The 57,671-nt window shown below is 37.7% G+C and carries 63 protein-coding genes, 2 pseudogenes and 1 other annotated feature (1 of these 66 running past the window's edge); of the genes and pseudogenes, 9 read left to right on the forward strand and 56 right to left on the reverse strand.

Annotation, left to right across the window (positions count from 1 at the left end; translation table 11 throughout):
• Positions 1 to 113 precede the first annotated feature (113 nt).
• The 3 genes from DWX61_RS16910 to DWX61_RS16920 form a co-directional block, all read right to left on the reverse strand.
• The gene (locus tag DWX61_RS16910) at positions 114 to 1,559 is read right to left on the reverse strand and encodes a hypothetical protein (RefSeq protein WP_118626491.1); all 1,446 of its coding nucleotides are present in this window, start codon (positions 1,557 to 1,559) and stop codon (positions 114 to 116) included.
• Entirely contained in the window at positions 1,556 to 2,044 is a 489-nt protein-coding gene (locus DWX61_RS16915) for a sigma-70 family RNA polymerase sigma factor (protein ID WP_118626493.1), read from the reverse strand. The genes DWX61_RS16910 and DWX61_RS16915 overlap by 4 nt, the downstream gene beginning before the upstream one ends.
• 337 nt (positions 2,045 to 2,381) lie before the next feature.
• On the reverse strand, positions 2,382 to 3,488 hold the full coding sequence (locus DWX61_RS16920; RefSeq protein ID WP_118626495.1) for an RNA-guided endonuclease TnpB family protein: 1,107 nt from the start codon (positions 3,486 to 3,488) through the stop codon (positions 2,382 to 2,384).
• A gap of 388 nt (positions 3,489 to 3,876) precedes the next feature.
• On the opposite strand from DWX61_RS16920, the gene DWX61_RS19415 reads away from it, so the two are divergent.
• Positions 3,877 to 4,026 (forward strand): RNA polymerase sigma factor, encoded by a 150-nt coding sequence (locus DWX61_RS19415; RefSeq protein ID WP_302473033.1) that lies wholly within the window; start codon positions 3,877 to 3,879, stop codon positions 4,024 to 4,026.
• Positions 4,023 to 4,307: a hypothetical protein gene (locus DWX61_RS19030; protein WP_173738954.1), complete on the forward strand. Its 285-nt coding sequence runs from the start codon at positions 4,023 to 4,025 to the stop codon at positions 4,305 to 4,307. Before DWX61_RS19415 ends, DWX61_RS19030 begins: the two co-directional genes overlap by 4 nt.
• Before the next feature lie 17 nt (positions 4,308 to 4,324).
• Here DWX61_RS19030 and DWX61_RS16935 read toward each other — a convergent pair whose 3' ends face one another.
• From DWX61_RS16935 to DWX61_RS16950, 4 genes are read right to left on the reverse strand one after another with little or no spacing between them, the layout of a single operon-like run.
• The gene (locus tag DWX61_RS16935; protein ID WP_117996835.1) at positions 4,325 to 4,990 is read right to left on the reverse strand and encodes an ATP-binding cassette domain-containing protein; all 666 of its coding nucleotides are present in this window, start codon (positions 4,988 to 4,990) and stop codon (positions 4,325 to 4,327) included.
• On the reverse strand, positions 4,972 to 5,853 hold the full coding sequence (locus DWX61_RS16940) for a hypothetical protein (protein WP_118626497.1): 882 nt from the start codon (positions 5,851 to 5,853) through the stop codon (positions 4,972 to 4,974). The genes DWX61_RS16935 and DWX61_RS16940 overlap by 19 nt, the downstream gene beginning before the upstream one ends.
• On the reverse strand, positions 5,837 to 6,631 hold the full coding sequence (locus DWX61_RS16945) for a hypothetical protein (RefSeq protein ID WP_118626499.1): 795 nt from the start codon (positions 6,629 to 6,631) through the stop codon (positions 5,837 to 5,839). The genes DWX61_RS16940 and DWX61_RS16945 overlap by 17 nt, the downstream gene beginning before the upstream one ends.
• Positions 6,628 to 7,755 carry a hypothetical protein gene (locus tag DWX61_RS16950; protein ID WP_182434039.1) on the reverse strand — a complete coding sequence of 376 codons (1,128 nt, stop codon included), beginning with the start codon at positions 7,753 to 7,755 and terminating at the stop codon, positions 6,628 to 6,630. Before DWX61_RS16950 ends, DWX61_RS16945 begins: the two co-directional genes overlap by 4 nt.
• A gap of 469 nt (positions 7,756 to 8,224) precedes the next feature.
• Here DWX61_RS16950 and DWX61_RS16955 point away from each other — a divergent pair, with 469 nt between their 5' ends.
• The 4 genes and pseudogenes from DWX61_RS16955 to DWX61_RS19710 all read left to right on the forward strand — a co-directional run.
• Positions 8,225 to 8,557 (forward strand): helix-turn-helix domain-containing protein, encoded by a 333-nt coding sequence (locus DWX61_RS16955; protein WP_118626501.1) that lies wholly within the window; start codon positions 8,225 to 8,227, stop codon positions 8,555 to 8,557.
• A gap of 95 nt (positions 8,558 to 8,652) precedes the next feature.
• Complete coding sequence (locus DWX61_RS16960; RefSeq protein WP_118626503.1) at positions 8,653 to 9,360, forward strand: LytR/AlgR family response regulator transcription factor; 708 nt, start codon at positions 8,653 to 8,655, stop codon at positions 9,358 to 9,360.
• 6 nt (positions 9,361 to 9,366) lie between these two features.
• A complete protein-coding gene (locus DWX61_RS16965) occupies positions 9,367 to 10,665 on the forward strand; it encodes a sensor histidine kinase (protein ID WP_118626505.1) in 1,299 nt (432 codons plus the stop codon).
• A 278-nt stretch (positions 10,666 to 10,943) separates the two neighbouring features.
• Positions 10,944 to 11,051: pseudogene (locus DWX61_RS19710) on the forward strand (ATP-binding protein); the annotation flags it as partial.
• A 114-nt stretch (positions 11,052 to 11,165) separates the two neighbouring features.
• On the opposite strand, the gene DWX61_RS16975 reads toward DWX61_RS19710, so the two are convergent.
• From DWX61_RS16975 to DWX61_RS19615, 25 genes are all read right to left on the reverse strand, one after another.
• Positions 11,166 to 12,914, reverse strand: coding sequence for a M56 family metallopeptidase (locus DWX61_RS16975; RefSeq protein WP_117753969.1), 1,749 nt, complete (start codon positions 12,912 to 12,914; stop codon positions 11,166 to 11,168).
• A 6-nt stretch (positions 12,915 to 12,920) separates the two neighbouring features.
• Positions 12,921 to 13,310 (reverse strand): BlaI/MecI/CopY family transcriptional regulator, encoded by a 390-nt coding sequence (locus DWX61_RS16980; protein WP_059085781.1) that lies wholly within the window; start codon positions 13,308 to 13,310, stop codon positions 12,921 to 12,923.
• Positions 13,311 to 13,442: 132 nt separating this feature from the next.
• Entirely contained in the window at positions 13,443 to 14,345 is a 903-nt protein-coding gene (locus DWX61_RS16985) for a hypothetical protein (RefSeq protein ID WP_015542765.1), read from the reverse strand.
• Positions 14,346 to 14,462: 117 nt separating this feature from the next.
• A complete protein-coding gene (locus DWX61_RS19035) occupies positions 14,463 to 14,627 on the reverse strand; it encodes a hypothetical protein (RefSeq protein ID WP_173903310.1) in 165 nt (54 codons plus the stop codon).
• Between the two features lie 222 nt (positions 14,628 to 14,849).
• The gene (locus tag DWX61_RS16995; protein ID WP_118626509.1) at positions 14,850 to 15,956 is read right to left on the reverse strand and encodes an RNA-guided endonuclease TnpB family protein; all 1,107 of its coding nucleotides are present in this window, start codon (positions 15,954 to 15,956) and stop codon (positions 14,850 to 14,852) included.
• Positions 15,957 to 16,286: 330 nt separating this feature from the next.
• The gene (locus tag DWX61_RS17000; RefSeq protein WP_118626511.1) at positions 16,287 to 16,661 is read right to left on the reverse strand and encodes a hypothetical protein; all 375 of its coding nucleotides are present in this window, start codon (positions 16,659 to 16,661) and stop codon (positions 16,287 to 16,289) included.
• A 140-nt stretch (positions 16,662 to 16,801) separates the two neighbouring features.
• Positions 16,802 to 17,779, reverse strand: a complete 978-nt coding sequence (locus DWX61_RS17005) for a M28 family metallopeptidase (protein ID WP_244790849.1) — start codon at positions 17,777 to 17,779, stop codon at positions 16,802 to 16,804.
• A gap of 433 nt (positions 17,780 to 18,212) precedes the next feature.
• Positions 18,213 to 18,920: a hypothetical protein gene (locus DWX61_RS17010; RefSeq protein ID WP_270427819.1), complete on the reverse strand. Its 708-nt coding sequence runs from the start codon at positions 18,918 to 18,920 to the stop codon at positions 18,213 to 18,215.
• Positions 18,917 to 20,215, reverse strand: coding sequence for a COG1361 family protein (locus DWX61_RS17015; RefSeq protein ID WP_118626513.1), 1,299 nt, complete (start codon positions 20,213 to 20,215; stop codon positions 18,917 to 18,919). The genes DWX61_RS17010 and DWX61_RS17015 overlap by 4 nt, the downstream gene beginning before the upstream one ends.
• Before the next feature lie 2 nt (positions 20,216 to 20,217).
• On the reverse strand, positions 20,218 to 20,865 hold the full coding sequence (locus tag DWX61_RS17020; RefSeq protein ID WP_502696309.1) for an ATP-binding cassette domain-containing protein: 648 nt from the start codon (positions 20,863 to 20,865) through the stop codon (positions 20,218 to 20,220).
• A gap of 46 nt (positions 20,866 to 20,911) precedes the next feature.
• Positions 20,912 to 21,640 (reverse strand): ABC transporter permease, encoded by a 729-nt coding sequence (locus DWX61_RS17025; protein ID WP_227190740.1) that lies wholly within the window; start codon positions 21,638 to 21,640, stop codon positions 20,912 to 20,914.
• 18 nt (positions 21,641 to 21,658) lie between these two features.
• Positions 21,659 to 22,549 carry a hypothetical protein gene (locus tag DWX61_RS17030; protein ID WP_118626517.1) on the reverse strand — a complete coding sequence of 297 codons (891 nt, stop codon included), beginning with the start codon at positions 22,547 to 22,549 and terminating at the stop codon, positions 21,659 to 21,661.
• Position 22,550: 1 nt separating this feature from the next.
• A complete protein-coding gene (locus tag DWX61_RS17035) occupies positions 22,551 to 24,035 on the reverse strand; it encodes a DUF6034 family protein (protein ID WP_118626519.1) in 1,485 nt (494 codons plus the stop codon).
• A gap of 99 nt (positions 24,036 to 24,134) precedes the next feature.
• The gene (locus tag DWX61_RS17040) at positions 24,135 to 25,556 is read right to left on the reverse strand and encodes a sensor histidine kinase (protein ID WP_118626521.1); all 1,422 of its coding nucleotides are present in this window, start codon (positions 25,554 to 25,556) and stop codon (positions 24,135 to 24,137) included.
• Positions 25,553 to 26,218, reverse strand: coding sequence for a response regulator transcription factor (locus tag DWX61_RS17045; RefSeq protein ID WP_005423065.1), 666 nt, complete (start codon positions 26,216 to 26,218; stop codon positions 25,553 to 25,555). The genes DWX61_RS17040 and DWX61_RS17045 overlap by 4 nt, the downstream gene beginning before the upstream one ends.
• A 45-nt stretch (positions 26,219 to 26,263) precedes the next feature.
• Positions 26,264 to 26,485 carry a hypothetical protein gene (locus tag DWX61_RS19610; protein WP_173899870.1) on the reverse strand — a complete coding sequence of 74 codons (222 nt, stop codon included), beginning with the start codon at positions 26,483 to 26,485 and terminating at the stop codon, positions 26,264 to 26,266.
• Complete coding sequence (locus DWX61_RS17050) at positions 26,407 to 27,018, reverse strand: family 20 glycosylhydrolase (protein WP_118626523.1); 612 nt, start codon at positions 27,016 to 27,018, stop codon at positions 26,407 to 26,409. The genes DWX61_RS19610 and DWX61_RS17050 overlap by 79 nt, the downstream gene beginning before the upstream one ends.
• A 314-nt stretch (positions 27,019 to 27,332) precedes the next feature.
• Positions 27,333 to 28,082, reverse strand: coding sequence for an ATP-binding response regulator (locus tag DWX61_RS17055; RefSeq protein ID WP_118626525.1), 750 nt, complete (start codon positions 28,080 to 28,082; stop codon positions 27,333 to 27,335).
• A gap of 11 nt (positions 28,083 to 28,093) precedes the next feature.
• Positions 28,094 to 28,279 (reverse strand): hypothetical protein, encoded by a 186-nt coding sequence (locus tag DWX61_RS17060; RefSeq protein WP_005423080.1) that lies wholly within the window; start codon positions 28,277 to 28,279, stop codon positions 28,094 to 28,096.
• A gap of 127 nt (positions 28,280 to 28,406) precedes the next feature.
• The gene (locus tag DWX61_RS17065; RefSeq protein ID WP_270427820.1) at positions 28,407 to 29,759 is read right to left on the reverse strand and encodes a L,D-transpeptidase family protein; all 1,353 of its coding nucleotides are present in this window, start codon (positions 29,757 to 29,759) and stop codon (positions 28,407 to 28,409) included.
• A 212-nt stretch (positions 29,760 to 29,971) separates the two neighbouring features.
• Positions 29,972 to 31,399: a DUF4179 domain-containing protein gene (locus tag DWX61_RS17070; protein ID WP_118626529.1), complete on the reverse strand. Its 1,428-nt coding sequence runs from the start codon at positions 31,397 to 31,399 to the stop codon at positions 29,972 to 29,974.
• Positions 31,399 to 31,929, reverse strand: coding sequence for an RNA polymerase sigma factor (locus DWX61_RS17075; protein WP_330421868.1), 531 nt, complete (start codon positions 31,927 to 31,929; stop codon positions 31,399 to 31,401). The genes DWX61_RS17070 and DWX61_RS17075 overlap by 1 nt, the downstream gene beginning before the upstream one ends.
• A 280-nt stretch (positions 31,930 to 32,209) precedes the next feature.
• Positions 32,210 to 32,842 (reverse strand): PBECR4 domain-containing protein, encoded by a 633-nt coding sequence (locus DWX61_RS17080; RefSeq protein ID WP_005423087.1) that lies wholly within the window; start codon positions 32,840 to 32,842, stop codon positions 32,210 to 32,212.
• Between the two features lie 398 nt (positions 32,843 to 33,240).
• Positions 33,241 to 33,579, reverse strand: a complete 339-nt coding sequence (locus tag DWX61_RS17085) for a glycoside hydrolase family 95-like protein (RefSeq protein WP_243008091.1) — start codon at positions 33,577 to 33,579, stop codon at positions 33,241 to 33,243.
• A gap of 110 nt (positions 33,580 to 33,689) precedes the next feature.
• Positions 33,690 to 34,232, reverse strand: coding sequence for a group II intron maturase-specific domain-containing protein (locus DWX61_RS19615; RefSeq protein WP_154780356.1), 543 nt, complete (start codon positions 34,230 to 34,232; stop codon positions 33,690 to 33,692).
• Between the two features lie 119 nt (positions 34,233 to 34,351).
• Here DWX61_RS19615 and DWX61_RS17095 point away from each other — a divergent pair, with 119 nt between their 5' ends.
• Positions 34,352 to 35,224, forward strand: coding sequence for a helix-turn-helix transcriptional regulator (locus tag DWX61_RS17095; protein ID WP_118626531.1), 873 nt, complete (start codon positions 34,352 to 34,354; stop codon positions 35,222 to 35,224).
• Positions 35,225 to 35,287: 63 nt separating this feature from the next.
• Here DWX61_RS17095 and DWX61_RS17100 read toward each other — a convergent pair whose 3' ends face one another.
• From DWX61_RS17100 to DWX61_RS17200, 22 genes and pseudogenes are all read right to left on the reverse strand, one after another.
• Positions 35,288 to 36,640, reverse strand: a complete 1,353-nt coding sequence (locus tag DWX61_RS17100; RefSeq protein ID WP_118626533.1) for an FtsW/RodA/SpoVE family cell cycle protein — start codon at positions 36,638 to 36,640, stop codon at positions 35,288 to 35,290.
• A 3-nt stretch (positions 36,641 to 36,643) separates the two neighbouring features.
• The gene (locus DWX61_RS17105; protein WP_055066334.1) at positions 36,644 to 36,973 is read right to left on the reverse strand and encodes a PadR family transcriptional regulator; all 330 of its coding nucleotides are present in this window, start codon (positions 36,971 to 36,973) and stop codon (positions 36,644 to 36,646) included.
• A gap of 122 nt (positions 36,974 to 37,095) precedes the next feature.
• Positions 37,096 to 37,647, reverse strand: a complete 552-nt coding sequence (locus DWX61_RS19620; RefSeq protein ID WP_330674935.1) for an ABC transporter permease — start codon at positions 37,645 to 37,647, stop codon at positions 37,096 to 37,098.
• A 15-nt stretch (positions 37,648 to 37,662) separates the two neighbouring features.
• Positions 37,663 to 37,812, reverse strand: a pseudogene (locus DWX61_RS19425) (ABC transporter ATP-binding protein); the annotation flags it as partial.
• 147 nt (positions 37,813 to 37,959) lie between these two features.
• On the reverse strand, positions 37,960 to 41,628 hold the full coding sequence (locus DWX61_RS17115) for a YobI family P-loop NTPase (protein ID WP_118626537.1): 3,669 nt from the start codon (positions 41,626 to 41,628) through the stop codon (positions 37,960 to 37,962).
• A gap of 369 nt (positions 41,629 to 41,997) precedes the next feature.
• Positions 41,998 to 42,183 (reverse strand): DUF6262 family protein, encoded by a 186-nt coding sequence (locus DWX61_RS19625; RefSeq protein WP_330410786.1) that lies wholly within the window; start codon positions 42,181 to 42,183, stop codon positions 41,998 to 42,000.
• A complete protein-coding gene (locus DWX61_RS19430; RefSeq protein ID WP_270427823.1) occupies positions 42,180 to 42,512 on the reverse strand; it encodes a tyrosine-type recombinase/integrase in 333 nt (110 codons plus the stop codon). The genes DWX61_RS19625 and DWX61_RS19430 overlap by 4 nt, the downstream gene beginning before the upstream one ends.
• Positions 42,481 to 43,212 (reverse strand): S-adenosylmethionine synthetase N-terminal domain-containing protein, encoded by a 732-nt coding sequence (locus DWX61_RS19715; RefSeq protein ID WP_330674934.1) that lies wholly within the window; start codon positions 43,210 to 43,212, stop codon positions 42,481 to 42,483. Before DWX61_RS19715 ends, DWX61_RS19430 begins: the two co-directional genes overlap by 32 nt.
• A 303-nt stretch (positions 43,213 to 43,515) precedes the next feature.
• A complete protein-coding gene (locus DWX61_RS17135; protein ID WP_270427824.1) occupies positions 43,516 to 44,004 on the reverse strand; it encodes a type II toxin-antitoxin system PemK/MazF family toxin in 489 nt (162 codons plus the stop codon).
• Positions 43,955 to 44,167 carry a TnpV protein gene (locus tag DWX61_RS17140; RefSeq protein WP_243875256.1) on the reverse strand — a complete coding sequence of 71 codons (213 nt, stop codon included), beginning with the start codon at positions 44,165 to 44,167 and terminating at the stop codon, positions 43,955 to 43,957. The genes DWX61_RS17135 and DWX61_RS17140 overlap by 50 nt, the downstream gene beginning before the upstream one ends.
• 227 nt (positions 44,168 to 44,394) lie before the next feature.
• Positions 44,395 to 44,952, reverse strand: a complete 558-nt coding sequence (lepB, locus tag DWX61_RS17145) for a signal peptidase I (RefSeq protein WP_110103551.1) — start codon at positions 44,950 to 44,952, stop codon at positions 44,395 to 44,397.
• A gap of 10 nt (positions 44,953 to 44,962) precedes the next feature.
• Complete coding sequence (locus DWX61_RS17150; protein ID WP_118513945.1) at positions 44,963 to 45,400, reverse strand: helix-turn-helix transcriptional regulator; 438 nt, start codon at positions 45,398 to 45,400, stop codon at positions 44,963 to 44,965.
• A gap of 155 nt (positions 45,401 to 45,555) precedes the next feature.
• Positions 45,556 to 46,944 carry a DUF4179 domain-containing protein gene (locus DWX61_RS17155; protein WP_118626539.1) on the reverse strand — a complete coding sequence of 463 codons (1,389 nt, stop codon included), beginning with the start codon at positions 46,942 to 46,944 and terminating at the stop codon, positions 45,556 to 45,558.
• A complete protein-coding gene (locus DWX61_RS17160) occupies positions 46,941 to 47,498 on the reverse strand; it encodes an RNA polymerase sigma factor (RefSeq protein WP_114002530.1) in 558 nt (185 codons plus the stop codon). Before DWX61_RS17160 ends, DWX61_RS17155 begins: the two co-directional genes overlap by 4 nt.
• Before the next feature lie 574 nt (positions 47,499 to 48,072).
• Positions 48,073 to 48,624 carry a hypothetical protein gene (locus DWX61_RS17165; RefSeq protein WP_022387878.1) on the reverse strand — a complete coding sequence of 184 codons (552 nt, stop codon included), beginning with the start codon at positions 48,622 to 48,624 and terminating at the stop codon, positions 48,073 to 48,075.
• 21 nt (positions 48,625 to 48,645) lie between these two features.
• Positions 48,646 to 48,885: a hypothetical protein gene (locus tag DWX61_RS17170; RefSeq protein WP_005423104.1), complete on the reverse strand. Its 240-nt coding sequence runs from the start codon at positions 48,883 to 48,885 to the stop codon at positions 48,646 to 48,648.
• Positions 48,878 to 49,393: a hypothetical protein gene (locus tag DWX61_RS17175; protein WP_117996891.1), complete on the reverse strand. Its 516-nt coding sequence runs from the start codon at positions 49,391 to 49,393 to the stop codon at positions 48,878 to 48,880. The genes DWX61_RS17170 and DWX61_RS17175 overlap by 8 nt, the downstream gene beginning before the upstream one ends.
• A 13-nt stretch (positions 49,394 to 49,406) precedes the next feature.
• Positions 49,407 to 49,527 (reverse strand) — a sequence feature (ribosomal protein L10 leader region).
• A 70-nt stretch (positions 49,528 to 49,597) separates the two neighbouring features.
• A complete protein-coding gene (locus DWX61_RS17180; RefSeq protein WP_158583657.1) occupies positions 49,598 to 49,936 on the reverse strand; it encodes a hypothetical protein in 339 nt (112 codons plus the stop codon).
• Positions 49,930 to 50,241 (reverse strand): hypothetical protein, encoded by a 312-nt coding sequence (locus tag DWX61_RS17185; protein ID WP_147419640.1) that lies wholly within the window; start codon positions 50,239 to 50,241, stop codon positions 49,930 to 49,932. Before DWX61_RS17185 ends, DWX61_RS17180 begins: the two co-directional genes overlap by 7 nt.
• A 136-nt stretch (positions 50,242 to 50,377) precedes the next feature.
• Complete coding sequence (asnB, locus tag DWX61_RS17190; RefSeq protein ID WP_118626543.1) at positions 50,378 to 52,237, reverse strand: asparagine synthase (glutamine-hydrolyzing); 1,860 nt, start codon at positions 52,235 to 52,237, stop codon at positions 50,378 to 50,380.
• A 520-nt stretch (positions 52,238 to 52,757) separates the two neighbouring features.
• Positions 52,758 to 53,864 (reverse strand): DUF4179 domain-containing protein, encoded by a 1,107-nt coding sequence (locus DWX61_RS17195; RefSeq protein WP_118626545.1) that lies wholly within the window; start codon positions 53,862 to 53,864, stop codon positions 52,758 to 52,760.
• A complete protein-coding gene (locus DWX61_RS17200) occupies positions 53,858 to 54,397 on the reverse strand; it encodes an RNA polymerase sigma factor (protein ID WP_118626547.1) in 540 nt (179 codons plus the stop codon). The genes DWX61_RS17195 and DWX61_RS17200 overlap by 7 nt, the downstream gene beginning before the upstream one ends.
• Before the next feature lie 853 nt (positions 54,398 to 55,250).
• Here DWX61_RS17200 and DWX61_RS17205 point away from each other — a divergent pair.
• Entirely contained in the window at positions 55,251 to 55,682 is a 432-nt protein-coding gene (locus DWX61_RS17205) for an RNA polymerase sigma factor (RefSeq protein WP_286188087.1), read from the forward strand.
• Positions 55,679 to 56,473 carry a hypothetical protein gene (locus DWX61_RS17210; protein ID WP_118626549.1) on the forward strand — a complete coding sequence of 265 codons (795 nt, stop codon included), beginning with the start codon at positions 55,679 to 55,681 and terminating at the stop codon, positions 56,471 to 56,473. The genes DWX61_RS17205 and DWX61_RS17210 overlap by 4 nt, the downstream gene beginning before the upstream one ends.
• A gap of 117 nt (positions 56,474 to 56,590) precedes the next feature.
• On the opposite strand, the gene DWX61_RS17215 is transcribed toward DWX61_RS17210, so the two are convergent.
• On the reverse strand, positions 56,591 to 57,124 hold the full coding sequence (locus tag DWX61_RS17215) for a methylated-DNA--[protein]-cysteine S-methyltransferase (RefSeq protein ID WP_118368754.1): 534 nt from the start codon (positions 57,122 to 57,124) through the stop codon (positions 56,591 to 56,593).
• Between the two features lie 114 nt (positions 57,125 to 57,238).
• Positions 57,239 to 57,671, reverse strand: the final stretch of a protein-coding gene (gene add, locus DWX61_RS17220) for an adenosine deaminase (protein ID WP_118368753.1). It continues 566 nt past the right edge of the window; only the last 433 of its 999 coding nucleotides appear in the window; the start codon falls outside the window, past its right edge; it ends in the stop codon at positions 57,239 to 57,241.

The following is a 57,671-nucleotide window of genomic DNA, read 5'->3' on the forward strand; positions in this document are numbered from 1 at the left end:
CACTACCGGGCGGATTCGGGACTTTAACCCGTTAGAAACGTGCGCCGCCGGGCGCACTATCCTAAAAGAAGCTGCCCACTACGGACAGCCTCTTCTCTATAATAAGATTTTCATTACTGATATATGTCCACCAATCCTGTTTTTAACATTGAATCTGAAAACTCATATGCAGCTCCATCACCGTTAAGATTCAGATACATATTATTCAAGTCATTCTCATTTACGATCCATGCCATATTCACCTGTATACTCTCACCAGGTTTTAATGAAGAAATATAGTTTCCTCCATTTCCATAATCCTCTGATATACTGTTGTATGTCATTTCAGCTGTACGTGCAACACCATCCCATATAACACGATTGTAGTCATCTCCGGACTGTTCTGTCGGATCGTAAATTTGATATGCTCCATCTTCATGGTCCATCAACAGCAATGTACCAATATAAAGCATATGGTTAATTTCTTCATCTGACTTATTGGTATAAGTAACTGTCGCATAGACGAGCTTTTGTTTCACACTTTCTGTTTTTACAATCTCATCCACTGAATCAATGCCATTACCGGACTTAATATAAGACAGCGTATTATTTACTAAATTTCCATCAGTTCCAACTGCATCAGTCCATTCTTCCGGCACATTATTCTGACCAAGCAGCTGCAGGTTGTCCTCCACCTGAACAGCATCAACACAAACTGAAATTTTATCATTTTCAATATAGTTGCCATCTCTGTCTTCACCAGATGCTGATATATCAAACACTTCACCAATCTGATGCATTAGCAATTTATTATCTGCAATGGAAGTCATCACTGCTTCTCCCGATGATTCTTCAGGGGATACCATTTCGCTCCACGTATACAAACCAGCGGTTTCAATCATTGTATCATTTTCAGTGATCACAAGGTTTTCTACCACTTTAATGGCATCCTCTTTTGAAACATCATCACCGATATAAACAGTAATTACACGATATACATCTGGACGAAGAAGGTAAATCCTTTGATTAAAAGATCCATCCTCTGCCAGGTCATTATATTTAAGATATACACCTTCATAATTGCCAAAAGTTCGTTCCTCACAGTCAACAACATTCTTATCTTGCATTACTTTGCTCAAATCATCCTCGTCTAAAAGCACAGATGCAAAGCTGAATCCTCCGGTTCGATCATGCTCAGGATATTCCAGATGGAATTCATCAATCCATTCCATACCTTCTGGAATATATCCTGCGGAGATATCTATATCATGAATTTTTTCAGGAAGATTAATTTTCCCTGTGCTGCCATCCGCCTTAATTCCCGTTACAATACTGTAGGCTCCTTGTTTTTCTAAAAACATATGATATAATTTGGTACCTGCATAGACTATGGTCGATGTAACCAATACACATACGGCTATTGCTGCAGCCACTCTGGCACCTGTCCATTTTTTCACTCTCCTTGTCTGAATATTAACCACCTTCGTGTCCTGAAGCTGTTTTTTCACTTCGCTTTGGATCATCGTGTGGATGAACTCCGGAGTTTCAGGAATATTTTTTTTCATATCCTCTAACCTCATACTGTCAACTCCTCACTTTCCTGTAAATTACGCTTAAGCTTTCCCCGTGCTCTGGCAAGTCTTTTTTGAACTGCTCCCTCGGTTATCTCAAGAATCTGCGCAATCTCTTTTATGTTGAAATCCTCAATATAGTACAGAATAACTGGCATTCGTAATTCTTCTTTCAAAGAATTTACGGCTCTGTACAAGTCACTGTAGTCAGTTTTCTGATCTGTCTCAATTTCTGTCATTTCACTCATCCCTTCCAAAGAAACAAGTTTACTCGACTTTCTCAAAAGAGTATAACACTCATTGATCAATATACGAATCAACCAAGTCTTGGCATATTTGTCATTCCTCAAAGTTCCAATCTTTGAAAATGCCTTAACAATCGTTTCCTGAATAGCATCCGCACAATCTTGATCGTTAATTAAAATTGTTTTGGCAGTAGAATACAATTGTCTCTCTGAATTGAGAATCAACGCCCCTAATTCTTCTTTGGTCACTTTAACACCACCTTCTTTAGCCGGCCGGCAATTTTCATTTACATAGATTAGACGTACAGCTTTTCATAATATCCCCAAATAAACTTTATTTTTTTATAATAGAGGAAATAAATCTTTCCCCTCTGTTGACATTATACACCTGTCTTACTTCTTACCCATATACAATTGTGAAGGCTTTTTCCAACGTCGGTACAGTGACATGCTCCCACCACTTAAATCTCTGATTTTGAAGTGGAGGCTTCTTGCTCAATGGCTCTACTGAACCAAGTATCTACAAGCTATCCTCGCGTGCCCCGCGATTTTTATAAGTCCGGTTACGGACTTTTTTATTGTGCTGTCATGCACATTCTCCAAAGATTCTTTTTCCCTCATTCATGATGTTAACTGCTGCATTTACATCACGGTCCATTCTGTTTCCGCATTCACAGTAATAAATCCTTTCAGATAAAGACAATTCTGCTTTTTTCTTTCCACATGCACTGCAAATCTTACTGGATGCAAAATAACGGTCTACTTTGATCAGATATTTTCCTCTTTCCTCCAGTTTATATTCCAGCATAGACAGAAAACGGCCATATCCATTATCATATATGCCTTTTCCAAGATGAAGTCCTCCTGCCATCCCCTTCAGATCCAGATCCTCCACGCATACTGCATCGTAGCTCTCAGCAAGACTGGTACTGAGTTTATGCTGAAAGTCTTTTCTCTGATTTCGGGCCTTTTCATGGCACAGTGCAACTCGTTTCTTCTGTTTTTTATAATTCTGACTGCCTTTCTGACATCTGGACAGTTTCCGCTGTTCCTGTGCAAGCTTTTTCTCTGTGTTCCGATAGAACATTGGGTATTTGGCGCTTTCCCCGGTAGAAAACACACACATCCCATGCATGGCAAAATCAATCCCGATAAATTTTTCTGCCGGTCTTTTTTCTGCTGTTTGGTTTTCACAGCAAAATAAAAGACTGGCAAAATAATTTCCGGATGTCTCCCTGCTGACTGTCACAGATTTCAATTTCCATTTTTCTGATATCGGACGGTGAAGCTTCATTCTGACAGCCGACATCTTAGGCAGTTTCAAATATTTTCCTTTCAGAAAGATATTTCCATTCACTACGTTTGTTGTATAAGATTTTCTTGATGACTTCTTTGATTTGAAACGCGGAAATCCTGCAGATGGTTCACGAAAAAACTTATGGAATGCACTTTCCAGATGCATCTGGACATTTGCTAACGCCAATGAATCCACCTCTTTCAGCCAGGGATATTCTTTCTTGTAACTGGCTGGTGTGTTCCTTAACATCTTCTTTTCTTTTTTATAATGTTCTATTTTATCCGCAAGCATACAGTTATAGATAAACCGGCTGCAGCCGATTGTTTTTTCTATTTGCACACGTTGTTCTGCATTGGGATAGATTCGTATTTTTACTGCCCGATTTATTTTCCTCACCTTATTCCTACGTATAAGTAAATGAATTCAATTATCGTTTTTTTGAACAATATGTTCTTCTTCTATTATAATACAAACCAATCACCAGAACAAGTGTTTTCTTTTTTGCAAAATCTTTTTGAGTAGTTATGGGTATTTATGAGCATTTATGCTCAGATCTACAATTCATCTCACTACCTGAAGAGGTAGGAGAATTCTTGTTACATTTTGTTAAAAAACGATAACTATGCCCGGACCTGGTTAATCCGTATCTTAATCAACGAATGTTACAGCCTTGTGCGTAAATCCAGTAAATTTATCCCATTGGAAAATCTGGTTGACAGACAGGAATCGAAAAAAACAAAGAATCACAGTGAATTGTATACAGCCATAAATTCCAAAAGAGGAACTGCGTTTATCTGTTATTCTATACTATATAGAAGATTTCAGTGTAAGAGAAATCGCCCAGATCCTTGAAATATCGGAAGATACCGTTCAAAATAGACTTGCAAGGGCAAGAGGAAAATTAAGGCAGGAATTACAGGAGGTGTCAATATGAGATTAGAAGATATGAAAAACGATATTCCCGAAACACCGGATTTTATCCATAATATGATTCAAAATGAGGTGGCAAAGCAGCTGGCAGATAATAAAGTGGCGAATCTGCGAAGAAGAAAACGATGGACAGCTCCGAAAGTTGCCGCAGTGGCAGCTGCGTGTGCGCTTGCAGTTTCCACGATACTTTCAAATACGATACGGTTAAATTCATCCAAGATACCTTCATTTTTCAATACTATGAGTCAACAGAAATATCTATTACTTTTTGATAGCCAAGCCTGACCACATAGATTATTATATTACTCATTTACTGTATTCTCTTTTAATTTGTTAAGTATACCTTCTTCCATTTCATAAACTTCATCACATAATATTTCAATGTCTTCACGATTATGACTCGTCAACAGAATTAATTTTCCTTCTGATTTCATTTTCAAGAATAATCGTCTCATTTCTTCAACTCCATTTTTATCTAATGCATTCATTGGCTCATCCAGAACCAGAATATCAGGTTTTTCCATAATTGCCTGTGCTATACCTAATCGTTGTCTCATTCCCATCGAATATTTACCCACATGTTTTTTGTCTGCGGAATCCAAACCAACCAATGACATAGACTCTTTAATTTCGTTACTGTCTATTTTTTCTCGTATTGAAGCCAAATATTTAAGATTTTTATATCCAGAATAATTCAACAAAAATCCAGGTGTCTCAATAATAAAGCCTAAGTTTTCTGGGAAATCAATATCTTTTCCTACAATTTTATGATTCACAGAAATTACGCCTGTTGTTGGTTTTAAAAATCCACAAATACATTTTAGTAAAACTGTTTTTCCAGAACCATTTCTTCCAATAATTCCATAGATATGCCCATTTGAAAATTTCACATTAATATTGTTTAGTACTAACTGATTCTTAAACTGTTTATTAAGATTTTCTATTGATATCATTGCTTCTTTCTCCATTTTACCTCCAACTTTTGCAACCTAATTTCGGTATTTTCTTTATAATTTACTAAAACACATAAAATGCTCAAAACCAAGATTCCTATAATAAAAAATAAGATACCATATTTCAATGTAATATGATACTTTAAATTAATACCCGAATATGTATTTATTTGCGCTAGTGTAATCGGAGAAAAACGATTTGCCCAAGCCATCCAGTCATTTGAAATACAAATATCAAATAATACACACAAAGCACCCGTACAAGTCCCTATTGCCTTACTTGTCAATTTATTCAATAAATAGATCAACAATCCCAACCAGCTTGCACAGCACCACTCTAATATAACGCTTATCATCAAAGCAAATAATGCACTATAATGACTAACCATATATTCTGAAACATTAAACAAAAGCCCTACCTGTATACCTGCATCTGTTTTTGCCAGTGTTCCCCATATTTTCCCCCACTCACATCCTATGTCCATATTCCCAACCAGTGGGAGCACAGAAACCAACAACAAAAATAAAATATAAATTAACGAAATACTAATACTATAAAATATTTGTCCTAATGCCCACGACAATTTTCCTGAACGTGATAGCATATAAAAATATCCATCATCTTCATAAGGCGCATTAGAAAAAATGAAAATTACCCCTGCCACTATTACAAGTTGACAAATATAATCATTAGTTAAATGAGGAAATGCATATGGAGTTATTCTTACCCCAACAAGATTACTAAAATTCAAAACAGCCTCTAAATTTTGTAATATAAATCCTGCTACAATAAGTAAAACTGTTAGTACCCGTATTGATGATATGGTTTTTTTTAAATTATAGATTGAAATGCGAAGTGCTTTAATAAAATACACCATCTTCCAACCTCCTTAAAACTGTTCTTCGGAATAGAATTCCAAATAAAATCACTATTAATAATACAACTATTGAACATATTAAAACAGTATGTACGCTTGATTGAATAATTACATTCCCTGTCAACAGTTTATCCAAACGATACCTATCAACAACATTACCCATACGATATGCCTGAACAATAAAAAAACTAACAAAGTAAGGTGATACAAGCACTACAAAAGGATCCGATATATAAGCCGAGACACATAATGCAATGCTGGACCATAATATACCTCTCAAGAATCCCGACCATACCTCTAACATTCCATATTCGAACGGATGATATAATGCAATCCATGCGTGGAATCTATCCGAAACAACTGCATCTTGAAAGGTAGAATCTGCCATAGGCAAAACAAAAGAAAGTGCTAGCAATAGAACTCCAGTACCAATCGCCACTGTAACACCACCACATAATGCATTAATTACATATTTCACTGTACAATATCTTTTTTTTCCTTCTCTTGAAACAATAAATGAAAGAGAATGATTTTTATATTCCTTACAAAAACTTGTGGCAAAAGGAATAGCGGCAAATATTGGCAAAAAGTAAGTGCGACAAACTCCTCCCCATGATGAATTCCAAAAAAAATAGTGTATGCTTCCCGTATGCGATGTTAAAGCTCTCATCAGATCATTCCAGGAATCAAAACATATAGAAAAACAAACGCCTAAAATACTTATGATCCATCCTATATTTATTGCACGTTTCATTTCAACAGCAAATACTTTTTTCATGATATTTCTTCTCCCGTAATTGCATTAAACCGAAGTGCATAATCAACATTGATATCACCATTTATATCAAACTTACAACACCACACTGGAATCAATTCCACTTTATCAAAAGAATCCTCTTTTCTTTTAGGAAAATATTCCAACCACATATTGGATAGGTTATACGTATCAGATAAAATAACATCTCCAAATTTTTTTACTAATGCTTTTTTTATTCCATCAAATCGTATTATTTCTTGATTTTCAGCTTCTATATTCAATTGATTTACCATTCCAGTTAATCTTATCTCACAGATTCCCAAATTTGAAAATAAAAATGTAGCACCCATAGGATCCGTAAGTAACGGTTGCTCCACTCCTCCTGACATTTGAACTGTAGGATCGCCTTCTCCAAAAACTGGTACCCCATCCAAACTAAATGAATATTTTATATAATACATTTCGTCATCTGCATCAAATATCTGCTCTTGAAATTTGCCAGACTCATAAAAGCTTTTATAGTCTTCATCACTTTTCATAGCATTCTGTATGCTAAGCATATCTTCTTTTGACAATGCGAAAGTTTCTCTTTCACCTAAACTTGTACCCAGTTCCAAACTCGACAAGAATGCTTCTATATTGCTTATAGCCTCTTCCTCTTTCATAAATGATAAATTCTTTTTTTCAAGAAGAGCATTTTCTTCCGCATAGGATGCAAGACTTGATAAATATTTTATTTCATCATTTTTATCATATTTCATAACACCTGCTCCTAATGCTACTGTTTCATCCTGAAAAGTTATTTCTGAGGCACCTCCATCATATTCATTAATCTGAATTTCTTCTTCACTACTTTCCGGCCATAAAAACTCAACAATTTTTTCATTATCAAAATTTTTATATTCTGTATTATATGTTGCAAAACTTTTTCCGGGGATCTCTATTTTTGTATTTACAGTCAAATTTTCTGTAATTGTTTCTTGAATGTCACCTTGCTCCGTTATACTGTTTTCTTCTATATTTGTTTCGTCATCCATGGTCATTTCTGATTTTTCTTCTATACTATTTACATTTTTAGAGCATCCCACCATACTTACCGTACCTAGACAAATTATAGAAGCAATTAAATATCTATATTCTTTCATAATCTCATACTCTTTCTTCTATCTCAAATAAATTAAAATATCTTATTGTAAGCGCTTAAATGGCACAAATTGCCAGTGTACACGCCATTACTATATATAATACTGATCTCCTTTCCCATGTTTACGTTCGTAAAATTTACTTCTCAGTTATGAAATCAATGACAATTCTCATTATCTTCATTTTTTTCAAGTTTTCAACCCTTTCTGCACCAAACAACATTTATCGTGCTTTTTTGGTTAATTTACATATTTTCTTAACGATGCAAGGTACTTGTAATCCTGCTGTCAGTAATATTCCAACCGAAAAACAGTTTATATAGACAGAATGTGATACAGAATTTTTTATGTGTAAAGGAATTTTACTAAATGTGTTGCAGAATAGTTCTTTATTACTTTCTTTTTTTATTAGGTTCTATCGATAAAATTTTAATGAAAGAAGGTGGAATAAATAGAATTTCAATATGAAGATATGGGAAACCGAATCAAAATCCGCAGAAAAGAACTGCGAATAAAACAGGCAGAGCTTGCTGAAAGATTAAATATATCCAATAACCATATGTCATCAATCGAAAACGGAAGGCAAAAACCAAGTCTGGATATTTTCATCCGGATTTGTGATCTACTCAATGTTACACCAGACTACCTTCTGCTTGGCAGCATGCATGCTTATAATATTCCACAGGATATTATTGATAAACTACGGTTGTGTAATCAATCCGACATAGAACTTGCCGGAGACTTTATCGAACTGCTTGTAAAACGAAATAACAAAACAAAAACACATAACGAACCAAAATTGTAATTAAAATGTCTTTTCATACGCATTTTTTGCATTTGGAAATTCTATATGATAAGATATATGTAAATATACATTCATTTAGAAAGTCAGGTGCAAAAATGCGTATTTTAATTTGTGATGACGATACTCTGATAATTGAACACGTACAGAAATATATTGAATCCTACTTTGAGTCAAATCATTTAAAATGTCCCGAGTTAGTTTCCTTTACCAGTGGCGAATCTTTATTGGCTGATAAAAACGAAAAAGATATTGTTTTTCTGGATATTGAAATGCCCGGTATGAATGGAATTTATGTAGGAAATGAATTAAAAAAAGCAAACAAAAATGTCATTATTTTTGTGGTGACCTCATATTCCGAATATTTGGATGAAGCAATGCGTTTTCATGTATTCCGCTATCTTTCCAAACCTTTGGACAAGCAGCGTTTTTTCCGAAATATGAAAGATGCCTTAGCATATTACAATTCCATTACTACCAAAATTCCTGTTGAAACTAAGCAGGGAGTATATTCATTTCCTGCTTCACAGATTATTGCAATAGAAGCACAGGGACGAAAAGTAATTGTACATACTACCCGGCAAGATTTTGATTCTATTCATAATATGGCTCATTGGCTGGAACAACTCCCCAAAAACAGTTTTTTCCAGACACATAGGAGTTTTATTGTTAATTTCGAACATATTGTGGACTTTGATCATTCCGCCATACATTTATCGAATCAACAGATCACAGCTTATCTGACACGTAGAAAATACAGTTCCTTTAAAAATGCTTATCTACTATATCTGGAAAGTATGAGGTAAAAATAAATGGAACATATCGTTTTACTTCTTTTTAGTTTTTTTACAGAAGCAGTTATACTATGGCAATACACATCCAACCTTTTTACCTCCTCTTATGGCAGTAAAATAAGGTTGGCATTATTGAGTGCGCTTTATACAATATTGTTTCTTCTTTCCCTGCTCAAACAAACAGGACTAAATGTCGTCAGCTTTTTTGTGTTTAACACTGTTTTTCTTTATGTGTTGTTTAAACTCAAGTTGTTATTAGCACTCTTCCATTCGGCTATAGTTACAGCAATTATGGGTATATCTGAAATTGCAGTTTTGGGGATTATATCAAGATTTTTTCCGCATTTTCTCTTAGAAACAGATGCCGGACTTGTTTTTTATACGGTTTTTAGCAAGATTTTCTTTTTTGCAGTCATCTATTTATTAATTCATCTGTTCAAAGGAAAAAAATTAAATCAAGAACAATACGGTCACTCCGAAATTCTTTTGATGTTAATTCCAGTTTCCTCCATTTTTATTATATTTACTCTTCTTTCTATTGGTGAAACATCCACATTTGCTCCACCTATTGATTTTCTAGTGACTATTTGTGCAGTTTTTCTGCTGATGGTTAACCTACTTGTATTTGGAATCAACCAATATAACCAAAAAAAATCACAGGAGTATGCCGATTTGCAGTTGTTGCTCCAGAAAGAATCCGATTCTGTTGAATACTATGAAATGATGCTTGCACAAAACGAAAACCAAAGCATTTTAATCCATGATATAAAGAAACATCTTCAATCGATCAAATTACTGAACGAAAAGCATGATTCTGATAAAATAAATGCCTATATACAACAACTTATGGAATCTTCTGACTTAAGAGGAACCACAAATATCTGCGACAATGAAATGCTGAATGCCATTCTTTGCCGCTATCAGCGCCAATGCAATGACAAACACATTCATTTCCATACCGACATCAGAAGCGGTACTGTACAATATATATATCAGCACGATTTGACATCTCTATTCTGTAACTTATTGGAGAATGCAATGGAATCTGCAGAAAATATCCCGGATTCTTTTATAGAGCTTACAGTACAAAAAAAAGAAAATTCACCCTTTGTCATAATCATACTCATCAATTCCTGTCAAAATACCCCTGTGTATAATCAGGAAGGAGTTCCTGTGTCCCATAAATCAGACAATGGCAGACATGGTTTCGGAATCAAAAGCATTAAAAAAGTTGTAAAACAGTACCACGGAAATTTGCAAATGTATTATGATAACGATTCAGGTACCTTCCATACAATCATAACCTTAAAACAGTAAATCCTAACAACAGACGCGGTAAAAAAGGATTACAGCTTTATACTTCTTGAAGCAGCCTATCTGGAACGGACTGGCCTCCGCTTTGAGCCATCCGATTATATCTTCTTCGGTCTGGCTAACAAAAATGGGTTCTTGACCAATGCGGAAAGCTCATGACCGATCAGCACACGGTTTATAACTCCCGTATGTTCTGTACCCAGTGGAATGGCTTGGAAAAAAGCTCTATCTTTGATGATGCGCTGGACGATAAGGAATACGATATTTACAGTATCCGTTCCATGCGACGAAACCCTGTGATTGCTGACCTGTTCCACCGCATAAAATACATGGAACGCCGTGGAAGTGGCCTACGCAAAGTCGTCAGTGAAACCGAAAAGCTGCCTGGATATACAGCGGCATATGAGCCTGAATTTTCCTCAACAGCAACAGATTTCAGGGTCATCTTGAATAAACAAAGGAGCAGGGCATTGGGTAGCATCCCCATTGTCCTGCTTCTTTGTTTATTCTGTATAGATGTTCCCATTCTCATCCGTCCAGGTGCCGTCACCATTGTCTGTGTATCCGACCCCATCTGCGTCACAATAATAATAATCTCCGTTTGTTGTTTCTATTACATTAACAGTACCGTTACTGCCCTGGAGTTCATGCTGTTCCAGTTGGTTTCCGAAATGATAACCTTCGTCATTCCAGGTACGATATGAATTTCCATTGGCATCTGCCCAGTTTCCATCTCCCTGATAACTGTATCGGCTCCCATAATAATCAGAATAGGTCCCATCTCCGTTATCGTAAAGAACTCTGGATTCTTCATCTCCTCCACCCGGTGCTACAATTGATGCTACACCGGAAGTAGTACTGAATCCACTGGTATATGGTACGCCTGCTGGCAGATTTTCATAAGATGAAACAGACCCGTTGTTGTCAGAGGTAATTCCATCATCGGTCGTTTCACTTACCTGTCCGCTGTTTTCCATGGCAGGTTCATCGTTTGTTTCCGCATCTGCTTTTTCCTCTTCGTCTACAGAATCCTCTGTATCTGTATTCTCTGTCACTCCTCCTTCGTCCTGTGTTTCAGCAGCTTTCTGCATAGTTACCATTTCAGAAAACGGTGCATAATCCGGTACATTATTTTTCTCTGGATCTGCATTTTTTTCAATACCAGACTTCTCCGTCTCTACTGAAACTGTATCTGTCCCGGCAGAGACATTAAATACCAGATTACCGCCTGCAAGCAGCAGCGTCACAAGAATTCCCGGAAGAATTCCTTTGCGGAGTTTCCGAATGTTCACCATATACAGAATCCGATCTTTAAACACCATTTCGCTGTCATTAAGACTTGCTGTCACATATGGAATCTGATTTTCCATGGCTACTGTCCTGAGAAGCAGCTGTCGATATAATTTATGTTCCTTTTTATTAACTCTGCGAACAACTGCTGTATCACACAGATTCTCAATATCCTTATCCGCTTCTTTCAGCATGATAAGAAGAAAGGGATTGAACCAGTATATCGATGCACAGATTCGAAGGAGCATCTTATACCAGAGATCCCGATGGCAATAATGTGTAAGTTCATGGTAAAAGATAAGTTTTCTTTCTTCTGCTGAATACCCGGTTGCTGGCAGATACAATTTTGTATGTAAAAGTCCTGCAAGAAGCGGTGTGGTAAGACCTGCGTTTTGCCTGAGTTCCGGTATTCTGCGTACGTGCTTCTTTTGACACGCTGCACGGTACATCTGAATACTCACCGTATCACTTACCTGTAGACTCATCCGTTCCAGATTCCTTATAGAAAAATAATATGCCAGCAATTCTCCTGTCAGTTTAAGTACCGCTACGCTCAGCCAGACAGCAGCAAAAATCACAGCCACAATTCCCAGCCATTTATCTGATTCGTACCTGACAGTTCTCTTTTGTTCCGGGATTTCTGTCAGATTTTTCATGTCTTTGCTCGCAGATGATACGTTTTCTGTTATCTTCTGACTTTCCTCTGGTCTGACTGCGTAATCCGTTATCTTCGGGCTTTGCGTATTCTGTTGACTGCTTCTAAGTACTTTGAAATCCACCAGTGCCAGATTCGCCGGAAGGCGCACCGGAACACAAAGGCTTATCGTAATCAACAGCCAGATAAGGTACTTCCATCTCGCTGATACACGTCCTTTAAACAGAGTCGCAAGCACTTTTACCAGTAAAATTACTACTGCTGCAATAACATTCAGTTTCAGAATGTGTAGAATGAAAACCTCCATAATTCGCTATTCCTCCCTGTCCTCCAGGTTCTTAAGAAATTCACTGAGATCCTGGACTTCTTCTGAGCTGATCTTCTTTCCATGATAAAGTGAAGTTACAAACTTTTTTAGTGAATTCCCATAAAGTTTCTCAAGAACACTCTGGCTTTCATGTGCCTGATAATCTGACTGCGAAACCAGGGGTGTATACAGATTCATTTTTCCCTGTTTCGTCACTTCCACGAAATTTTTGTTCTCCAATCTGGTCAGCAATGACAAAATTGTTGTTGATGCAAGTTTTTTCTTCATAGTGATCACTTTCTCAATCTCCGGTCTGGTCATCGGCGGAGTATTATTCCAAAGAACGAGCATAATATCCAGCTCTGATTCCGGAAGTCTCTGGTAAGTTTTTTTCACTTTTTCATACCTCCTGTTACATATTTTCTACAAATGTAGGAATAACTCTATTTTACCACGGTTCACGGAAATGGCAAGGGCTTTTGCACAATTTGCAAATGCCCTTGCCATTCCTGCAGCTACTGACCACTATCAGTCTATTTCTGTATAACTGCTGCCATTTTCATCACTCCATGTCCCGTCTCCATTGTCCGTAAATCCTGTACCATTTTCGTCCTGGAAATAATAATCACCATTTGTAGTTTCCGTAACCGTCACAGTATTACCGTTTGCATCCTGAAGGTCATGCTGTTCCAACGTATGTCCCAGATGATGAGTATCATCATTCAGAGCTGAGTAGGTATTTCCATTTTCGTCGGTATAAGTCTCATCCCCATTATCGGTATAGTTCATTCCATCATCTCCACGATATTCACAAGAATAATCTTTGTGAAGAATGTAATTAATCTCAATGGTATTTCCATCACTGTCAACTAATGTCATTGGTGAGGTAGAAAGGATATCGGAATCATCATTGCTGTCCGAGGATTTTGCAGAAGCATTTTCTTCTGTATCGGAGGAATCTGAATCTCCTCCTGACTTCTGACTGGCAGTATCTGTAGTTGCCTTATCAGAATCATCAGAAGAATCATCGGTCTGGTTTTCATTCTCCTGTCTGGTAAGTGAAGGATTTCCAGGATACGAAATATATTCTACAAATTTTCTGACGTCACTGATGTCATCTGCATCTTTTGCATATCCCACTGCCATATACAGGCTGTTTCCCTCTGAATAAATTGTCTGATAGCAGGCATCGTATGTGTCATTGCATTTGGCAATCCCTGTTTTGACATCCTCCAGTGAATATTTATAGATATTTACATAATCATTTCCGTTCGTATAGCTTGCATAGGTACCTTCCGTATCTGCTTTTTCCCATTCAGATCCAGCCGGCGGCTGTGTATAGAAATCGTTATTTCCTGCTGCCATAACCGTTGCAGCTGAAAAAATCCCAAGTGTTGCTACCGTCATAAGTGTCATAAATTTTGTCTTCATCGTGGATTCTCCTAGAATTTTATTTTCTACATCTGTAGAAGTTAATTGTATTCTACAACTGTAGAATACAATTGTCAATTCTTTTTTCTATATTTTTTTATCATCTCAGTTTAATTTCTATTTTTCCTTCCACTGGGCTATATAAATCCAGAGGATCTTCATCGCTTTCATAAACACGTCCTTCGCCTTCTCCAAATGATTTGCGGCATACTGGACATGATAGTCAGAACTAATATTTCTTTTTTCATTTTTCTGCAATCGTATTTCCATCAAAAGTGCCATTTTACGCCATTCCTGCAATAAAAAAAAGGCCCTCCCGGATAGACTATTATTGTTCCTGTCCATCCAGAAAGACCTGAAAAGTGACATGCTCCCACCACTTAAATCATAGATTTTGAAGTGGGGGCTTCTTGCTCAATGGCTCTACTGAGCCAAGTATCTACAAGCTATCCTCGCGTGCCCCGCGATTTTTATTCGTCCGGTTACGGACTTTTTATTGTTCTGTCATGCACATTCTGCAAAGATTCTTTTTCCCTCATTCATGATGTTAACTGCCGCATTTACATCACGGTCCATTCTGTGTCCGCATTCACAGTAATAAATTCTTTCAGATAAAGACAATTTTTCTTTTTTCTTTCCGCATACACTGCAAATCTTACTGGATGCAAAATAACGATTTACTTTTATCAGATATTTTCCACGTTCCTCCAGTTTATATTCCAGCATAGACAGAAACAGGCCATATCCATTATCATGTACGCCTTTTCCAAGATGAAGTTCTCCTGCCATCCCTTTCAGATTCAGATCTTCCACACATACTGCATCATAGTTCTCGACAAGACGGGCACTAAGTTTATGCTGAAAGTCTTTTCTCTGATTTCGGATCTTTTCATGGCACAGTGCAACTCGTTTCTTCTGCTTCTTATAATTCCGACTGCCTTTCTGACATCTGGACAGCTTTCTCTGTTCCCATGCAAGCTTTTTCTCTGTATTTCGGTAGAACATCGGATATTTGGCTCTTTTACCGGTAGAAAACACACACATTCCATGCATCGCAAAATCGATCCCGATAAATCTTTCTGCCGGTCTTTTTTCTGCTGTTTGGTTTTCACAGCAAAATAAAAGACTGGCAAAATAATTTCCGGATGGCTCCCTGCTGACTGTCACAGATTTCAATTTCCATTTTTCTGATATCGGACGGTGAAGCTTTATTCTAACAGCCGTCATCTTAGGCAGTTTCAAATATTTTCCTTCCAGAAAGATATTTCCATTCACCACGTTTGTTGTATAGGATTTTCTTGATGACTTCTTTGATTTGAAACGCGGAAATCCTGCAGATGGTTCACGAAAAAACTTATGGAATGCGTTTTCCAGATGCATCTGTACATTTGCTAACGCCAATGAATCCACCTCTTTCAGCCACGGATATTCTTTCTTGTAACTGGCTGGTGTGTTCCTTAACATCTTTTTTTCTTTTTTATAATATTCCATTTTATCTGCAAGCATACAGTTATAGATAAATCGGCTGCAGCCGATTGTTTTTTCTATTTGTACACGTTGTTCTGCATTTGGATAGATTCGTATTTTTACTGCCCAGTTTATTTTCCTCACCTTATTCCTACGTATAAGTAAACGAATTCAATTATCATTTTTCGAGCAATATGTTCTTTCTTTATTATAATACAATTCCACTGCAAGAACAAGTGTTTTCTTTTTTTATCTACAAAAATCTTTTGGGTATTTATGGGATTTATGGGTTATTTATGAGCATTTATGATCAAATCTACAATTCATCTCACTACCTGAAGAGATAGGAGAATTCTTGTTATATATCATGTTAAAATTTATTCTTCTCAGTGGTCTTAATATATAGTTTATCAAAATATAGAAGAAATGGATATATATTTTCTTTTAATATTTTTCTAAAAAAGCTTTATTTTATCACTCTACAGTCACCGGACGCATCATGGAAAGCAGCTCCTTCCGGTAATGATCGGCCTTTTCCTGATTGCCCTGTTCTTTCCGTACCATCTTTGTGATTCCCGGATACTGTCCCGGGAAGCTTTCCAGCATGATACCATCTCCATAGATTAGGTAAACATCTCCGTCTGTCATATCTTCCTCTGTCAGCTTCTTTCCATTCTCATCCGTAAGCTTATCCGGTATCGTTCCGGAGAAAATCGTGTCCGTGTCCAGATCCGCAAAATACCAGCTGTTATCATCTGTATGAAAATACACTGCTGTCATCGGCTTTTCCCCGCATCCCGCCAGACAGAACATAACAAGTACCGCCAGCATCACAATCCATTTTTTCATTATTCCACCTCCTAGTCTCTGTCAGTATTTGATTATTTCGACTTCACACCGTGCTAGCACCATGAAAAACATTAATATTACTGACTTCTACAATGTTTTTTATCTGGCACTACCATTAGTGGGAGATTTTTGATATAAATTTAATTGATCGTTGGAAGTACTTCCATAACCTGATCAATCACTTCCACAATTCTCTGTATATCCATATTTTCTTTCACATCAGAACTATCATTCACGTTCAAACCATCTTGCCAGTCCTGGACAATTGATACTGCCGGGATATTCACTAATGCAAACGGATAATGGTCACTGTTGGTTGCCATTGTCAGGAAAAATCTGTCATTGGGTGTAAATAGTTCTGACATACTATTTTTATTTAATTCGGCCAGTTTTTTCAATCCCTCATCATCATATTCCGCATTGTCTGGTCTTTTGTTTCCTTCGATCATCGCCATATAACCCAGATCACTTTTTTCTGCAATAGTATCAATATTTATTACTCCGATGATCTGTTTCCGCTCGTCCTCCGTCAGCTTACCAACATACCATCTTGAACCCAGCATATATTTCTCTTCGCCCGAGAACAGGATGAATTTTATATTATACGGCATCTCTGTATCTTTTAAAATCCTTGCCAGTTCAAGCACTGCTGCCACTCCGGAACCGTTATCATTGGCGCCCACCGAATCTTCTGCACTGTCATAATGGGCACTTATGATCAGATTTTTTGTAGTATCAATGGATGAGTTTTTTGTCACAATGATATTTTCACCAATGCCGTCAACAATTGCATCCTCGGCTGTTGATGCCAGAAACACATCCGCCTGCGAGGAATGCCTTATTGCATTCTCATTGTTTTCATCGTTATATTCGAATTTCTGGTATTCTATATTGTCATATCCCAGATTGCCAAAATATTCACTAATATATTCTTTTACATTCTGTATTGCATCAGAATTTATTGGACGCGGTTCAGAAGTGATTTCATCGATGATCTGTTCAATATTCTGTTCCAAAGGCTCTATTATTGTACCGTTCTGGGTAACACTCTCCGTCATTGTCTGAATTGGTGCTATTAATGATATAACCATAATTAAGGCAATTGTAATTTTTTTCATTTGTGAGCTCCCTCATTTTACCAAGTATTAATCAGTATCTTTTATCCAATAACTTTCCATGCAGAACCATAGGCTACAACGAAAGCTTTTTTTCATACCATAAACATTATCATGTGATATACTTCTGCCAATTAAATCTCAGATTTTGAAAAAGGGACAGACATTGATAAATTTACTTAGTTCCATTCTGGGCTATGCACGGAACATTACAACCACATGATCAAAAGGCGGTAAATCTGATATTCTAAATGTACATTGTGATCCTTTTTTAACAAAATTAGCTTTTTTATCATTTATGTTATCAACTGATACTATTATACCATGAACTGCATCACCAACCAAGTGTTCTTTTTTGCTTTTACAGCGTTCGTGCAGTGCTTTTACAATTCATTGCACATCTGTAAAGGAAAGAGACTTCTTGCTATATATTATGTTAAATTCCTGAAAGTATTTTCTTTGCGTTCTCCAGGTTATTTTTTCCATTTATTTTTAGATATACTTTACTGATTTCAGAAGGCTCTCCTATTTCTCTGCAGAGATCCTGTGCCTGGTAGATGGGTATGTAGATTTCGTTGCCTTCTATTACTACAGCGGCTTTACAGGGCATATATGAGGTCTGCGGTTCTCTTGCGGAATTGCCGGATAAAGTGGTAAGATCATCCGTGGCTTTGGAAGTTTCCTTCTCTTTTTCATCCAGGGAATAAAAAATATTCAGGTTTTCACCCATCTCTAAAAATTTTTCCTGTTGTTTTTTTGAAATGGCATGATTATTATAGTCTTTCATATCCCGTAGGGAACCATTTCCCAGCAATAACAATGGCATCTTCCCCAGTTCATTCTGAGTTGGATTTTTTCCAAACGCATTCATATCAATTCCTAAAAAAGTCGTTGTTTCCGTATAATCTTCAATTTTGATGACAACCGGGACTTCTATGACTGGCCAGATTTCTTTTATACCTTTTATCTTCTTCGCTTTCTGCAAAAAATCTTCATCATAAGTCAGATCTCCAAGTGGGAGCAACACAGCAAATTGCCGTTTTTCTTCTTTCATGCCCGCCAGCAGCATCACTAATAATGTCAATATCAATGACAGCAAAAGTATGACAAATAAGGTAAAGCTGTCTATTTTTTTTCTTTTCAATGAGAGGCCGCCTTTCTCACTTCTTCGAGAAGGATATTTTTCTTATGAAGCTTTCTGACCAGAATCAAGATTATGGAAATAAGCAGTACTGCAACAACTGCAGCTATGGAATACCACCAGTTATTGGTTTTCTCCTGGTCATCTTCAACCTTTAAAGACTTTATCTGGGTTTCTTTGATTTCAGAATCGAATTTTATTTCGTCCTCATACGATTTGCCATCTGCATCCTCATACGTAAGGATTAATTGACCTGCACATTTTCCTGTTTTTCCTTTTACATATATGCGAAGACTTCCCTGGGATAAATCTCCGGCCTCTATGGTCCCTAAGAATGCAGTATCGTTTGAGCTTAATTCATCAGCTTTTAAGCTGACACTTGCATTATATATTTTGTCTCTTCCTAGATTCATTGCTTTTACCGGGATTTCTACTGTATCCATAGTGTATAAAACAGATGGAATATCTGAAGCTTCCAATTTAACACGAACAGGTTGGATGATCTGAAAAGACAGTAATTCTGTACCGGTAGTTGCCGTTGCTTTTGAATCTTCATAATCCAGAGAAAAAGTAATGACAGCCTGTCCAGGATCACAGTTTTCTGTTATAGTAATCATCTGTTCCAAGGTAATTGCTTCACCAGGAGCCAGGACTTGTACATAAAAAGAGTTTTTCTCAAATTCGATTCCTTTGTTCTCTGTAGAAAGGGAAATTTTTAAACCAAATACATTTTGACTGCAGCTTTTATTTCGAAATGTCAGCGACATTTCTGTTGTAGAACCAGCCTCCAATCGTCCACCCGAAAGATTGCTGTCTTCTAATAATACCTGCGGTTTATGTAATATTTTTTCACTTGATGAGTCTGATGTTGAATTACCTCCTCCCCCACCGCCCGAATACCCTCCGTTGTCTATAACCGGATCTGTTATCTGCGGGGCGTCACCGTCTTCCGGATTATCACTGTCTATTACAACATGAAACGGATTCGATTTAGAACCATCACCAAAGTCATTTCCTGATGTAAAAATATCCGGATCCGGATTTTCTTTATCGCTATCAGCTTTATCAGGAGTCTTTTCATCCTCTGCCGGAGGTTCGGTACTCGTAGAATCATCCTCTTTTTCATCAAGGGTTAACGAGTTGTCATTCTCATAAGATACGGACGGATCTGAGTCCGTAAATCCTTCTTCAGCAGATGTAATCTCCGTGTTTTGAGGCTCTGTGGCAAAAACGGTAGCTGGAAGAAATATTATTGTCGTACACAATACTAATGCCGTTTTTACAAATAAATTTCTCATTATCAGGCAGTCCTTTCTCTTAAGATTCCTCCATCCATTTCATATACGTGGTCACATAAGATTCTGATGTCCTCTTCATTATGGCTTGCCAGCAAAATGGTTTTTCCTGCTGCTTTTAAATCCAGCAGCAGTTCTCTTATTTCTTCCACTCCATGTTTATCCAGTCCATTAAACGGCTCATCCAGGATCAAAAACAGAGGATCTTCCATAATGGCCTGTGCAATACCAAGGCGTTGACGCATTCCAAGGGAATATTTTCCGACTGGTTTCTTCATGTCCGGATCCAATCCTACCCTTTTTAAGACTATGCGGATATCGGCCTTCGAGATCCGGCCATTCATGTCTGCCAGGATCTCCAGATTTTTAAAGCCCGTATATTGTGTAAGAAAACCGGGAGTCTCGATAATAACTCCAAGACTTTCAGGAAAATCCACATCATGGCCTATTTTTTTTCCAAATACAAAAATAGCGCCCGTAGTTACAGGAAGAAACCCACAGATGCATTTCATAAGGACGGTCTTTCCTGAACCGTTATTTCCAACAATCCCATAGACGTTACCTGTTTTCAGGGAAAGATTTACTTCCTGTAACACGATGTCTTCACCGAAACGTTTGGTCACGTGTTCTATTTTTACGCAGGTGTTCTGCATCATTCCACTTGCTCTTTCCAGATCACAGGCCAGATTAAATGTCCCTTCAGATTTCTTCCAATCTTCCATATAAAACACCTCCCAGAATTCCCAGCATTACTAATAAAAACAACAGTAGAAATAGCCAAACTCCTATTTTGTCCGGTCCCCAATTTTCATCAGCCAGTATCCATTCTACTGGATAAAACCATATCTGATTCTTAAAATAGCGGTCATGAAGGATAATTCCGAAATAAAAGCTTACAAAAGGGATTCCATATGCCATGTAAGCAGAATCCCATAAAATCCCGCAGCTTCCACCGAAAGTACTTATGATACTTCCGATAAGTCCTGTCCGAAATGCCTTCATGAGTAAGTCCAGAAGTGCTTCTTTCTGAATAGCACCCTTTATCTCCAGCGGATAGAACACAATAAAATTGATAAAAAGTACCGTTAGTATAGATAACGTCCAGACCATAAAACCAGATACCATAATGGAAAAAACTTTACCTTCGATATACTGTCTGCGAGTCGTTCTGGGAAGTATCTCCTTTAAAAATCCACTTTTATATTCTTGCAGAATGGAATCACTCCATGGCAATACGGCTGCTACCGGAATGGCAAAAGATACTGCCTGACTTTTTAAGGAACCTTCCAGTATACTGATAAAAGTACCACATGTCAGTGCTTTTTTTAAGCTGGGATAAGTCTGTCCAATGGCTATGGAAATGCAGGCTATCAGCCATGCTGCCAGAAAATTCTTATTAAAAAACATACGTTTTGTTTCACCCCACATAGGTTTTCCCCCTTCCGATCATGTCTTTTCTCCAAGAAATTCAAAGGTATATTTTTTCATCCGGTTAATTGCAAAAACTGCAAGAAGAACTAAAATACCCAGAAAAAACATATAGGAATGCGGGATTTTCGGGAGCAATGGATCATAACCCAAGTTATGTTTTCCGTATACTGCCTGGTTCAGAGGACTGATCCAGCAGATTAATACATTTACCTGATACATTTCGTATTTTTCTTTATGTAAAATTGCAGCCAGTACTTTCGGGTCCAATAAAAAACCAAAAACACTGTAAAGAAGGCCAAAAATCATCCCCTTAGTCTTCCCTTTATAGAGATTTCCTACAAGGATTACAAAGCTTAAGGTCAGCGAATAACAAAACAGAAGGAAGAAAACCTGCAGCATACAGCCATAGGGTGAGATACTTTCCATGACCCTTACTGTAGAAGGGACCTGCAGGTTTTTTCCTAATTCTGAATAACCAAGCATGGCTGCAGTTTCGCTCCACAGGTTACCTGGATAACTCTTTTTCATACACAGCACGGCCGTAAACAGCAGCATCAAAACCGTATATAAAACAGTTACAAGAATAACATAAATGAATTGACCTAAAAGCCATTTCCTCTTGGTTGTCCGGGTCAGCTGGTATGGAGTAATAGGTGTCATCTTCGGCAGGTCAGAAAACATAAGAAGCAAGAGCAGCGAACTGGACAGTACTGCTATCCCATCCCCAAATGTCCAGATAAATGGTTCAATGGCCTGTACCGGTGTATCGTAGGTCTCCATTACAACCATGATTCTGCCTGTAAGCAGGAAACTAAGTACAAATTCTAACAGAAATACAAAAATAACTTTGGGATTGCGTAAAAATCCGAAGAAATTGTACCTTACAATTCCAAATACCTGTCTCATGTCAGTAACCCAGATTCCGGTCTATGATACTGCCATCCACGGCATTAATGGTAAGGAAGCTTTCATTCGGATCTTTACTGGTATTTGATTCTGTTTCTCCGTTATATTCACTTTCTGAAGTCATGCTGCCGAAAAAATCCCAGACGGGGATCAAAATACCTGTGTGTGCGTCAGTAGACGGCTCATATATTCTGGCATAACCAAGAACGATCCGATCAATATTATAGACCCTGGAATTTTCATATTGCATATTATCAGCGTTTGTTACCACCATCATTTTTTCATAAATTTTCATAACCTCGCTGAATGAAAGAAGATTTAAATTCTCTGTCTTTATTTTACCAATTGTGTAGGGATTTGAATAAGTCATGCTTTCTATGCCATCTTTATCGACATAAAAACAGAGACTTTCATAAGACCATGTTTCCATTGTGCTGTCCATATCTTCCAATGCCCCACCGTCTGCAATTGTCTGAGTTACCGGCACACCATTTATGGTACGTGCATAGTCAATTCTATATCCATTTCCAAAATTACCTGAACTATTATCGCCTTCAAAACTTTTGCACACCGCGTAATTCCAGTTAGAAAACTGTAAATCTGTGATGCCCATTTTTTCAACTTTTTCCTTTACAAGTTTTTTTGCTTCATCCAGGGACAGCCCGATAGATTCTTCTGTGGGTTTTTCTTTCTCTTCAGAATATCCGTAATCACACCACATTGCATCCTCCGGTATTTTTTCCCCACCCTTGTTTGCTGCTTTCTTGATCTTGACTGACAAGGTATCGGAGCCAGTGTAAGATGTTATATAATAGTATTGTGAATCGTCTGGCATCTGTGCAATACAATCGAAAAAATTTCCGGCAACAGGTTTTGCCTCTGTCAGGGTTTTCTTTTCCGGAGCAGTTTCGTATTCCTGTTCCCATGTCTCAATATCTTCATAGATATCATAGACATAATTACCATCATCATCTGTTCCATAGTTATACGGATCCAGGTTTCCGGTTGCAACGTCTTCTTTTAGTTCATCCAGAGTTTTTTTAATTTCATCTTTTGTCTTCACATAATAACTATCCATGGTATAAAGTTTTGCCTCTGAGAAGAATGCGTTTGTAATACGGTCTAGAAGCTCCTGGGTAACTTCTGCCGCAGTGACAGAAATAGCAGATATCTTTTCCACTTCCGGAATTTCTACGCTTGCATCTGTATTTACCACGAGCTTGGCACTGTCATCTTCCACATGGCTTTTATAATTTTGAGGAGCATCAATGAGATTCCTGATGGTTGTCTTTGACTCTGAACCGTCATCGTTCTTGCTTTCAGATGCTTCTCCTTTAGAACCGCTAACATCATCCGCTTCCGTATAAGCATCTACAGCCTTGCTCCCCTTCGGCTTTACCAAAGAAGAATCCGGGGTCTGTGCGCATCCTGTAAACATTCCAATACAAAGCACTATTCCTGCAAACTTTTTTATGTTTTTTCTCATTTCTGGTAATATCTCCTTTCTAAGGTTGTTATAAGTATATCATCGAGCATTACACCAAATCTTTCGCGATTTGTAACTGATATGTAAACGTTAGTGTGATTACCAGAAAACAGAGACGGTAGTTCCTTTTCCCGGATTGCTTTCAATCTTCAGTTGGAAATCGTGCAGTTCTATAATTTTCTGACATAAAGAAAGACCGAGCCCTACACTTCCTTTTGCCCTGGAACGAGATTTGTCTACCATATAAAATGGTTCCGTCACCATTTCCAGATCCTCTTTCGGTATTCCCTTTCCAAAATCCTGAACCATCAGATGGTCTGGGGTTGCCTCAAGCACAATTTTAGATTCTTTCCTGGAAGCTTTGACTGCATTATCAATTAGATTTGTCACTACACTTATCATTAAGTCCTGATCAAACTTCTTTACCAATTCTTTTGGTTCACAAAATACATCAAGAGAGATGTTTTTTTCTTGAAGCCTGCAATCAATAAGTTCTTTTACTTCTTTCAGGAAGTTATCCACCTGTATTTCAGCTGGATTGAATGAGTCTTCCGAAGCTTCGTAGAGTCCGGTTAATTCCAGCATTTTCATAGAAAGTCTTGACAGCCTGCGACATTCATTTTCAATATAAATCAGAGCCTTCTCCTGCCTTTCTGGGGTTAGGCGCACAGTAAGCAATGTATCTGCATAGCCTATGATTGCAGTCATTGGGGTCTTCAGCTCATGAGCCAGACTTCCAATAAGCTGTTTTTGTGTCCGGTTTATGTTAGAAAGACTTTCAATTTGTTCTTTTATTTTACCTGTCATAAAATTAAAGGTTGCACCTATCTGCGCAAGTTCTGTATTTCCCTCTGACGGTACTTTAAAATCATAAATACCTTCAGAAACAAGAAGCGTAGCTTCTCTTAGGCCTGTAAGCGGTGCTGTGATTTTTCTAAGGCTCAAATAAAGGATAATTCCCATCACCACGATCAAAGATAAAGTAAATCCACCCGTCTGAAAAAACAGCAGATGACTTTTTTCTATTACATCTGTTATATCTTTATAAGTAACAATCTGATATCCCATATTTACATTGCCATAGTAAAATAACAAAAGTGTCCTTCCATTTATCTGACTGATCATAGGGCCATGACCATCACTGTTGCTGCCATGATCCACCATGTTTGCCTTACTTGCACATAATTCTCTTAACTTTTTTACATCGAATTCATAAACAGTTCCATTATAGGTCATTTTTCCATCAAGATATAAAACCGCGCTGTCATGAAAAACCTGCCGAAAAGCATAAGTAACTATTTGGGGGCGCATTTCGTTGTCGGTATTCTGTTTCTGACCGTCGGAAAGGTTTGTTTTATTTTCAAACTGTAAGATATTTGTTCTAAATATACTGCTTTCATAACTGTTGATATTCTGTATACTCTGATTTTTCCAACAATAAGTGGTATAAAGAAAGATCCCTAACGATACCAACAGAATGATACATGTAGTCTGAGAAAAAATCTTTATTAAGAGTTTCATAAATCCACCTCAAGTCTGTAACCGATTCTGGGAATTGTTTTAATCTTATCCTGCCAGCCAAGCTTTTTCCTGATACGACCCACATGTGCATCCACAGTCCTTGTTTCTCCGCAGAACTCTTCATTCCACAGTTCCTGCAGGATCTGATTCCTGGTCAGTGCTTTATTCGGGTTTTTAGCGAACACCATGAGACAGTTATATTCCATTGGCTTTAAATAGATTTCCATGCCCATTTTTGTAACAGTACGACTTGCAGTATCAATGATGACATCACCAATTTGAATCTGTTCTTGTACAGTGCCATTACGTTCCAGTACTTTTTCAAGACGGACCATCACTTCCAGCATTTCAAATGGCTTTACAATATAATCTTCCGCACCGTCTTTTAATCCCTTTATCTTGCTCGCGATATCTCCCTTTGCAGTAAGAAATATTACGGGAATTTCATATTGCTTCAATTTCGGTAACAGGCTATAGCCGTCTCTTCCGGGAAGCATGATATCTACAAGTGCACACTGAAACGCATGATCTTGAATAATTGCTTCATATGCCTCATTTCCATCCAGATATCCTACTGTTTCATACCCTGCAATCTCCAGATTCATACACAGCAGGTCATTGATTGACATTTCGTCTTCTATCACAAGAATTCTTGCCTTCATAATTATTACCTCACATGTTTTTATAAATATCTTTTCACAGGTTAATTATACATTAAATTCTATATTGCAGTTGTAACTGATTTGTAACAGCAAAAAAGGAAACCAAAACCATTCTGTGAGAATAGTTTTGATTTCCTGTATAAACCGATATGCTGATTTTATACACATGCCCAAATCGGCTTTATCAGCTAATACCGCCGCCAGTTTTTCATAAAACGAGAATAAAAGCTGATATTTTCCTGTTTTTTTGCACATTCCTTCATACATTTCTGTATGTTTTGGTAGTAAGATTTTGTATTGACACCTGATTCTTTCACATGATAATCAAAATGCCTGACATTGGATCCTGGAAAAATAACGTTATCCGAAAGCTGCGCATGGATATCCAGCATTTTTTCATAGGTTCTGGTATCAGCATGATAATAGTCCCAATATACTAATCCTAGATCTTTTTTCGGTTTTTCCCATTTGGAGCAGTCCGTGTTTTCGGGCAGATCATAGTATCCGCCTGTAGAATTTGCTGTAATGTACATGTCACTCCATATCATAGGCTTTAATTCTAATTTTCTGCAAATATCTACGACCCTGTTACAATGTTCCTCGATTATCAGTGACCCTTTTTTATATCCATTTTCTTTTAGATAATTTCCAAGTCCCAGCATGACAGCCTCATCCATTCCAATATGTACCCTGTTGGTAGAAAAATTCTCCTTTACTGAGCTGAGCAGCTTTTCAATAAACTGATAAGTTTCCTCTTTTTCAGGCTGGAGAATGTCCGCAGAATCACGAATCTTATCCATTCAGACATGCTCTTGATATTGAAATTCATCTTCTTCCATATGATGTATGGCATAATTAAGTGCGCGGTAATAATGAGATATTTCCCGGCAGATGATATGAATCTGGTTTTTTCTTTTATTGATCAATATTTCTGGTCTGTCCTGAAATTTAACAAACAATTATATATTTTGGTTGAAACCGTCATTTTCAGCCAGCAGTATTTCAGTACCTTTTTTAATAGTATTATATTCTTTCTTATCAGATGAAAAAACAATGTTCATACGTATTCCTCTTTCTTTAGGAATTATTCTTTTTATCATATCCTTCCGGTATCTCATAAGAATCTACTTAAGGCACGAATCAGTTTTTCTGACTCCAGTGGTTTGGTAAGATAATCGTCCATTCCAGACTTCAGTGCTTTAGTCTTATCTTCTGTAAAAGCATTGGCGGTCATAGCTATAATCACAACAGCAGATGCATCACTTCTGTTCATTGTACGTATTTCTCTGGTAGCTTCCAGGCCATCCATAACTGGCATCATAATATCCATCAGAATTACATTGACCTCACCAACACCTGATTTTGCAAATGCTTCAACAGCCTCCTTACCGTTTGAAGCCCTTATAATTTCTGCTCCTGCATTTGTCAGAAGGAATTCTGCAATTTCCATGTTCAATTCATTGTCTTCGGCCAAAAGGATTCTCATGCCTTCAATTGATACATCGTCTTCCTGGCTTTCTGCCTGCTTCATATCAGCAGAAATAAGGAATGGGAGCTGTACCATGAATGTGGTTCCTACATTTTTCTCGCTTTCAAATTTAATCGTACCGCCCATTTTCTCTATTAGTTTTTTTGTAATTGGCATACCAAGACCTGTTCCTCCATAAACAGATCTTGCACCGCCTGTTTCCTGAGTAAATGGTTCAAAAATATGGTTCTGAAATTCTTTACTCATTCCAACCCCGGTATCCTTGCAGTGAAACTCAAACAGTATATGCCTGTCATCCACCTGTGTTTCATAATAGCTGAGCAGTATCTCTCCTTTTTCTTTATTATACTTGACAGCATTACTTATGATGTTCATAAGGATTCTTTTTAAACTTTAATCACAGCACTTTTGCATGCTCTGTCAATGTGTTTATTTCCATAAATAAATTTTTCTTTGTACCCATTATATGGTTCCAGTATTGATACGTCAATCCCATTAATGTGCCTTCTCTTCTTCACTCTTTGTGAAAGGAAGAGATTGCTAGCTTTTACCAATCGCTCTTCCACTTCCATATCAAGTCTGCTTTGTTCTGGATTACCGAAATGGTGATCATGCGTCAGGCTGATACTGTTGACAATGAAAAACAGGAGCCAGCTGCATTACAACTTAGCTCCTGTCCTGTACATCTTGAATATAGAATTAGTAAAAACAGATTATCGGGACATCATACTGAATAAGACTATAAAGCTGTCCGGCATTTTCTGGTGGAAGATTGATGCATCCATGAGAACCACCTGTAAGATATCTGTCACCACCAAAGTACGGCTGCCAGTCTGCATCATGAAAGCCAATTCCTCCATTGAATGGCATCCAGTACGTTACCGGCTGTTCATAAGAATATGTTCCATTTGCTGTCATTTCACCTCGCAGCACGGACGGACTGCTCTTTGAATTCAGTGTGAATATTCCAGGGGGTGTTTTTCTATCCGGATCGCTTGGCAGTCCGGATACGATTTCTGATTGAAAAATAATATTTCCATTCTGATAATACCACATATACTGTTCTGTAAGATCTACCTCTATATATGTATCTCCGAGATCATTGATCCCGTGTGCATTTGCCCTCATAGAATATACCGGTTCCCTGGTTGTCTGGGTTCCTGACTGAATTTCCTGCATGAGCTGTGCTACTTCCTTGTTCTGATCAATCTTCCATCCATAGGCTGAGCCATATACATACACCGTCCTTCCGCTTGTGGTCTGGAATTGTCTTTCAGTGCCAACTGTATCATGATCTGCTGCAAGCTGTGCCACATAATCCACTACATGCTGCCGGAAGGCTTCATCATTCTGGAGCAGCTGCCCTTTCTCGTCAAACTGCAGCCAGTTTTTGATGGTACTCCCATCGAGTGTTACCGTTTCGTCTCCAAATGTATATGTGATATTTGCTTTTGTCAGGTTCTTATATGTATTTACCATATTCTGAAGTTCCGAACTTTCTTTCGTCACATCTGCTTTCTTATAGGCCTTTGGATCACTTTCCAGATCTACCTCTGCCGCATCGTTATCGATTGCCCTGCATATCATCTGATAAGCTTCTTTGGTATTTAATTCGTTGCCTTCCGTTTCTGGCACAATAGTGAATTCTGAGTTAACAAAACTTACATACGCATTTTCCGGTGCTATCTGATTCTCTTTTTTCGCACAATTTAATGAATTTACCTGTTCTTCCAGTTTCTCCCGGTTGAAAGAAGTCTCTTCTTGAACCATATAGTTTTTTGTTTCAAAAAGACTGCCGATCCATTCCCATGATTTCTGAGTTTTCAGTAGCTGGAGAACCGCACCGCTGGATACGTATTTATAATCAATGTCTTTTCCTGTAATGGCCTGCGGGTCCTGCATTCTTGCCCTTACCTGAATAGTATAGTTATCCTTTTTCCCAGCAATCTCCTGCTCAACCTCATATGCTGTCTTATTTGAACTGTCAATCCCATTGATGGTCGTCCCATAAAAGAAGTGATATGAGTAATAATAAGATATACCTGCATACATACAACAGCCTATAACAAAAATCATCAATATAATCAATATTACAATTTTCTTAATTTTATTTTTCTTCTTTTCTGAAAATATAATAGATCTGAATTCCGATTTATCCATCGGCACATAAACAACTGAACCTGGTCTTGCCGATTTTGTGGTTCTCATTGACTGCCCTATCACTTCTTTTGGTCTCATGTCTTATTTATCTTTCTTTGAATCAATTAGCTTTTTGCATTGTCACTGTCAAAATGTAATGTCTTATGGTACTTTGCATTTTCCTCCAGAAGTTTTTTCCATTTCTGTCCGTCTTCTTTCGTAGGATTATCAAAATTCTGCTGCCCCTTCAGTTCATCCATATACTGGATATAATCCAGGAAATAAATATCTACTGTCGAAATATCCCTGTCCTGAATTGCGAAGTTATTACAGTTTCCAGTAGACTCATTATATGGAAGTGTGTTTCCGTTGGCATCAAGAGCTACCATGAAGCAGTCACTGTTGGATCCTTCCTTATAAAGTTCATTTACCGTCAGTTCATACGGAGAACGAATTACGGATTTGAGTCCGATACCAGCATCGTTTGTATCATTCAGTTCCAATACTTCTGTCCGGGAATCATCTACTGTAACCGGGATATCGAAACTCCAGTCACCTTCATATTTGTAGTAGCCGGCATCCCTTCCATAGTTTTCATCATCCGCTTCTGACCACTCATAGTCTGCTTCCAGCCCTCTTACCTTCGTGATATCCAGATGCAGATTAAAAGTATCCGGAATCTCAATATCTTTAATATATTTCTGATATGCTCCACCACGCTCAGATACTTTATCGATAAACTCTTCCAGCAGTGCATAACCTTCATCCGTCTGATCATCTAAGTCCGCCTGAGTTATTCCCATCTCATCCATTACCTGCTGTGTCATTTCATTGTATTTCTCATTATATTCCGTATAGTCTTTTGCCGCCTGAGCAAGATCATAACGGAAAATGCATGCATAGGTGTTGTCATCCAGAAACTGTCCTTCCACCTGACCGTCGATCACCGGACTAGCTTCTGAATCAAAGTCCACACCGCCAGTCATATCCAGATCAATGACCGGTGTTCCACTTTCCGCCCTGGTTGACGTTTCTGGAAATGGCTTATCACTCTTAAACTGCATAGTTATATAGACTGCCTGGCTGTTGGCATATACCTCAGAACATGTAATTGTCAGCCCATCTGCTGTTTTAATGTAAGCATTCTCACTAGTGGCATTACCTGTCTTGTCCCCATCTGCTTCACTGCCATCTGCCGTTGTTCCATCAACGGATTCCAAGGTTGTTGCATAATCCGAAAAATCACCAAAGAAACTTACATTATCCTGCAAGATTTCAAAAAGCCCTCCTACAACCGGAATATTCTTTGCCATTACTGGATTGGTTGCACAGAATATAAATCCGACTGCCAGTACCGCTGCCATACCTCCTGCTACCCTGCCTCCAATTTTCATCCAGTGATATGGATCCTTTGGTGCTTTTTTCTGTAACACAGCATTATTTTCAATCAATCGATATGCCTGATTGATACGTTCATGCACGATTGCCGGCATTTCTGTATCCTTTTGAAGTTTTTCCTGAAAGTCTTTCTCATTATTATTTAAAGTCATCATTAAACACGTCCCTCCTTAACCTCATATCCATACATCTCTGCAATCTGTTTTCTACCACGATGAAGACGAGATTTCACAGTGCTTTCCTTCATATCCAGAGCGTCACTGATCTCCCGGACACTAAATCCTTCCATATAGTACAAAAGAACAACCAAACGATATTTGCTATCCAATGTTTCTAATACTTGTGCCCATTCCATTGCCGCATATTCTTCTTCGTGAAAAGGTGTTTCCGGCATCTGATCCGTATAAGTAACCAGCTTTTTCTTCTGTATCATGTCCTTACACTTGTTGATCAAGATTCGAATCATCCAAGTTTTAAAATATCTGTTCTGTTTCAGACTTTTCAGATTTTCATAACAGGAAAGAATCGTATCCTGTATTGCATCCGCAACATCTTCATCATTTTTCAGATATGCTGCCGCAATCTTATACATACTCTGTACATTCTCATCCATAAGTCGGCAGAAAGCATCTTTGTCGCCTTTCTTCGCTTTTCGTATCAAAACCTCATTCATTGTCGTCTCCATTCTCCTATATCAGACCGGTCGTCAGGAAATGTTGTATAAAAGCCTTTGTTTATGTGCTTCTACTTATTAGACGTGCGAATCCCTAAAAAGGTTGCAAATATTTTTAAAAAAATTATCTCAGATAAAAACACTCCCGAAATCGTTCAAAATTTTTATGATCATCAGGTCCTATTAGGGTATAAAAACAGCCGTACCATGTGTTTTTACATGATACGGCTGTCAATAATTCTCATACCCTCAGGATAGATTAATTGAATCGCCACACTAAGACTCTCCATTTTTATTTATGTAATAAAGTTTGATCCAGCATGTTTTTAATTTCATCCGGAAGACTGTCTATCATTGCATTTTCGTCCAAAAACAGTAAAGTTGTATATTTTTTCGCATCATTCGGTGCTGAGAAAATATGAGTTACTGTATATGCTGTTGTACTTTTAGAAAAACAATCTTCATCTCGCAGTGATTCTACTACAAAGCAATCGCCTTTTTGCTGTCCCTGATCATCATACTCTTTATTTAAGCATAGAGTAAAATTAAGATCTGTTGTGCCAAACTTATAAGTTCTCGTATCTGTAACAATCTCTTCCAACATAAAGCCTTCTGAGCCAGCCAGCATTGCAATCTGTCCGATATGCTTAATTTTACGCTTACACAATGAAAAAGGGTGCTGCGGTGTAAAAAATATCTGCGAAGCCTGAAGCAGTTTTTTTGCTGCATAACTATAAAACTTTTTTGCGGAAAGGTTTGTGGCCACACCTGTTAAGTGCCTGAAATTGGCAGCTTTATAAAGCACCTCAATATATCTGCCTTCAAATACATATAGAAATCTTTTACCTACTAAATGCTTCCTATACAGATCGGCAGCTATTTTAATCTCCTGTACGATTTTCTCTCTATCCTGTTGTTTTCCCATCTATCTTTTCCCAATCATCACTATAATATAAAAACAGCACCGGACAACTTTTTGTTATCCAGTGCCCATAATCTTAAAAAGCGGTTTTATGCTGGCTGTCAGCCGCGACATCCTTCCGAATGTCTAAAATGTCGCCGGTATCATTAAGTCCCCGGCGCGGACTCACCGTATCTCCCTGGTGTGGGCGTAATACCCTTCCGAGTATCAAATAGTCCCAGTAATTACCCTGCCCGGGCACAGTACAGCTTTTACGTGCCGCTACACGAAACCTTTTGGTTTAACTATATTATATGCGATACCCTAAGAAATATCAATAGTTTCTGGCAAAATCGATTGGCTGTATTTTATTGTACCCCATTACTTACCACTGTCTATGATTTCCAGGCCCTCAGGACAGATCAATCAAAAATCATATTCTCTGTCCCATCAGGTTTTAAAAATACTGTTTTCGAAATTCCATTGCATTCCAGCGTTACTTTCTGCTCACGGAAAGAACAGAGGCGAACCCTGTGTATCCTGCCCTCTCTCCATTCAAAATCAACTGTGATGTCACCCTGTGCCTTCATTCCCCCGACTTTTCCGTCTTTCCACTCATCCGGAAGTGCCGGAAGCAACAGGAAATGCCCTTTCCTGCTCTGGATAAGCATCTCTGCAACTGCAGCTGCAAAGCCAAAGTTCCCATCGATCTGGAACGGAGGGTGTGCACACAACATGTTGGGATAAATGCTGCCTCCCACACAGGAGATATTTTCCTCCCTGGTATAACGGAGCTGGTTTGATCGAGTAGGAGACGGCTTTTGCCGCCGACCTCTCACACCACCGGACATGCGGTTCCGCATCCGGCGGTTCAGTTAACTTGACATCTCGCTTTACAAAGATATTCCTCGGCTGAGAGTAAACCAAATTTCTTCAAACGTGCATTTGACATCGCATAACAAACAGTTTTTGTACGGCACACTCGGGCATATCCATGAAATCCCGCCGCACACCTTGCATTCTTTTTACTAATACCCAGTTTTACCAAATTTTTATATCTGGTTTTTGGATTTTTCCAGTGTTTCCATATGCACATCCTGAATCTATACCTGATTACTGTATCAAGTTTTCGGCTTACTGTAAGAATTGAGCCAATTTTAAAGTAATTAATCCATCCTCTTACTACCTCTGCTATCTTTTTCGCTTTGTATGAATTACTCACGCTCCACTTGCGGCTCGTAAGTTTCCTGACTTTCTTCTTTACTTTATCCAATGACTTTTTCGGAACTTTCATCCTATATTTCTTTTCCTGAAATTGATAATAAAAAGCAAATCCCAGATATTTTGCTTTTGTCGTACTATCATTATACTTTTTTATTATAAAAAAATACATAAACAACATTCGCCAAAACATGCACAAAATGTTATACTTTTACATAATAGCCAACTATTTTTTAACAATATTTTGTAGAATCGTAAAATTGCACAATTCATATTGTTGTATTTTGTGCAATATGACAAGGAAGACATTACTTGTATACATTATCAGCATACTATCACAAATCCAGGGTTGATTTTATGGATAAAAAACATCCCCTGTTTATTGGAAGCTGCGGTACTTATCATCTATACACCGTAGAAAAGCTTCCTACCCACCGCCCGAAAGGCCGGCTTGATTATCAGCTTCTTTACATCGCATCCGGACGGGCACATTTTTATTTTGATGGAAAACCTACTGTTGTAGAAGCCGGCAATATGGTACTCTACCGTCCACGTGAGGAACAACGCTATTATTATGGAGCGGATCAGACCGAAGTTTACTGGGTTCACTTTACTGGAAATAATGTAAAGAACTTTCTGAGAAGATATGGGATTGCCGACGATACCCGCATTATTTATACCGGTATCTCCATTGAGTACAAAAATCTATTTATGTCTATGATCGAGGAACTGAATCTGCAGCGAATTGATTACGAGGAGATGCTGATAAATCATTTCACGATTCTCCTGATCAGCCTCCATAGAATAGCACTGCAAAGGCCACGTAAAAAGAACCTTCAGAACATGAACGATATGGAACAGGCTGCACAGTACTTTCGGATGCATTATAATAAACCTATAAGTATTGAGGACTATGCTGTTTCCCACAATATAAGTATCAGCTGGTTCATCCAGAACTTCCGTCAGTATGCCAATACTACACCTGCTCAATACGTGCAGTCTCTGAGGCTTACCAATGCAAAAATGCTTCTGGAAACGACCAATTATAATATCACAGAAATAGCCAATCTGGTCGGGTACGAAAATCCATTATATTTCAGCCTCTTTTTCCGAAAACAGTGTGGCATGTCCCCTTCACAGTTCCGCAAGCAGCTGGTGCTGAATGCAGAAAACTGTCCAAAATAAAACAAACCAAAAAACGCTGGGAGCAATTCTCAGCGTTTTTGGTTGGTTTTATTTAACATAATATTATGATACTTTTTTTATCTTAGAATTAATGGACATAAAGCCTGCTTCAGGATGTCGCGGATAAATATTCTTATACCTGTAAGTACTCAGCACGATTCCCATGAGTCCATAAGAAACTATGATACAGCTTCCTCCGGCTGAAAAAAACGGAAGAAATGTTATTGATTGCGGAAATACGCCAAGATTCTCAAGGACATTTATCAAAAAACTGATGAGAAATACAATTCCGCACCCGCATCCCATCATCATACCCAGCTGATTTTTCTGTCGCAACGCAGTGTTAAAGACTGCAAAAATCAAAACCGCAAGAACACAGCACAAAAGTATAGCTGCAATTATTCCATATACAGATGACAGATAGGTCAGAATGTAATCCGCGTTAAATGCTGGCAGGATTCCCGTTACATCTGATTTGCTTTTCCCGATCAGCTTATTTTGTCTCCAAAGTGAATGCAACATTTTTGTGAGATAATCTGTTTCGCTACCGCTGGAAAACATCGCCTGTATGCGCGCAATTTGATATTCCGCCAGCCTGTTTCTCAGGTACATACCCAGGAAAGCTGCTATGGGCGCGGTCAAAAACACAGCCCAGATTCCACAGATAGTTCTTTTCTTTCTGACAGTAAACCAGTCCTTTTTGATTGCGATCGTCAACATAGTCAGCATAGTTACCAGCATCACACAAGTTGTCCTGAGTGCCGGCAGGCTGTAAACTAATATTACTGGAGCAATCAGCCATAAGATTGCTCTTACCAGTCCCTTATATCCCCACCCATGATATTTATATAAAATTGCTCCATATATGGGGACATAAAACAGCATCAGTTTTTGTACATCCATGCCTCTTCTGCCTCCTGGCAGTGATATAAAAATCCTTGCTCCGTTTACCTGGCCTCCTTCCAATATAACCAGCAAACAGGCGGACAATAAAACAGCTGCAATTATTTTTGAAAATTTTGCCAGTACGGTATAGTCCAGCAGATACAAAATCATCATGACAGCCAGCCCGATCATAACATGAAACACATATCTGTCAGAACCGGCTACCGCATTCTCACTGGCTTTTCCGGAAATCCCTGCATGTATCAGAACACCTGCAATGCTGATAAGTATAATCATTCCCAAAAGTTTCCATGCAGCTTGAGGTCTGTGGATACTGTCAAGGGAGATTCCTGTTTCCACAGGATCCCCCATGTCTCTGACGGCTTCCTTCTCTGCCTGTTCATGATCCATGCCTGCCTTCATGTTTTCCGCAATCTGATCCTCCATATGATCCTGCAGTTCCTGTTTTATGTATGGTCTGGCTTTTGTGCAGCGAATCTGTTCCAGCAATAATTTCAGATATTCATCCATAACTCACACCTCCAGTATAAGCACATTGGTCACTGCTGCAGAATACTCTTTCCATTCCTCTATTTTCTTTTCCAGGAATCCTCTTCCCTGTCTGGTAAGGCTATAATACTTTCTGGTCTTTCCAGCTACATCCTGTTCATATACTGTCAGGAGTCCTTTCTCTTCCAAGCTGTGCAGCAATGGATAAAGAGTTCCAGCCTTCAGCTCAAATACATTCTGAGATTTTTGCCTCAGTGTGTCGATCATCTCATATCCATACATATCCTTTTCAGACAAAAGTTTCATTACAAGCATTGCCATACTTCCTGAAACCAATGCTCTTTCAATAGCCATCTGGTCCACCCCCTTCTTAGAATAAGTTATATATCGGCGCTCTATGTATCGGTCATCTATATAATAGATTATTTTACATTATTTGTCAATATATCAATAAAATTTATCAAAACTAATGGCTATTACCATTCATTGATTGTTTCGGTAATTTCCATATTACGTATGCGCTTTGCAGGGGCATAGACAGATACAATAGCAGATATGAAGATAAAGGCAACAACGATTCCAAATCGTAGGATAGGAAAACTCCACTCAATTCCAAAATAATGTGCAATTAGACGATTATATAAAAATCGACTAAGAGGAAGTCCAATACCACATCCAACTATCAAACCAGAAATTGCATAGGTGTACGCTTCCGCAGAAATCATTCGTTTAAGCTGTCTATTATCCATACCAACAGCTCGCATTGCTCCATACTGCTTCATCCGTGCAGATACACTCATGGAGATGCTATTGACGATATTAAACAGCGAGATAATTCCGACAATAGCCAGAAAACCATAACAAACAATTCGTACCGCCAAATAGGTAGCATTATTTTGTTTATTGCTTTCACGTTGATCTGTGATAATAATGTCATCATTTTCAAGGCTTCTAATTTCTGCTATCGTTTCTTCAGTTGCATTTGAATCTAATTGAATTCCAATAAGACCATACTTTGTATTGCCCATGATACGGTCAAACACCGACACTTGCAATACCCGGTCTGCCGTTTGTGCTATGCCGCGGTTATGGGTAATCATAATGATGGTCTGCTCATATTTTTTCGATGTTTCTTTGAGCAATGCTATAACCTCGCTGCTATTTTGTGAATCCAGATTTCCCGTCAGCTCATCTGTAAACTGTACCCCTATTCCTTATGCCTTGAAAATAGAGGCTTTAACTGTATGCACACTTGTGTACTGTGTACACTTCTATTCAGAAAAAGGCAGGGCTTTTATACCCTACCTTGATCTCCCTTAAATACTATGAAAAATTTTCTTTTATCCTTTGATTGCTTTTATCCAGCACACAAAAGTACTCTTTTTCTTTTTTGTTTCCGTAACAGAATCATAGACTTCTTTTTCTTGTAATTTGTAACTTGTAATGTACGATACTTCTTGTAATCGTTTAGCAAGCCTTTGGCTTTCTTCGCTATTAGGTAATTCAACGCTATGTTTTTTACTTCTATCGCAAAATCCTGAATACCATTGTGAAAGTTCTGAAAAACAATTTTCAAAATCAGCCGCTTCTAAAATCGAAAGGCATTTAAACATCAACGTCTTTTTCCCTTTTTCATCTACATATTCCCAGGCTGCTGTAAATATCGATTTGTTAATCGTCATATTTGAATCAACTAAGTTTTCAGCAATTTTTGCAGTCATATAATTTTCTCCAAATGCATCCAACAGAACTTCTGCATTAGAAAAATTGAGAATAGGCGAAAGCAATAGTGTTTCTAATAATGTTTCTCCCATTGGAATCTTTTCCATTACTTCCATATATTCCGCTTGATTATACAAAATAAAATCTGGACATAAATCAGGATAGGCATCTTTAATTTCACCATATTTATTAACATCAAAAGGAATATATTTTTTCTTAATCAAAATTTCCACTTTCCGTCTCTCAACCTTCTCTATTGGAATATCAAATTCTAATTCCAACTGAGATAATAGTTTTTCAAAAGCAGAATCATCAATTGTACTTGTAATAAGTTCTTCGGCAAACACTTCATTTAAACACTGATTCTCTAAAAGTGTAAGTTGATCACTATTTGTTTCAATGTATTGAAGTAGTTCTGGCGTAATCTTATATCTGTCCCAATAACATTTGATATTCTCCCATTTCAAGCTTACTTTTCCTTTATCCAATAACTCATTCCAAAGAATTTTCACATCCTTATCAAAATCAGAATCGAACTTTCCACAGCATTCACAAATATCATCTACACAAAATTCTTCATGATTCACTAATTCCAAACAGATTTCGGTCTCTTCTGGTGCATTTTCCAACATTCTTTCTAACAAATCCATAATCTGTTCAACATCTTCCTTAGTATTATTAGATGCTAATATAATTTCCTTTACATACTGTTTCAAATTTTCTTGTATGTATTTAATTAACGGTTCATATCCTAGTGAAATAATTGTTGTATAATTTCGAGTATCTAAACCGGAAAGCATTGTATCATTTTCCAATTCCACAATCCTACGTATCATCGTATCATTTAACTCATAGCACCGATTTTCAAAAACATATCGCAAAATTTCCTCCGAAACATTTTCAATAGTAACATTCTTGAAAATAATTCCAAGTGTTTCAATTAAGGAAATCACCTTTTGATCTTGAATAGATGATAGCTGCTGTAATATATCTGGATTTTCCTCTATAAAGTCGCTCATCTTATTATTGTCATTTAATTCAAATAAGCGTTCTGTATCCACGTTATCAATAAGTAACTGTAAATAAAAAATTTTCCTTTCGTATGTTATCGATATATCCTGGACAATATCATTCCACATATCAGGCCAACGCATTGCTAATAATTGAATCAATCTCTCTTTATATTGAGTTTGCTCAATAAATTCATCTATAAACTCCCAGCTTTCCACTGTTCTATCAGATAATTGATCAATTAATATCATACGTTTTTCATTCTCATTCTCTTCAGACAATAAATATTCCAAAAGAATAAAATTGAAAATACTTTTTTGTTCGAATTCATACGGTTGTAAACGCTGTATAACCATTCCAACTTTTGTCAAATTATAATTATATGGCAGCTTTTCCATATTTTTTACTGCCAGTATATAATTCATATCTTCTTTTGTAATGCTTGTCCCCTTAAAATAATTGATATAGTTTGCGTATTTTTCATCAATGTATCCTCTTCGAAGCATAAATACAAGCAATTTATTTTCAGCAACTTTTTCAGATAGTACATTATGAACTCCAAATTTTTCTATCAGCTTTTTAAGTGACCAGCCTGAAAGTTCATGTACATTCTTCTTCAAATCTTCAATTTCACTTTTTATTGAACTAACACCTTTTTCTTGGACAAATTGAAAATTTTTAATTCTTTCTTGATATTGTTTAAAAACTTCTTGAAAATTATTCACAGTTTTTTCCGACTGAGAACAACTCCATGTATAATATTTAATCTCAACATCCTTTAATTGTTCAAGTTTTGATAATTCGAACGAATCTTTCATTATTTCATTTACTGAATATTCATCCCAATAACTTTTCTTAATTCTATATGGAATCCCCTGCCAATCCACCATAGCACCAAGCATAGCTGTTTTGAGTTCTTTTATGTGTTCTAAACAGTCATCATGATATTTTTCTAATTCCTGTGTAAGTTCATCAACTTCATTATGCCATTTCATACATTGTCCAGAGATATATCTTTGCTTATCCTCAAAAGCTTGTTTCACAACTCCTCTCTCCATCTGAAGTTCTGCAAACTCCCGTGGATACAAATTTTTAAAAATAATCAATGCCATCATTGTTTCATCTGACAATTTCAGTTCCTGATCAGTACGAATCGTTTCCTTATAAACAACAAACTCATTGTATATATTCTGAAGAATTCGCATATCTTCAACATATGGAGATACGTCTAATATAAATTCCTGTGAGATTTCATGAACAATCCCTTTCTTTTCAGATTCCTCAAGTTTTTGTAAAAAGATTTCTCCTGAATTCGTAGAATTTATAATTGGAATTACCGGAATAATAAATTCAAAGAATTTTGTTCTGTCTGTATCCGTAAATATATCATCTCTAATAGCATAAACAAAAACAATACGCCCTTTAATCCCGTCGTAGTTGTTCAATAATGTATTCAATTCCCGAAGATGGATAAAAATAGATGGATCTTCTAAGCGATCTAAATCCTCAAAAAATACAATTCTGTACTTTGTCTCTTCAAAGAAATATACAATTTCATCCATATTTTTATTAAATACAGTTTCCGCTGCCGTTTCAGAATTTTTCACAACTGTCTCTGTTGGCAATTTTACTTCATTTACTTTAAAGCGAAACAGCACCAAACGATATGTTCGGGCGATGATTGCTAATATTCCCGCACAAAAAACAAAGAAAATACTATCCGAAACCACTGCTTTTAATCCAAATTTTCCACCTGCCTCTTCTATTTTTTCAATTATCATTTGAAAAGTGTCTGGAAAAAATATAAATTCCGTCACTCCCCAAATTAAAAATATCAAAACCAAATATCCCCAGACACGTTTCCAATTGATTTTGTGTAGCTTCCGATATCTGCTCTGCGGGATCTTTTTATAATTGACTTTATAAAATAATTGCTTTAAAATTCCTAATTCAATTTCATCTTGTTTCAAAGAAATTTTCTTAGGATTTCCCTTCTCATCAGTTTCGTTTTCAACAAAAGTTGCCATTGAAACACGAAGCGATTTACTTCTAATAATTCTATGTTTTTTCAAATATGTATCAATGATACTACTTTTGCCCGCACCATATGGACCTGCCAGTGCAATATTTTTAACTTTCTTTTTCTTTATCGCCCAATGTAATGCCTTTAAATATTCATCTCCATTTTCAATATCATCAATGGGTGCCAAGTCTGTAAATTCATTTTTCTTTTTCTCTTGTATTCTTTTATTTATTACTTCACGAATTTTCTCCAAAAGTGCTATCGTAGAAATCCCTCCCTCAAATTTAACTTATAACACTATTGTATCATGAAATATTTGATGATACAAAATGAAAAAGTCTTGCTTTCTCCTCTATTTTATCCCCACAACCACCAGCAGGCGCGTTCTTCACGCCCCTGTCAGTCGCTGATTGTTTTCTTCTTCATTAAAAATTCTTAATCAGATTCAAGTCTCTTTTATTCAATGCTTTCCGCATTGCTTCATTTTCTTTCCGTAATGTCTCGTTCTCTCTTTTTAGTTTCGCTACCTGTTACTCCAGCTGCAAGATACGGTTGTCTATTGCCATATCTAAAATCTTTCTTCTCTTATCTACCATGCCAGCCTGTAGCTACAAAGCACGATCTACTGCCTTTCGCACTTCCGGGTTCTTATAAAAAAACCTCTGGACAGTCCGGTCTTTTGCATCAGTTTTGGAACGGTCACTTTATCCTCTTCTTCAATCATTTCCAGGATCGTCAGCTTTGCCCTCTGAATCTTCTCCAAGCTCTGCTCATGGTTTACTTCCAGCATCTTGCCATATTTGCTCATACTCTTTCCCCCATCCGGCTCATCTCTGCTCTGATTTCTCTTGTTTCATCTGCGATGATCTGGCGGCTCATCTTCCGGTAAAATTTCACATTCTTTACGGATGTATGGCCCAGTAGTTTTGCGATGGTCCAGTCATCCAGATGCAGTTCTGTTAAGCGGATACCATATACATGACGGAACATATGCGTTCCGAAGCCGAATAGTTCTCCATGATCGTCCCGTAGATCTTTTTTCTGGATCAAATCCATCAGCTTGTTTTGAACGGTATTGTACTGCATAGGCTTCTTGCTATTTTTCTCATCCACAAAAAATGTAAACCGTATCTCCATACCTTTTCTTGGTATATTCCATTACTTTTTCAATCAGCAGTTCCAATTCTGCGCTGATAGGCTTCACAAAGGTAGTTGTTTTCATCTGCCGGATCTGGATCATAGGATGTCCGTCCTGCCGATACAGGCAGTCTGTCTGCAGAGTAAGGGTATCAGATATCCTTGTTCCTAACATCTGGTGGATGACCATAAGCCGCTCCATTTGCTCATCCAGCTCCGCAAGCGCTGCATTAAAACGAATCAGTTCACTGTCTGAATAAGATTTCAATTTCGGCTGCACCTGTCTGGGCAAGTCACTGGCCAGAAATAAAATTTCTAAATGTGGATACCCATATAATTTTCCAATGGTTTCCAGAGTTCCCCTAAGTCTTGTCAAATCCATTCGGTAATTATTCATGTCTTCCGCTTCTGTTGCAAGGTACATCAGATGTTCTTCCAGCAACTCCCGGTTCAGTTCTTCTGCCGAATGGATATCGGGATATGTTTCTTTCAGATATTTGGATAGTCTCCGGATGGCTGTCAGTTCTTTGATAATCTCTCCTGCCACAATAATATTTCCTTTTGTAGCAAGCACTTCGCAGGCTACTCTGGAATTTTCATCATTCTTCAGACACACATCCAAAATGGCATATGCAATCTGGTCACACAATTTATCCGGATGTCCTTCTGTTACTGCTTCTGCTGTATAAAATTTTCTCATATGAATTTCCTCTCTTTCATGCAAAAAAGGCAGGATACCTTCCTTTTCACGGGAACACATCCTGCCAGCTTTCTTATTACTTTCATTTTTTATTATCATAAATCTTTCCAAAGAAAAACTCCCCAGATAAACTGGGGAGCCTCCAGAAGCTATACCTTACGGTCCTACGGCTTCGTTTAAACATTTATAAAGTACCCACTGTATCTTGATTGCTCAAGCGTGGGACTTAATCATAGTATCTCTATTCTTCTTTATTATATGCAACTACCTTCTCTTTGTCAACAAATTTTTAGCAGTCACATTTTACAGGTTGTATGCTCTTTTGAATTTTCCTTTTACAAGATTAAAATCTTCCGGTGTTAAAGTACCAATACATCCTCGATTTGCATCCAGCCTTGCCTTACTAACTGCACGTATCTCCTCACACTGAATCATACTGTCTTTATCCAAAAATTCATAAGTATGCATAGACGCTGGTATGGTTCTTCCCGGAATCACTTGCTTTTCTTCATCTTCTGTATCAGAATATAACAAAAACCATGAATCCTGAATCGGCAAACATCTTGCGTTTACTTTTCCTTTTGCATCGGTAATACAAACAACTACCACTTTTTCAGAATTATTGATTTTATTATTGGACATCACCAGTACCGGACGCATTTTATTTTTTTCCGTTCCTATGTTGTATCCCAAATCACAAAACCATATTTGTCCATGTAAAACCTGTCTATGTTTATTCGTATTAAATACATAATAGGAAATACTTGTCCACTTCCAGAAGATGCTTTCCAAGCATATCCTGCAGAAGCATCACCTGATAGGTTGAATTTCGATGGTTTTTCAGATAATCTCTGCGAAGAAAACCATACTTGCCAAGTTGATCCATCTGCTCACCGGATTTATAAGTAAGATCTGGAAGCAGATATCCATTTACATTCGTATACGTTAGTTTCATTTTGTTAGCACTCTCCATTTCTCATCATTTTTTGACCACAAATTTACTACATTTACGACAAATCTGACACTGCTTTACAATACCAGACAAAATGACTGATACCCCGGAAAGCCTGTAAAACAGGCACTTTTGGGATACACAAGACAGGACAAAAATCGACTTCCATTATCAAATAAAAAACGCGAATATTCCAGTGCTTAATAAGCCACTGATATTCGCGTTTCTTATTATCCTAACCACTTGAAAGATGGATAGTATCTTACAACAGCTTTCCCCACAATCTGGTCAAATCGCACGAATTTATTTTTCCATGAACGTGAATCCTTCGAATCATTCCGGTTGTCACCAAGCATGAAATAACAGTTTTCCGGAACTGTATATGGACCATAACTTCCGATCATTTTCTCCGGAATGAAAGAGTCATCCAATGGAGTGGGTGAACCATCAATGTAAACTTTCCCATCCTTAATTTCCACTACCTCACCCGGCAGTCCGATCACTCTTTTGATAAAAAGACGGCTTTCATCATCTGGGTATTTGAATATTACAATATCAAATCGCTCCGGGTCCTTGAACTTTTCAGAAATTTCATAACCGAACAGATTAAGATTAATTCCATACGCAAGCCGAAAGCCGAAAAGGCGGTCTTTCACCATAAGTGTTTTTTCCATGGAGGGTGAAGGGATTTTTGCGTTAATCAAAACAACATTATTGATAACCAGGGTAATTGCCACTACTATTACAATCAATTTCACATAGCCTAACAGTTCACGCCAGATTTTCATATTCTCCACCTCACTGTTCTTCATCATTCATATATCTGAACAATCTTTTGTCATATTTTGCTTCGCGATACCATCCAATTCCGATCATGACCACGCCTAATACAATGGTAACCGTTCTGGCCATTGTATCGGCTGAAAACAGGCAGCTAATTACAATTCCAGTTCCTGCACCTGTAAAAAAGTCAATAACAGACTTTTCCCGTTTCAATGATCCAAGCACTCTTTCTTTATCCATGGTTTTTACCATTTTGACATCTTCCTTTATTAAGACATCGAGAGAAATATCAAAACGGTTGCTGATGTCTATGAGAATCTGCAGATCCGGATAGCTCTTTTCATTTTCCCAATTAGACACAGTCTGTCTGGTAACATGAAATATTTTTCCAAATTCCTCCTGGGTCAGTCCCTTTTCTTTTCGTATTTTTAATATCTGCGTTCCAATGTTCATATTGCTCTGCTCCTGTTCTTCCAATCGGTTTTGCTTTCTCACCTGGATTATATAAAAATTTCTGCCAAATGAAAAGCAATTTACCTTTTACAGTGAAAAAACAGGTATGCAAAGCTTCTTTGACATAGGATTTTTGAAAACAGATTCACGTTTCTCTACCTAATCTGAATCCTTATTTTATCCCCGACAGGTGTCCAACCGGATTCTGCAGTGATTTCACCTGTAGCTCCATCATAATATGCGCTTTCTTCGGTTCCGTAATCTTCGTCCGTTTTATCTGCTGCGTCGGTATTTTCTTTCTGGTCTGTATCGTCTTGAAGCCTTACTTCTGTGGGAGCATCTGCCCCTCCGATAATTTGAGTTTCAACCTGATCCTCTGCATCTGACGGATTTTTTTCCTCCAAAGTATCCTCCGGAACCTCTTCTACCTCTTCTGTAGTCTCACCAATTTCTACAAAATCGTCATCAACCCAGACAGTGTCTGCAGCAGCCATGTAAGGTTCTCTGGTATAAAGCTGTAATTCCAGATAATCGCTGTCAATATCCGGGAGCAAAAGAACCGGGCTGTCAGAATCCAGCTGATACATACCCCAGAAACTGGTTTTAAAACTCCATTGAGATTTACCATCTGCCGAATTACTGCGCAGTTCATACTGTACCTGATTTCCTTTACTGTCTGTCCCCATAAGCATCATCTCATTACCATTATACAGCTTTTCCTCAAGTTCTTCCGGAATTTCTGCCTTAATTATACTTTGCAGTTTATTCATGGAAAAGTCTGTTAATTTTACGGTTCCTTCTTCTGTTTTAACAGAAACATCTTCCAGCTTTTTATGAACTGTCTGTTTCATAAGCTCCTCATGGGAAATAGAAAAATCAAACTCAAACTCTGCGAAATAATCTTCGCCAAGATTTTCATTTTGATAGGCACCGAGTACCAAATGTACTTCCGGATTTTCTCCCAAATCACCATCAAGGAAAAATCGAGATTCCAGAACAGCATCATAGACATTTTCATCCAGTCCAGTATTTAGCAAATCTTCGTCCGAATATGGCAGATGGTGTCCGCTTTCGTATTCTTCAATTTTCTGTCCATTTATTGTAGTTTTCTGATAATCAATGTCAAGCTGTGTATTGGCAAAGGTCCAGGCATCCTGGACATCATCCGTGTCCTTTTGCCCGGAAGATGTTTTTTCTGCATGCACCTTTGTTAACAGAACCCCATTATCCAGAACAACTTCTTTTAATGTTACAGTAATTCCTTTGTCTTCCTTAGAAGTATTCAACACTTCCGTATAAGATTCAATACCTTTTGGGAAACCAAGGGTTTCTCCTATGGACAATGTAATATTTTTTATTGCAGCCTGGATATGTGGATTAGAAAAGATAACAGAACCCAAGGTGACGATCACACAGGCAGCTGCTGCTTTGCTCCACCCTTTTGGTCTCCGGTTTTCCTTTTTTTCACTCCATTCCCGCTCTGCTTCCTCTATATATTTCGGATCAATATTACCAAATTCTTTTGAAAAATCAAACTTTTTCATATGCGTCCTCCTTCTTTTTCCAACAGTTTCAACAGCTTTTTCCGGTTTCTGTATAAATTCATTTTCACGCTTCCCGCTGACATATGATGCCTTTTGGATATTGCAGAAACAGGATCTAAAAACCAGTATCTTCGTACAAAAATATTTCTGTCCTTTGGAGACATTTCTTCCAAAAAACGATTTATGGTTTCCATCAGTTCTTTTTCCGCCAGCTGTTCTTCCACGGTATAAGTTACATTTAGCTGCTCCATTTCCTCCATAACATCTGCCATATGAACATCCGGGCGCTTGCCTGCAAACTTTTTCCTTAAGCGGTCAATACTAAGATTTCTTGTAATCCGACCGCAAAAGTGTGCCAATACAGAAGGATGCGTAGGAGGAATCTGTGACCATACCGAAAACCAGGTATCATTCAGACATTCCTCGGCATCTTCTCTATTCGCCAATAAATTCCAGGCAATCTTGTAGCAATAGGGGTGATACTTAGTACTCAATTCTATAATTCCATTCTCATCTCTTTTCAAAAACAGGTTTATAATTTCATCATCATTCATTTACAGGTTGTCCTCCGGGTTTCTTTAAGATAAAAGTCACTGTCCATAATCTGACCAGCAACAGATAAGGCGCCTTTTTGAATAAAAAAATTTCCATTCATATTATATATCGTAAAAAATAGTGGATGGTAACAAAAAAATTTAAATTTTTTCAGTTGAGATCCAAACTACAGTTTTGGTTTTCAGAAGATTACCTTTTAGGGGTAAAAGTAATGAAAAGCAGCCGATATTCTCATTTTATATATCATGAGATACCGGCTGCAACTGCTGTTATAAAATATTTAGTCCAATAAAACTCCCTCTATTTGTATTTTTTAGAAAAGATTTGCACGTCTAACTCATCACTGAAATAACGAGAATGTGACGCACAATTATTCAAGTCGTTGAGTCGCTCTTGAAAGCAAAACCGTATTACACTTGTAAAAAAGGTCTGCCGCTTCTGCACTCAGATTTTTTAGCAAGTGTAATATTCTACATATTCCTGAACTATCCTTATGGAGTAACATATCACTGATATGGACAAACAGATACCTTTCGACGATCAATCAGTCTATTAATTGTTTTAGTACCAACATCAAATTGAATCAATTTCTTTATATAACTTTATTAATTGCCTAAGCAAATTTTCATATTCTTTTATTGTCTCATCCGAGTCAGACTCTTTTACTATATCCTTGTCATTTCGTAGATTAGAAATTTCAAATGGGTATTGGTTCAATAATTTGATTGTTTCTTTGCAATTTGGGATTAATTGATTTCTTTTATTATATGGAATCGCATTTATGCGCTCTCTTAAATTATGCCGCAGATTGTATGCAAGCCAGTCTGCCGTATCAAAAAAAGCACGATATTCATGTCCATATGCTTTCTCAAGATTTCCTTTGATATAAGAATAGTAATCGTATCCTTCCGGCACTTTTTTGGTTGTGCTAGCAAAAATCCTTACAATATGATCATATGCATCCCGGTGCTCTTTTAATGGCTGAATCAATGCATCCCCATTTTCTGATATTTCTTCGGCTGTAAGTAGATAAATTTTGGTTTTTTGATGTAATTGATATATCTTTTTCCACAACAGTCCAATCTCATCGTTTTGCATTAGATTAAAAACATTTTGTTCAGCCATTTAAAATACCCCGCTATTGAATTAATGAATTTTTAACTTTGACTCCTTTTCCCTCATTACCAGAAACGATTTTTCATCTAGAATACGGTCACCAAAAATCCGCCAGGATCCACGTCGCTTTATTCGGTACGCTTTAATAGTGGAGATTTGTCCGTTTTCACAGTTTCTTGAAAAATTTTTCCTATATTTAAAAGTTTCTACTATCCCCCATAGAGTTCCTGCAACTATAAAAAAAAGAAGTACTGCTACAGCTTCAATCATAATTATTCTCCTTATCATCCCAGTTGCATGCATCGTCACAATCGGACTGCATCCCAAGGTCTTTTGGTTCAATCACATTTCTTACACTACTACCTGCACTATATTTTTCTCTTCTGTAAATTATGCTAAGATGAACAAATATTTCTCTGTAAAGTAACAAAAGAATAAATCCAACAAATATACAGGATAGTAATATAACTCCTTTCCTAGATGCCACAGATTGCAATTGTGGATTTCCAAGGAAGCAAACTGCTGAAATCAAATCAATCAATGCAAGCAAAAACGTAATTCCCTGCAATAAATTCACTTGAAATACCTGTTTTTTCTTTGCAATCGAACACCCAGCATCATACATATTGTTAATTGCCTGCAATAATATCGTAATATAAAATGGTTTTATATCTGTCATGCTAAATCCACACACTAGTTCTATAAAAATGGTAGCCGTAAAAACCATAGTTTTTATCAGACATTCTAAATAGCTGTCCGTTGTAAGTTTTTCAATCACTCCATGCCCTTCCTTCGTAATCCAAAAAAAGCAGAGCCATCCCTCCAAAAGGAACGAACTCTGCTAATATTACAATCCTCGGCAGGATATTATGCCAAAGCCCCTACTTTCTTCGGATTTCTTATGTTTAATTTCTAAAAAACATTTGTATAATCATAACATTATACACCTTGAAAAGCAAGCATCTTTTTAAATTTTCAAAAATCAGATGGTATCAATCAGATCACTTCCACTAGTAATCTGACTCCAGTGATTTTCACGTTTGTCCGCATTTTTCTCAAAGTATGGAAGTCGCGTTTCTTCCAGTTTCTCCAGACATGGGATGCTTCCATCCAGATACTTTTTGATTCTCCGGATGGTACTGTTAAGTCTGGTAATCACAGATCCAAGTTTCACATCCATCAGTTCATAGCCAAAGGGCTTTGCTTCTGACATCCACAGGTCTTCTCTGAAAATTTTCATTTTTTCTAAATTATCTACGATTTCCGGAATTTCTTTTTCACAGATTTCTTTTAAAGCCGGTTTCTGGTTCTTATCTAAAATATTTTTATATGGACACCAAGATCTGCCTTATAGGTCAGCACTGCTGCCAGCTTTTCATAATAGGCAAATAGAGTAACATATTCCGGGGAATTCTCCTGGCAGATTTCCATCATCTTCTTTAATTTCTCATAGTAGGCACCTGTGCCAACGCCGCTCTCCACCACCTCCCGATCAAAAGTACCAGCCATTGGATCCTGGTACAAAAGATATTTAGATGGATTCTGCGCTTCCTGATTTGCCTTTCCATTTAAGAACAATGAGTCGAAAGCATCCAAAACCATAAAATCTTTCAGATTTCCACCCACATACTCCTTAAACTCTTCCTCCAATAATCCGAAAGTTTCTATACAAACAAATAAAGTTTTATCATAAAAGTCCCAAATACCATTGTCAACGGATTTTTCGTATATTTATATTTTTACCGTCTCATAACCAACTCTCTCACTTCGAACATGTAGCAAAAAATCTATCATACCAGATAAGGAATGTCAAAACTGTCCAGATTTTACGGCTGTTATCTGCCTTTTTCTCTTTGTGCTCTTTCAGAAGTAAAAGAAGCTTATCTGTATGAAAAAACTCTTCTGCTTCTTTCGAGGTAAATAACTCCTTTACCATCTGATACCAGTCATCCTGCCGCAGCCACACACGGATTGGAATTGGAAAACCAAGTTTCTTACGTTCATCGGTTTCCTGTGGTATGAATTGGGAAACAGCTTTACGGAAAATATATTTGGTTGTACCCGCTGCAATCTTGGCTTCTTTCGGAAGCTTGGCTGCAAAGTCAAAAACTTCTTTATCCAGAAATGGTACCCTGACTTCCAATGAATGTGCCATGCTCATTTTATCTGCCTTCTGCAAAATATCGCCAGGAAGCCAGTATCTCAGATCTACAGACTGCATTTTTTCCATGTCTTGAAGTGATCCTCTGTTTTCTGACTCAAGTTCTTCAAAAAATGGTCTTAAATATTCCTGTGTGGAAGGTCCTGTTACTTTATTTTTCAAAATCTGCGCTTTCTCTTTTTCACGGTAAATATATGCATTTCCGATGAAACGTTCTTCCACTTTCATTCCTGCACGGATAAGGAAATCCCGTCCCTTCACATCCGGCAGCTTTGCAGCCAGTTTTCCAATTACACGTCTGACACCAAATGGAATCCAGTCAATTTTTTTCAGTGATTCCGGTTCTCTGTAAATATTATATCCACCGAAAAGCTCGTCTGCTCCTTCTCCGGAAAGAACAACCTTGACATGACCTGCCGCCTCTTTTGAGAGAAAATAGAGTGCAACGGCGGAAGCATCAGCAAGGGGCTCATCCATATGATACATAACATCTGGAAGGGCATCCCAGAATTCCTGCTTGGATATGATTTTCACATGGTGTTTCAAACCTGCTTTTTCTGCCACTTTGGCAGCTTTGTTTACTTCACTATATCGGTCTCCCTCATCGAATCCCACTGTAAATGCCTGATCTGCACCAGAGGAAGAAGCCAGATAACCGGAATCCACTCCCCCGGATAAAAACGCGCCGACTTCCACATCACTTAACATATGGTGTTCCACTGAATCCTTTAAATTCTCTGCAAGCTGATTCCGCAGCTGCTCCATATTCGTCTTACGGTCCCATTGGCCTGGTGCAAGCTTTGTTTTGAAATAAGTCTTTATCTCATAGTTTCCGTTTTTATATAAAAGCATATGACCTGGCATAAGCTTATAAATCCCCCTAAAAAAAGTTTCTTCCAGAGGGGAATATTGAAATGACAAATACTGCTCCAGTGCCTTCTGATTTACTTTCCTTTCATAGCCTGGAAATGCAAGGATACTCTTAATTTCAGAAGCAAATACAAAGTGTCCATCTATTTCGGCATAGTACACAGGCTTAATTCCAAAAAAATCCCTTGCAAGCATCAAACTCTGCTCCTGTTCATTCCATACAGCAAACCCAAACATTCCCCTGAGCTTATCCAGTGCCTTCTCCCCATACTGCTGAATAGTATTTATCAGAACCTCCGTGTCAGAATGAGTACAGAAAGAAATGCCGAAAGCCTCAAGTTCTGCCCGCAGTTCCTTATAATTATAGATTTCTCCATTAAAAACAATATGAAGGTTTCCGTCCGTACTTTCCATAGGCTGCTGCCCATCTTCTAAATCAATAATACTAAGTCTTCGAAAGCCCAGCGTGATCTTCTCCCTGCAAAAAGAGCCCTCACTATCCGGACCCCTATGCTCAATGGCTTTCATCATCCTTTCAATTACTGTCTTCTGATCCTGTCTGTAACCTGTAAATCCACAGATTCCGCACATTTTATCCTCCGTATCTATTTGATGTAGTTTATACGCTGCAGCAACTTTTTTACCACAATTGAATCCCACATGGTCACATCGTAATCATAGTGGTCTGTGAGTCTGCGCCTCAGCTTGTGTTCTCCCTGTTTTTCTACAGATGTAGAAATCTTTTCTAATTCTACATCTATAGAATCAAAAAGTCAATCTTATTTTCTACAATTGTAGAATCTATGTCATATATTTGATTACCCGTCATGACATACCCCAATGACTCAGTTCTTACAGATTTTCAAACGGTGTGAATGCCTCACTGCTGATAAAATGAAAAGCCGGAAAAACGGTCTTTTGTTACAGAGCCATTTTTCCGACTGTATGGTTACCTATATTTAGTCAACTACCCATTACCTAAAGGTAATGGGCTTGGCAGACTTAGCCAAAAAGAACCGATATCAGTCTTGCAAAGACCTTGTATCGGTTCTTTTTGTATTTTCTCATTATCTAATTATGGGAGGATTTTTCTGTATCACCGAAAAAACTTTTATCCCCGCACTTCAAGCCACTGGTCAATGTTCCCAAAATGTACCGCCTGCAGGTTATCTACATCAACCAGTTGCGGGAAGCTGTTTCTGATGATCAGGACACCGTTTTCCTTATCCTGTTTTTCTCCACCGCCAGCGATGCCTCCCATGGTCCTATCAAGTGTTAAAACTGTTCCATCTTTATAACGCACCTGGTCAATACTAGTTCTGGCATAAAGATCCATGCCATAGTCCGTACCTGCGTACTCAAATTTGTTTTTTTCATCTTCATACACCTTCATAGCTTCATCATAATCAAGATATAATGACCATAAAAGGGGCGTTACTTCCATTTCTTTCACAGTGATTTCATAACCTCCAAAATCACATTTCCGGTTCACTTCCAGAGTTGTCGGAGGCTTTACTGCACCCAGAGTCCATTTAAAATCCCATGTTCCATCTGTAATAACAGTCGTATCATAATCTCCTTCCTCCGTAAGATTCTTTAATGTGATTTCTACTGTTTTATTACTCAGATCATAATCACCGTCATAGGATATACAGGCGTTAAAATGTTTAAGATGTGCAGAATTTTGATCTGTTTTCAGTAACACATCCTGTCCTACCCCAATATTGAAGCTTCCAAATCTGTTATCGTCCACTGCATATACTTCTTTTCCATCGATCTTAAAATGTGTCATCTCCTCAAAAGAAGTATGATCAGTCATAGAAATACTGTCATCTGTTTTCACTTCAAAAAAAGCATACAGGAATCCCTGATCCTGAATAGAATCTGTCAGGGTAACCGTCACACCATTTTGTGTTACAGACTGGTCTATATTCTGAATATAGGTTGATTCCTGCAGTGTCTTCTGCTGTTCTTCCGATGGCTCCAGTCTTTTCACCAGGTAATTATTCCATTTAAAGAACTCTTTTGCAGCTACAGTAACAGCCATACCAGTACAAATTACTGCTGCTGCAATCAATAATCGGCCACTGATTTTTTTTCTTTTGTATTTTTTATCAACTGAATCCGCCTGTTCAATCTGTTTTAGTGTATCTTCAAATTTATTATGAAAATCCTGTGGTACTTCCGGTGCGATATTATTCCATTTGTTCTCTAACATGACATTTTCCCCTTTCCTGTTATTCTTTTTAATTGCTTGCTGTTTTTCCCAGTTGCCGGTCTTTTCTCTTCTTCGGATAACTGCTCTTTCAAAAACTCTCTTGCACGTGAAAGTCTGCTTTTGATCGTTCCTTCCGGAATATCCAGAGCCTCACTGATCTCTTTCAATGAAAATCCTTCTAAATAATACAATGTTACCAAAACCCTCAGATCCTCCGGAAGTTCCATAATCGCCATATACAAATGACTGTATCTGTTCTTCTCAGTCGTTTTCATTTTGTCCATATATTCTTCATATGGAATAACATTTTTTCTTTTCCGAAGAATCCCTTTGCATTCATTGATCAATATCCTTGTGATCCATGTTCGGAAATATTTTTCTTTCTTTAAAGTGGGAAGTTTTTCATATGCCTTAAGAATTGTTTCCTGCACAGCATCCCCACAATCAGAGTCATTCTTCAGAATGGACTTTGATATATGATACAGCATGGCTTCTGCATCCCGAACCTCCTTAATAAATACATCTTTTGTCATAACTTTGTCTTCTCCTTTTGTCCAGCTGGATTACTACTCATGTTTACTTTTACACTAATTAGATGCATCGGAAAGGAAATCGGTTCTCATAAAAGTATTTTTTTCCGTTGCCTCTTCCATTGCCAACGAAATATCCACTTTTTTTAATCTCTGTTCTGTTTGTGTTTGTATTTTTTATGTAATTCCGTAATATATTCCTCAAGCTTCTCTTTGTCTTACTCTTCACAGGCGACAAAAACAAAACACTGCTTAGATCAATCCGATATGCTTTCCCTGTTTTCTCACCCAGTTTCTCTGTATATGTGCAATGAAAGATGAGATACTTTATCTCCATTCCAGACAGGTACGAAGAGCATGACTCTCACAAAGCAGTGTTGATTCAGATAGTTGGAACCGTTGTGTGCGGCTCAGTATAGATAATATCAGCAGAAATAAGGTATCTGCTGTCGGAACAGAAAAAGTTTCAAAATAGATCAAAAAATATTGCTGAAGTCTGCCTATCAGTGTTTTTTCGCTGTATAATGTTTTTGCCGTACAGGTTCACTTTCCTTTGTAATATTTTATGCCAAATTCATTATACATCAGAAAGTCCTGTACGATATTTTTTTATGAAAAAGTTGTAAAGTGGTGTATCAATATCGTAATTTTCCAAAAATGAAACTTTTTGCTCTTTGACAGGATATATAAGAATGTAAAGGTTAAAAGCTTTTAATTTTTGAAAATATTAAAAAGAAAGTAGGATTGATATGACAGATGAAGAAGAACTTTTGCAGCGTCTCAGGAACAGAGAAAAAATTCAATAGATGAAGCAATCCGAATTTATACGCCGTATTTGAGTACTGTTTTGTATCATATGACCGGCAATTCACTGCCGAAAGAGGATATTGAAGAAATTGTGGCAGATGTGTTTGTTGTACTTTGGAAGAATACCGGGAGGATAGATTTACAGAAAGGTACATTACGGTCATATCTTGCTGCTGTTGCCCGGAATTTTGCTCTGAAACGGATAAACAGAAAGATGGATCATACATCTCTTGAAGATATTGAACTGTCAGATGGCAAAAATTTCATGGAAGAGAATTTTCACAATAATTATGTATGGGAAACAGTTATGAGCCTTGGCGAACCTGACAGCGAGATTTTTGTAAGGCGGTATAAATTTGATGAAAAAATCAAGGATATTTCAAAAGCAATGGGACTTAATATTTCTACAGTTAAGACCAGACTTTCAAGAGGAAAAAGAAAACTCAGAAAAATGTTATCGGATGCGGAGGAAAAATTATGAGAAGAAAAAATTTGCTTAAAGAATTGGGAATACAAAAACAGGCAGATATTTCCTGCAATGCTCTTGATATTGATACAGAGAATGTCAGACAGAGAGTTTATGCAAAACTTGACTTCGCAGATACAGAAAGGAAGCAAACGACTATGAGATCAAAAAAGAAAATATTACCTTTGTTGATAGCTGCAACACTTACAATTGGAGTTACTGCTATGGCAGCAACAGGAAAGATTTCAATGTGGACAGGTTCATCTGCATCACGTGCTGATTATACATCTCTTCCAACGTCAGAACAGATTACAAAGGATATTGGGTATAGACCGGTATTGATTGATACCTTTGAGAACGGGTACTGCTTCAAAGAGGGCAATATTATAAAAAACAGTTTTAAGGATGGCAATGCAAATGTAATTGAGAATTTTAAATCTGTGTCCTTTGATTATCAGAAGAATGGAGATGTTGTATCGTTTGAACAGCAGAAATTTAACTCAAAGCTTACTCCGTCAGGTGATATTATTGCCACTGTAAATAGAACAAATTTGTATTATGTACATTATATAAATAAAGTGGTATCGGATGATTACGAATTGACAGAACAAGATAAAAAAGACCAGTCCAGTGGAAAAGTTGTATTCAGTTACGATGACAGCACTTCTCAGATTGAAGTCAGTCAGGTTCAAAGCGTTAACTGGAATAAGGATGGCATCCAGTATGATCTGCTGCAAATAGATGGAAAATTACCTGCCGGAGAACTTGCAGATATGGCGAGAGAGGTTATTAATAACAGAAGATAATCGAGTAGGAGGGAGTGATTAGCTCCCGCCCTTTTATCGAAACCGCCGTGCGTACCGTTTGGTACACGGCGGTTTCAATGAGTTGACGTGCACAGACTGATAGGCTTCCAATACATGCTACAGTGCAGTGCCCTTCCCGGGAATAAATAAACGGCTCATATCTGCATGCTCCAGTTCAAGAAGCGCTATTTTTTTGTCAATGCCTCCGGCATATCCTGTCAGGCTGCCATTTGCGCCTACTACACGATGACAGGGAATGATAATAGAAACTTTGTTGTGTCCAACTGCACCGCCTACAGCTTGTGCAGACATATGAGAAAGCTGCTGCATTTCAGCTACTCTTCGTGCAATCTCTCCATATGTGATCGTCTGCCCATAAGGAATCTGTAATAAAATCTGCCATACTGCCTGTCTGAATGCGGATCCGGAAGGATGAAGAGGGGGAGTAAATGTGGGGTCCTCACCGGAGAAATATATATCCAGCCATTTTTTTGCCTCTGTAAGGATTTTCGTCTCCTGCACTATTCTTTTATCAGGAAGTGTATTGGCAAAATATTTCTGGCCTTCAAACCACAGACCGGTAAGCCCAATATCATCGGCAGCCAGTAAAATATTTCCCAGAGGTGATAAATATGTAGAGATATAGATCATTTTCAACCTGCCTTTCAAAAATCATATTCTCCCATATATGATGAACAGAATACCGGTCAATGTCAAGATGGCATACAGTAAGAATTATGTTAATGCGATCGTAGCTTCCAAGGTTCAGAAAAGAAGCTGTTCTTTCAGTTTCCATTTTCTGTTCCTGGAAGTAAAGGCTGCCTCCACAGAATTCAGAAGTAGCAGCCTTTTCTGCTCCTGGGTAAGATTTAACAGAGATTCCATATATCGGAATTCCCGGGAGAGGGTTGTTCTTTCAATCGCCGGATCATCGGTATTTAAGGTTACCTTAAGTCCCATTTCGAGAAATGCTTTCAGCGGATAATCAGACATTTCTTCCACAGCTTTTGTCTGGCGGTTGCTTGTAGGACACATTTCCAGAAAAATCCCCTTATCCTTTACAAGCTGTATCACTTCCTTATTTCCTGCAATCCTCACACCATGGCCGATCCTGACCGCACCCATATGGACAGCTGTTTTTACATCCTCTGCATTTCCGGCCTCGCCTGCATGGATGGTAAATGGAACCTGATATTCT

This window comes from Ruminococcus sp. AF20-12LB (genome assembly GCF_003478985.1).
In the GTDB taxonomy this organism is placed as follows: Bacteria; Bacillota; Clostridia; order Lachnospirales; family Lachnospiraceae; genus Blautia_A.

Excerpts from the sequence above, each read along its gene's own strand:
- DWX61_RS17080 (WP_005423087.1), bottom strand. The coding sequence starts at position 32,842 with ATGGGAAAACAACAGGATAGAGAGAAAATCGTACAGGAGATTAAAATA.
- DWX61_RS17025 (WP_227190740.1), bottom strand. The coding sequence starts at position 21,640 with ATGTGGGGTGAAACAAAACGTATGTTTTTTAATAAGAATTTTCTGGCA.
- DWX61_RS17210 (WP_118626549.1), top strand. The coding sequence starts at position 55,679 with ATGAGAAGAAAAAATTTGCTTAAAGAATTGGGAATACAAAAACAGGCA.
- DWX61_RS17055 (WP_118626525.1), bottom strand. The coding sequence starts at position 28,082 with ATGAACATCATAAGTAATGCTGTCAAGTATAATAAAGAAAAAGGAGAG.
- lepB (WP_110103551.1), bottom strand. The coding sequence starts at position 44,952 with ATGAAAATCTGGCGTGAACTGTTAGGCTATGTGAAATTGATTGTAATA.
- DWX61_RS17020 (WP_502696309.1), bottom strand. The coding sequence starts at position 20,865 with ATGCAGAACACCTGCGTAAAAATAGAACACGTGACCAAACGTTTCGGT.
- DWX61_RS17160 (WP_114002530.1), bottom strand. The coding sequence starts at position 47,498 with ATGAATGATGATGAAATTATAAACCTGTTTTTGAAAAGAGATGAGAAT.
- DWX61_RS17105 (WP_055066334.1), bottom strand. The coding sequence starts at position 36,973 with ATGGCTATTGAAAGAGCATTGGTTTCAGGAAGTATGGCAATGCTTGTA.
- DWX61_RS16940 (WP_118626497.1), bottom strand. The coding sequence starts at position 5,853 with ATGGTGTATTTTATTAAAGCACTTCGCATTTCAATCTATAATTTAAAA.
- DWX61_RS17005 (WP_244790849.1), bottom strand. The coding sequence starts at position 17,779 with ATGAAAAAAATTACAATTGCCTTAATTATGGTTATATCATTAATAGCA.
- DWX61_RS17065 (WP_270427820.1), bottom strand. The coding sequence starts at position 29,759 with ATGTATGCAGGTATATCTTATTATTACTCATATCACTTCTTTTATGGG.
- DWX61_RS17070 (WP_118626529.1), bottom strand. The coding sequence starts at position 31,399 with ATGATGACTTTAAATAATAATGAGAAAGACTTTCAGGAAAAACTTCAA.
- DWX61_RS17075 (WP_330421868.1), bottom strand. The coding sequence starts at position 31,929 with ATGGAGACGACAATGAATGAGGTTTTGATACGAAAAGCGAAGAAAGGC.
- DWX61_RS16965 (WP_118626505.1), top strand. The coding sequence starts at position 9,367 with ATGGAACATATCGTTTTACTTCTTTTTAGTTTTTTTACAGAAGCAGTT.
- DWX61_RS16955 (WP_118626501.1), top strand. The coding sequence starts at position 8,225 with ATGGGAAACCGAATCAAAATCCGCAGAAAAGAACTGCGAATAAAACAG.
- DWX61_RS17050 (WP_118626523.1), bottom strand. The coding sequence starts at position 27,018 with ATGGATAAGATTCGTGATTCTGCGGACATTCTCCAGCCTGAAAAAGAG.
- DWX61_RS16975 (WP_117753969.1), bottom strand. The coding sequence starts at position 12,914 with ATGGAGGTTTTCATTCTACACATTCTGAAACTGAATGTTATTGCAGCA.
- DWX61_RS19625 (WP_330410786.1), bottom strand. The coding sequence starts at position 42,183 with ATGAGCAAATATGGCAAGATGCTGGAAGTAAACCATGAGCAGAGCTTG.
- asnB (WP_118626543.1), bottom strand. The coding sequence starts at position 52,237 with ATGTGCGGAATCTGTGGATTTACAGGTTACAGACAGGATCAGAAGACA.
- DWX61_RS19615 (WP_154780356.1), bottom strand. The coding sequence starts at position 34,232 with ATGTTTTGGCGAATGTTGTTTATGTATTTTTTTATAATAAAAAAGTAT.
- DWX61_RS19035 (WP_173903310.1), bottom strand. The coding sequence starts at position 14,627 with ATGGCACTTTTGATGGAAATACGATTGCAGAAAAATGAAAAAAGAAAT.
- DWX61_RS19715 (WP_330674934.1), bottom strand. The coding sequence starts at position 43,212 with ATGAGAAAATTTTATACAGCAGAAGCAGTAACAGAAGGACATCCGGAT.
- DWX61_RS17170 (WP_005423104.1), bottom strand. The coding sequence starts at position 48,885 with ATGATTGAAGCTGTAGCAGTACTTCTTTTTTTTATAGTTGCAGGAACT.
- DWX61_RS17000 (WP_118626511.1), bottom strand. The coding sequence starts at position 16,661 with ATGAAAAAATGGATTGTGATGCTGGCGGTACTTGTTATGTTCTGTCTG.
- DWX61_RS17100 (WP_118626533.1), bottom strand. The coding sequence starts at position 36,640 with ATGGATGAATATCTGAAATTATTGCTGGAACAGATTCGCTGCACAAAA.
- DWX61_RS17030 (WP_118626517.1), bottom strand. The coding sequence starts at position 22,549 with ATGAGACAGGTATTTGGAATTGTAAGGTACAATTTCTTCGGATTTTTA.
- DWX61_RS17045 (WP_005423065.1), bottom strand. The coding sequence starts at position 26,218 with ATGAAGGCAAGAATTCTTGTGATAGAAGACGAAATGTCAATCAATGAC.
- DWX61_RS19620 (WP_330674935.1), bottom strand. The coding sequence starts at position 37,647 with ATGGGCAATACAAAGTATGGTCTTATTGGAATTCAATTAGATTCAAAT.
- DWX61_RS17155 (WP_118626539.1), bottom strand. The coding sequence starts at position 46,944 with ATGAAAAAGTTTGATTTTTCAAAAGAATTTGGTAATATTGATCCGAAA.
- DWX61_RS17060 (WP_005423080.1), bottom strand. The coding sequence starts at position 28,279 with ATGGAAGTGGAAGAGCGATTGGTAAAAGCTAGCAATCTCTTCCTTTCA.
- DWX61_RS16910 (WP_118626491.1), bottom strand. The coding sequence starts at position 1,559 with ATGAGGTTAGAGGATATGAAAAAAAATATTCCTGAAACTCCGGAGTTC.
- DWX61_RS17040 (WP_118626521.1), bottom strand. The coding sequence starts at position 25,556 with ATGAAACTCTTAATAAAGATTTTTTCTCAGACTACATGTATCATTCTG.
- DWX61_RS17165 (WP_022387878.1), bottom strand. The coding sequence starts at position 48,624 with ATGGCTGAACAAAATGTTTTTAATCTAATGCAAAACGATGAGATTGGA.
- DWX61_RS19430 (WP_270427823.1), bottom strand. The coding sequence starts at position 42,512 with ATGGAGATACGGTTTACATTTTTTGTGGATGAGAAAAATAGCAAGAAG.
- DWX61_RS16960 (WP_118626503.1), top strand. The coding sequence starts at position 8,653 with ATGCGTATTTTAATTTGTGATGACGATACTCTGATAATTGAACACGTA.
- DWX61_RS16950 (WP_182434039.1), bottom strand. The coding sequence starts at position 7,755 with ATGAAAGAATATAGATATTTAATTGCTTCTATAATTTGTCTAGGTACG.
- DWX61_RS16945 (WP_118626499.1), bottom strand. The coding sequence starts at position 6,631 with ATGAAAAAAGTATTTGCTGTTGAAATGAAACGTGCAATAAATATAGGA.
- DWX61_RS17150 (WP_118513945.1), bottom strand. The coding sequence starts at position 45,400 with ATGAACATTGGAACGCAGATATTAAAAATACGAAAAGAAAAGGGACTG.
- DWX61_RS19610 (WP_173899870.1), bottom strand. The coding sequence starts at position 26,485 with ATGTATGAAGGAATGTGCAAAAAAACAGGAAAATATCAGCTTTTATTC.
- DWX61_RS17215 (WP_118368754.1), bottom strand. The coding sequence starts at position 57,124 with ATGATCTATATCTCTACATATTTATCACCTCTGGGAAATATTTTACTG.
- DWX61_RS17140 (WP_243875256.1), bottom strand. The coding sequence starts at position 44,167 with ATGAAACTAACGTATACGAATGTAAATGGATATCTGCTTCCAGATCTT.
- DWX61_RS17200 (WP_118626547.1), bottom strand. The coding sequence starts at position 54,397 with ATGACAAAAGATGTATTTATTAAGGAGGTTCGGGATGCAGAAGCCATG.
- DWX61_RS17195 (WP_118626545.1), bottom strand. The coding sequence starts at position 53,864 with ATGTTAGAGAACAAATGGAATAATATCGCACCGGAAGTACCACAGGAT.
- DWX61_RS19030 (WP_173738954.1), top strand. The coding sequence starts at position 4,023 with ATGAGATTAGAAGATATGAAAAACGATATTCCCGAAACACCGGATTTT.
- DWX61_RS16935 (WP_117996835.1), bottom strand. The coding sequence starts at position 4,990 with ATGGAGAAAGAAGCAATGATATCAATAGAAAATCTTAATAAACAGTTT.
- DWX61_RS17205 (WP_286188087.1), top strand. The coding sequence starts at position 55,251 with ATGACCGGCAATTCACTGCCGAAAGAGGATATTGAAGAAATTGTGGCA.
- DWX61_RS16985 (WP_015542765.1), bottom strand. The coding sequence starts at position 14,345 with ATGAAGACAAAATTTATGACACTTATGACGGTAGCAACACTTGGGATT.
- DWX61_RS17035 (WP_118626519.1), bottom strand. The coding sequence starts at position 24,035 with ATGAGAAAAAACATAAAAAAGTTTGCAGGAATAGTGCTTTGTATTGGA.
- DWX61_RS17015 (WP_118626513.1), bottom strand. The coding sequence starts at position 20,215 with ATGAGAAATTTATTTGTAAAAACGGCATTAGTATTGTGTACGACAATA.